Origin of the sequence: Flavobacterium microcysteis, assembly GCF_006385255.1 — a bacterium.
GTDB classification, from domain to species: domain Bacteria; phylum Bacteroidota; class Bacteroidia; order Flavobacteriales; family Flavobacteriaceae; genus Flavobacterium; species Flavobacterium microcysteis.
Map to the genome: position 1 here is coordinate 980,418 of NZ_VFJE01000056.1, position 43,649 is coordinate 1,024,066.

Here is a 43,649-nt window from a genome sequence, read left to right on the forward strand (position 1 = left end):
TAGCCATCATCAGCAGAAAAATATATTTTTGTTTGTCCTTTGGTAATGTTTTTGGGTTCTGAATCTCCAGCAAAATTCAATTCTACCAACGTTGCGTCGAGTGTTTGTGAGTTTAAATCTGCAATAGAGATCAAAAGAAATAAAATTATTCGTAAAGTTATTTTCATAATATATCTGCTAATGTTTTGGAATAGATGATGTAAAAGGATTTTAGAATTCCCAAAGCTAGGAAAAAAACTGTTGATTTGACTTAATGTAATTGATTGTAGTTTAGAATTTAATAGATTGTTTGATATAAGAATCTCAAATATTATCTTCGTTTTTTAGGTGAAATCAGCTAATAGCAGATTGATGAGTTCTTTTATTTTTTCCATGACTGGATTGTATTTTTAGTTGATGTATGATTTTCGATTGACCCATTGTCCAATCATAGATATAAGTAAAGCAAACGTGAGGGCAAAACCTATAATCATGGATCCAACACCTTCTTTTGCAGAACCGCTTTTGTCAACGGCATTCCAAAAGTTCCAATAGGTTATAAGAGCCAAGAGACCAAGGTTTAGAAGACATATAAGAATGAAAGGAACTCTTAAAGTTCTGGTGAGTACTTTTTTGCCGAGTCTATATTGGGATAGTAGGGGAAGAGGAAAATAGTATGAAAGCGATTAAACCTAACATCAGATGTGTTTATTAAGATTCTAAAAATGAATACTAGCCTTTGTAGATTTTCCTAATGGCAGGTCAAATATTCTATTCTATTTTTTTTACTACGTTATTAATATTGTCAACAAACAGGCTGATGATTATTTTGTTATTTGGGAAAGACTTTTGAAGCTCTGATCTAAGGTAAGCGAATCCCTGTTGAATTTTATATTGTGTAGCAACACCATCGTCGACAGCAATATATATATCGTAGCTGTTTTCTAATTTTTTTACTAAAGCGTATCTAGTTGATGCATCATTAAAATAAGTAACATTTTTTAAGGCTTGAGCTATGTTGTCAACTTCTTTTTCGGTAATACTCTGGTCATATAGAACTTCATTGTGTGTTGGACCATATGTTTTTGATTGAATTTGGACATCTTCTCCAAAAACTACAAAGCCTATAATGATAGGGATCATTAAAACCACTATTCCTATAACAGAAACTGCTATTGTCCTCCACCAGCTATATAATTTTCCTCCCAAACTAATATGGTTTTCGATATTCTTTTCTTGGAAAAGTTGAACAAGAAGAGCGGCAGTAGCTGAATAGGCGATAGGAAAGATCCGATTTGGGGCATCCGGGAATAAAAAAATTATTCCCAAAATGACAATTATAGCTATTATAGTATAAATCCATGTTTTTTTAGCTTTTTCGGGCTCATTGAAAGCTTTGAAGTTTTCGGCCATCATATAGCCGGTTACTAAAGGCCCGCCAAGAAATGTGCCTGTCCAAATCATTCCGTTTTTATAAATTTTTTCTTTAGGCATTTCTAAATCTTCCAACGTTTGTGTCATTTTATCTTTGATTATTATTTGATTTTTTCCCAATTTGGCGAAGTTATAAAAAAATAGTTGCTAATAAATTGCTATTGGAATTAGTTGTTTTAAGATGCTCCTTTTTATTTTTGGGCATGGTATGAAAAAAGATGGCTTTTGATAAAATAAAACTGTGACGATTTATTAAAATATGAGTATATTTCGTTGATTTTCAATATATCGTTTAACAACAATAATGTGAATCATGAAAATTATTCTTTTATTCTTCATAAGTTTTATTAGCGTATTATCTCAGGCACAAACCGGAAAATTGATTTATGGAAGCACGGTGCAAACGGAAGGACGATCGAAAGACGAACTTTATCTAACCGCAAAAATGTGGTTTACTACTGAATTTAAAAATAATGTTGTTCAGGAAAATGAGGCTGAAGGAAGATTGTCTACAGCAGCTTTTTTTGAATATCAGCCTTCTTCTCAATCTGATGCAAGGGCCAAAGGCCGAATAAAATATACCGTTACCATTTTGACCAAAGACGGACAATATGAGTATGAAATTACAGATTTTAGACAGGAACCTTCTAATCGCTCTAAAGGCATAAGTGTTGGTCTGTTAACCCATAGCGATGTTTTTCCTGACAGAAAAGACAAACAAAAAGAAGTAAAGGATAAAATATGGAAAGACATCAAGAACGAACTTAACAGCCTTGTATTTCCTGTTTATTTGAGTCTTAATGAGGCTATGAATACGACCAATGTACCGAATCGTAGTGGAGAATAATAAACGATATATAAAAAAGCTCCGATGTCATCGGAGCATATTATTTAGCAACTAATTTGTTTGATTGAGAAACTTTTCGAGCAACGGAGTAATAAATTCCGTGTTTTTAGTATCAGGTTTTAGTGTCGTGATTTCACCTATATACTCTCCATGACCACTAGGAATAATCGCTAGTTGGCTGTTTGGAATCAATCGGTGCATTTCAACGGCATGTTCCGGTGTCATGACATCCGCATCGCCAATGACAATTAATACCGGAGCTTTGATAGATTGCAATTGCTTATCGCTTATGTCTTTAAAATCAACCATTCTTTTGGCACATTTGTCACACATAATTTTCAGGTTTTCTGGATGTGCTGATGCTTTTAGATAGGCATCTTTATAAGCTTGTGGCATTTGGTCTAGTGTGGCATTTTTCATAAAATCCCAAAATTGGGAAGGCACACCATTACGTTTGCATAAGGCTGAGCCTGCGATTATTTTGCTGACATGCTCCGGATGACGAATACCTATTTGCAAAGCTGTTGTTCCGCCGTTACTAAAACCAAAGAAATCTGCTTTTTCAATGTTTAGGTAATTGAGAAGCGCAACTACATCGTCTGAGTCTTGTTCAAAAGAAAGGTCGGAATTTCTGTCGCTCGTATGTCCGTGGGCTTGCAATTCAACGCCAATCAGCTGTCTGTTTTGTGAGAGCAACGGAATAATACTGCCAAAAGTGGTTTGGATGGTTGAACCACCGCCATGAATAAGAACCAGTGGTTTTCCTTGCCCGTAAATTTCATAATACATTTTGATGCCGTTCACATCGGCATAGCCTCTTTTAGAAGGAGTTTCCATAAGCGTAGTTTTTTGAGTGATTTTAGATTGCCTGCCACTGCTGCATGAGAACAGAAACAAAACAATCAAAACACCAATTATTTTTGCTTTCATAACATTTCGTTGAGACGGTTAAACATCTGAATCCAGCTTGGATGTGCTCCGGTTGTTTTGGCAAGTGATTCGGATACGGTTTGGTGTAACGTTAGTCTGGTTTTACCGTTAAGGTCTTCAAAATGAAGCGTGACTTGTGTTACAGCTGGCCAGTCAGCATCCATGCCCATATCAATAGGATTAACATCATTGCCATTCTCGTTTGTGACTTGCATCGTAAAGACAATCTTTTCCGGTGCTATAATTTCAAGATAGGTTCCTTTACACCAGCAGTTGCCATGTTCAGGATTGTAAATACAGGAATGGAATTGTCCGTTTTCACTTATGTCTATTGTTGAAAAACGAATAGTACAGCCATCCGGAGCATACCATTTTTCTAATTGTTTTGGATCTGTCCAGGAGTCAAAAACCAGTTTTCTGTCAGCATCAAATATATGGGTGATATGTACCTCATTTTGGGTACTCTTATCTTGTGGTTGTATCTTCATTATCTTTTGATTTTAAGGTTTCCAAATGATTTTCTAAAGCAGTAAAACGGCTTGTCCAGAACGTTTTGTACTGCTCAACCCAAGCCGAAACTTCAGACAGCGTATCCAGTCTGGCTTCGCAAATACGTTCCCGTCCTTGCTTTTTGATTTCTATTAGGCCGCATTCTATGAGTATTTTGATATGAAGCGAAACCGCCTGCCGGGTCACATCAAATTTTTCAGCAAGGCTGTTTACATTCTGTGGTTTATGGGCCACCATACCAATTATCTGCCTACGGGTAGGATCTGCAATGGCTTGAAATACGTCGCGTCTTGTTTCCATAATTATTAATATGCAAGTATATGATTGCAAATATAAATGAAAGTATTTGCTTGCGCAATTTTTTTTGTAAAAAAAATTAGTCGAAAGTCGAAAGTCAAAAAATCAAAAGTCAAAAATCGAAAATCAAAAATGTTTAGTTATTGGAATTTTCTTCGATTTCTTGCAAATAAGTCAGGAGGAAATAAAAATCTTCGATAATGGTTTGGAAGTTATCGGGTAGGATTAGATTTTTTTGGTTGAGGTAGTTGAATAGTATATAATTCAGGCTTTTTTGTAGGCTGCTGGGTGTGGTAAATTCGAAAAGATTTATGTGGCTTTGGTCAGTTGTTTTCATGTGTGTTTATTTGAAAACAAAGGTGAGATATTATTTTTAAAATGTTGTCATATAGGAAGTTGACAGATGGAATTTGTTGAAAGAATGATAAAAGAGAGTTTTGTCGTTTATATTTTGTTTAGTTAGGGTAAAACAATTTTCTAATTATATCTAACAATGCTATTACTGCACCGCAACCACCAATCAGATAGGCCTTCCACGGATTCATTTGTGTAGCAAAATCAACTTCTAAACCTTCTTTTTCAAGTCTTTTAATTTTATCAGCTCTCAAGTATCTTACCAACCAAATCATTAAGATACAAAATACTAAAAGAGCAAATGAAGATAATAGTGTGGAATCTTTCATATATTATTGATTAAATTGTATATGTTTTACAATAAAATCTGCTAAAGCTTTACCTTCAAAGTGATCATCATGATCAATCGTGAAAAAATAACCGTCGTCTTTGTTTTGTTTTAGGGAGATAAGAATATATTCTTTATTGATTGTTTCCAAGTTGATGTCTATCCAATATTTAGGACGAACGTTTTCTATATACTTGGCATGCGAAGCGTTTATGATATTACAAAACTCTGCAATCTCGTTTTTGTTTAGTTTGATGGAGTTTTTTTTGTAAAAGTCAAATGTTTGATTATTCCAGTACCATGTGCCTGCATCGCTATATGCTTTGGTAATTTTTTTAGTTGGTACTTCTGCTTTTACTGAGGTATCAAATGATGCCTTTTTATAATAGAAAATATAGAATAGATTGAGAAAAGCAAGTATGTTTATTATTATGACGGCAATTATAATTGGTTTTTTTAATTTCATGTATTACAATATTTAGTTTTCAACAATACCCCAATCATTATCTTTAAATTCAAAAATTCTTGGTGATGTTCTGCCACAGGTAAATACCCATGAAAAATCAACAATAGCTTTTTTTAATTGACGGTCAAAAATAGGTTTTTTGATAGCAAGGATGCCTTGTGGGCATAGCTTAAAAAGCTTGCCGTTTTTTTGGTCTCTTTCTTCTATGACTTGTTCTAATGTAATAATTGTAATGCCTTCTTTTTTGAGTGGCAAAGAATCCAATTCAAACTTACGTGACCAATTAATCATGCTGTCAAGTTCTGTATTGTTAAGTAGGTTTAACTTTTTTATTGCGATGTCTCTGATATTGTAAGGCGATCGCTCAATACTGGCAATTTCAATCAAAGATTCTTTGGGGATTTGTAACACACAGTCACACTCTTCTTTTTTAATGACATGACCAATTATTTCGTTGGCTTTTTCATTATAAAGTGTTGTAGGCTCAGGATTGTTGTCGGTACAACCGGATAGTATGAAACAAAAGAATGCTGCAAAAGACAAATGTTTTGCCATAATAAAGGGAACTTTAAAATTGAAATGTTTCATTAGCATGGGAAGTTTTTCTACTCTTTTCTATAACCAAAACTTATATTGTATTGATTTTAGGTTTTTTATGATTTTTACATTACCGGAATTCCGTTTAAATATACATAAACAGCCATACAAAGAATTATGATTATTTCTACTATCCACAAAACCTTTATGTTCATGTATTTAATATGAACTGCTATTCGATCAATAACTATCAATATAAAAAAAATAAAAGCGAATATAATAGCAATAACACCTGCTAATGCCATACCGCCTTTATTTTCAAAAAAAATATAATGTATTGCTGTAAGGCCAAGAAATATTTCTAAAATTCCAAATACGATTAAAAAAGGAGTGGGTTTAAATAATTTCATAGTTTCTAAAAATAGAATTCTTATTCCAATTTGCTTTTTTGTATTTCACCAATTATTTCATTAGAAACAGCAATCAGGGCTTTTTCAATTTGTTCAGTTAGTGCTTCTAAATCGTTAAAGTTTGGACTTTCTATTAAAACAGTTTCGAGAATAGAATATTGTGGTCTGATGGTTCTGTTTTCATTCCATTTGGTGTTTTTAAAATGAAGCCAGTATTCGTCCTGTATTTTTAGATTTTGTCCTAACAACCAGATTTCAAATCTCATCTTTTGGTGGTTTAAAACCAGTCCGAAACGTAACTTTCGTTTCTTTAAAAAGTCATTGGAGTAGTAGAAATAGGTATAGTCCATATAGCCTTGAAAAAGGCTTCCAAAAGTATAACTGTCGGATAAATTTTTAGAAAGTACGGATCCCAGCTTTGTAACATATTTTACCAATGCGGTATAGGCTTTCTGAATATCACCTTTTTCTAATTGCTTTTTATAGAGATCAACATAGTCGTTTAATTTCTTCATCATTAAATACTTTAAAAGTGGATCTCAATTACAAATATTTTGAAAACAGCGGGTGGGAAGCAAGTACTGCTTCAAACTTTTCCCGACCACTTAGTTCCAGATTAGCGTTTAGGTTTGGATTTCTTGGGTTATAAAGCTGATAATCAAAAAGCGTTATTTTTTTTCCAAGGAAAGTTATTTTTGCCTCGTCTTCGTTTTTGATTTTTAGGGTTTTTACGGCTGTGTTGACTAAAGCTTTGATTTCTTCTGTGCTATATTTCATTTTTAAGCTTTCTTCAAGAATATCTAATGCTTTTGAATTGCTTGCCAATCCATCATCAAAAAGATAAGGCAATAATTTGCTTATCGCTTTTTCGGGTTTGTTTTGTGCTAAAAAGAGTTTTGCATACGATGTGGCAATATAGATATCGTCAGCCCTCATTTCGTTTCCACAAAAATGCAAGTATTTATATTTCTTGTCAAATAGATAGATGTAGTCGGAAGCTTTTTTATATTCTTTTTTTTCGAAATAGATTTCGGCTAATTCTTTTGCACTCCTGTTTTTATAAAGAGCATATTGTTCCATGATTCCACCATAAGATTCTTTTTCATTGTAATCAGAATTTAAAATTTCCGAAAATATTAAAATAGCTTCATCATTTCGACCTAATTTTCGTAAAACAATTCCAATATTAAATTTTGCTCTCGGTTTTAGAAAAGAATCAGGATATTGGTTTAAAAATGAAGTGAAGCTTTCCAGGGCTTTCTCATTTTCTTCGCGATAAGCATGGGTTACAGCTTTTTCAAAGCTGATTTCATCTTCAGCGGTTTCCATTTCTTGGGATGAAGTAAGAAATGAAGAAAACAAAGTAATTAAAATTAGAAGCTTTTTCATAAGCTAAATGTTTTATCAAATATAATAATTCTGAAATATCCAATAATAAAAGATGATTTTAGATAGCTACCTGGAAGTTTACACTCAAACTGATAAAACACACAAACTTAGCAACTCAGAACCTTAACGCCTTAGTACCTTAGAACCTTAGTACCTAATTAAATAAACCCCAACTGTCTCATAATACTCGTTCTATCATATACCTGCGTATGACCCGCAATTTTTCCATCTTTGATATGATAAAACGTCATTCCATGTGCTTCAATCTTTTTGTTTGTAGCAGGCCATTCGCCAATTTTTCCGGTATTTGTTCCGGTCATAATCCAGGTAATCGCAACAATATTGCCATCTGATACTGCGGTTTTGATGTCAAAATATACATCAGGAAATGGGTCAAAGGTATGCTGTAGTCGTATAGCAAATTCATCATGGCTTAGCATCTTTCCTTCCCAGGGATCAGCATTGTCCAGATGTATGGTATATTCTGGTGCTATGTATTTGGGAATATCTTTCTGATTTTTCTCATTCCAGATGCGCTGCATGAATTCTCTTACTAGTGTCTCGTTGGTCATTATTATTGTTGTTTTTATCACTCTGTTAAGCTTTTTAAAGTCTAAAATTTATCAAATATAACAGGCTTGCAAATCTCTCCAAAATATTTTTCCCAGAATTAAAATGTTGCTATCTTGCCGCGCAATTTTTTAACAAACTAACTCAAAAAAACTAACTAATGAAAACTAAAATTACAGCCTTTACTATGCTGTTTCTATTTGTCCTGTTGATGGGATGCTCTGGAGGAGATGATGGAGGATCTAGCTGCGGAAAAGTAGAATCAGTTACTTTTTCTACTACTCCGGCTGCGGTAACTCTTTATTTTACTGGTGGGAATAATGCCAATTCCTTCAAGGTAGAATATGGTCCTTCAGGTTTTACACAAGGAACAGGAACGTCTGTAGTAACTTCAAATACTCAGGTAGAAATTACAGAATTGATTCCGTCTACTACCTATGATTTTTATATTACAGGAATCTGTAGTGCTTCGGAAAGCAGCGCCCCTTACAAGCTTTCAAGTGTTACAACGCAGGCAAGCCAATGTACAGGAACTACTTCGGTACAATTTGGTCAATTGGCTCCGGATCAGATTGATCTTCAATTTACTTATTCAGGCGGATATGCGGAATATTATGAAGTGGAATACGGCACTGCTGGTTTTACTTTAGGAACAGGAACCAAAACGACTACTTCTTTTGGTACTTCTTCAAAAAACCTTACGGGTATTCAGGCTTCAACAACCTATGATTTTTATGTGCGTTCGTCTTGTGTTTCGGGCGAAAAAACTCCTTATGTCAAATTTACCTATACAACAATGAACGGCTGTCCAAAGCCTTTTAATTTAAGTAGCTGGATTGTTTCCGGATCGTGCAATAGTGGTACCGCAACCAGGGCTTTTTCATGGAGCTATTTGTCAGGTACGCCTCAGAGTTATACGATTTCTATCGTTCAGGACGCTACTGATAATCCTGCCGCAGGAAATACTTTTGAGACTTCCACGACAGGTATATCTATTTCAAATATGTTTTGTAACTGGAGAGTTTTTTATGTAAAAGCTAACTGTACAGGCAATGATAGCAGTGAATGGGCCGGGCCTTATTATTTTTAATAAAGTAAAAGGTAATTATAACAAAAAACGCAGGCTTGAAAAGCCTGCGTTTTTTGTTTATGGTTTTTTAGGCATAAACATTTCCGGATTATTTATAATCATTGATATAGTTATACTAAAAATGAGTATAAAATAAATAAGGAGTCCTATCCCTAAGGCCAATAGTACTCTGAGAATAATGTCTCCTATACTTTTTTCGGTATAAAACCCCTTGTAAAACATTACCATAATAAACGGGAAAGGTAGGAATGCTGTGAACATAGTAAAAGTCATGAAGACAGTAGGGGAGGCGTCTTTCAATAGATATGTGATTGGAAAGAAAATAACAATAGATAGAATAGTATAATAAATCAGAATATAGGTATTCATAATAACATGCTCGTAATAATTCTCTCCCCATTTTCTGAATGCCAGCGCTGTTACAAGCGAGGCTAACGGAATCAATAACAACATTGTAGCAGCACTATAGGTTGTCAGGAAAGCCATACTATCATGCATCCAGGGCATTGCTCTATTAATCTCGCTGCCATAGACTTGTTGCATATATTGCTCCATTATTGTACCGTACTTAATGACCTTAAAGGAAAGAAAAGCAGATATACCACTCAATACAAAAGCAAGCAGAATAGGTTTGTAATGATTGACTCTGTCACCCTCGATAAACTTTTTTGCTGTTTTTCCAGGATTTCTGGCAACATTTTTTAAGGAATAGAAAAATCCTTTGTTCGTATGCACAGCCAGATATTGTATTTCGTCAATGAGGTATTTTCGATCAATCCTTTTGTACTTTTTTTGTCCACAGTTGCTGCAAAAATTTTCAGTTATGGGATGGTTGCAGTTCAGGCAATTGTTTTCCATTTTTTAAAAGTTTGTTGGAAAGTTATTATTTAGAATTTCGTGATTTGATTTCGGTATTAAGCTGGCCAAAACGAACATAATTAGGAAGCATCGTTAGCATACAACCCGGAATAATGGCAATAAGTGCAAAATTCTTACTCTTGATAGCCACGAAAAAAAGTCCGGCACAAGCCAGGAACATTACGATGCTGAATGCAATTAGGACACTTTTTAGTGTATTTTTTTGTTTGTGCAGTTCTTCTAATGTTAATTCAGAGAGTTTGTTGGTTTTCATGAGATTGGGATTTTGTTTTTGCATTATGTTAAAAACATGCCAAATATAATAAATCCCCAATTGCAATTGCTAATGGGGATTATTATTTCTAAATTAAAATGGATTGCTTATACTTTGAGCAACTTGAATACCAAAAAAAGAAAACAGACTGTCCAAAAAGGCAGTCTGTTTTTATGTTTACTTTATCTATACTATTTGAACTACTATTTCATGTAGACAATTCTCAAGATATTGTCAAAGAGTTTTGAAGATTAGTGATTCTTTATTTCAGACATTATTCCCATATTTTTGTTCGTATTGTACAGGAGTCAAATACTTAGTGTCAGAAATTTTGTTTACTTTATTAGAAGCATATAAAGTTGTCAAAACCAATACTATTCCAGATATGAATAGCAATAAACTTTTTTTAGTAATTAGATTTTTCATGGCTTGTAAATTTTAATGTTAATAGTTATAAAAATATGAAAATATTTCAAAAAATAGAAATATCATTATATTTCATTGAAAACGAGTTATTAAAACAGTTTGCTTATACTGCAAGCAAACTGTTGGTTTCTGTAATTAAAGCCTGCATCAATTCATCAGCTTTATGATATTTTAAGGCTGTAGTGTTTTGACCCGACCAAAAGTTGATCATGTCTGTTCTTCCTTGTGCCAGAGCAGCTGTTCTTAAAGGTGCTATCAATTTGGTTTGTAAAGGAAAAGGCAATACTTCAGTTTCGAATTTTACTTCGTCGGCTATTTTGTTGCTTACCATTCTGCCCATTCTTCCCGTGAGCGATTTTGAAAGAACGGTGTGTTTTGGGCTGTCAGAAAGCAATAAATTTTTATGAATAGGTGTAGCGCCTGATTCGTCAGTAACCAGAAAAGCAGTACCTAACTGAGCGGCATCAGCTCCCAGCATTAGAGCAGCAGCAATACCTTTGGCATCTGTAATACCTCCGGCTGCAATGATAGGTATTTTTGTTTTGGATTTTAATTGCTGTATAAGCGCAAAAAGACCTGTTTGAGAATCCTGAACCGGCCTAAGAAAAGACGGACGGTGGCCTCCGGCTTCAAATCCCGAAGCTACGATGGCATCAACCCCAGCTTCTTCCAATGCCAAAGCTTCGTCGAGTGTTGTAGCAGCTCCTATGGTTTTGATACCCAATTTTCGGGATTCGGCAAGAATTTCTTTCGAAGGAATACCAAATATAAAGCTAAACACAGCCGGACGAATTTCAAACAAAACTTCTACCTGTTTTTCAAACTTTGAAGGAATGTCTGTTGATAATTCCGGTAACGGAATACTCAATTCGTCAAAGTAAGGCTTGAATAGTGCCTTTACCTTTTCCAAAGATTCTTTCGGATAATCAGCCAAACTTTTATCTACATCAGATACCCATAAATTAATATTATAAGGCTTGTAGGTTTTTGCTTTTATGGCTTTTCCTACTTCTCTTATTTCTTCAGGAGTCAGAGTATAGGCTCCAAAGCTACCTAATCCGCCTGCATTGGAAACAGAGGCAAGAAGTTCGGCAGTTGAAAATCCGCCACCCATTGGACCTTGCAAAATAGGGTATTGGATTCCCAGTAATTCGGTTATTTTGGTCTTATTCCACATGACTTACTCATTTACGTGTGTCAATAGTTTGTTTACGATAACCCATTTTCCATCAATTAAAGACAGGCTGAGTAGGTCGTAATAGTTATATTCAAAAATAGGAACGTGCGTCTTGGCAACAGCAATAGTATTAATAATTTCTATGGATATGATTTCCATGCCAAATTTAGCTCCCAATTCATTTGGACTTTTGCGGTTTTTTACACCTTCTAAATACTGTTCCAGTGTTTTAAAATAAGGCTCACCATTTATATCACCCGATAAAAATGCCATCGGGTGGAAAACGCTTCGGAGCAAATTGGTGTCACCTACAAAAATACCATTAAAATAATCGTCTAGTACAGAAGTTATCTGTTTTCTGTCTTCGTTTCTGTTTTTCATTCTTTCAGTTTTTTGAGAGATTAAGAAATGCGATGCCCGGCTACATGTCCGCCATCCAGATTGATGATTTCTCCGGTTACAAAATTGCTTTCGGCAAGATACAAAGCAAGTTCTGCTACATCTTGTGTTTCGCCAATACGATTGAGTAGATGTAATCCTGCAAGATTATCGGCATCAGCAACTCCAATTTTTGATTGCAATGGACTTCGTATAATGCCCGGCGCTATAGTATTGATACGAATATTATTTCTTCCAAATTCAGCAGCAAGTTGCTTCGTAAGCGCATGAATGCCACCCTTGCTTGAAATGGGTGCGGTTGCCGGAAAACCGTCAATAGCATGGTCAACTAATACAGTGCCAATGTTGATAATGACTCCACCATCTTGAGTTAGCATTTGTCTGATGGCAGCCTGGCTTGTGAAAAAAGTTCCTTTCAGGTTGATGTCTAAAAAACGATCTAAATCTTTTTCTTCTACTTCCAGGAAAGCTTTGGGTTGGAAAACTCCGGCATTGTTTATTAATACATCGGCACTGCCAAAACGATTGACCGCTGTTTCGATAAGTTGTTTTCCAACCGAAATATCGCTTATATCTCCCGTTACTGATGCGAGATGTTCTTCATGTCCCAATTCTTTTTGGGCATTTTCAAGATTGGCTGCATTAGCAGAATTGATTACTACATTATATCCTTTTTCTAAAAATAACTTTGCAATAGATTTCCCTATTCCTGTTGATGCGCCTGTTATTATTGCTGTTTTTGTTTTCATTGTTGCCGATTTAAGAGTTGTTTTTTTGTGCTGTGATACCTTTTTCACGGAGAACCGAAACCTGTTCTCCAGCAAAACCCCAGTCATCAAGTTCTATTTCTTGTATGACTATATGGGTAAGATTGGGATCTTTTCCTAATATATCGGTAATGAGCTTTGTTATGCCAGCAATCAATTGCTGTTTCTGAGTTCTTGTAACACCTTCTCGGGTTACTTCAATTTTTACGTAGGGCATGGCTTTGTACTTTAAATAGTTACTAATTTATAGTACAAAGGAAAGAAGGAATTTTAGGTAGGATGAGTGACATAGGTCACATTCTGCGACAGGCTATTTTGAGGAATTGTATAACCTGCTCAGAGTTTCTCTCGAAACGCCAAGATAGGCCGCAATCAGATGTTTCGGGACCATATTGTAAAGGGCAGGGTAGAGTGCCAGGAGTTCTTCATATCGGGTTTTGGCATCGTTGTTCATGAAAGAAAGCAGTCTTTTTTGGGCCGCAACATAACCTTTGTTAGTCCGCCATCTGAAAAAATATTCGGCCTGATGCAATTCACTACATAATTTCTCTCGGGCTTCATTGGTAATTGAAAGGACTTCAGTATCTGAAATGCAGTCAATAATGATGGTAGCTTTGGTTTTGTTGTATAAAGCGGCGTAGTCTGACGTCCACCAGGTAGGCATAGTGAATTGCAGGATATGCATTTTTATGTTGTCGTTCATAAAGAACGCTTTCAGGCAGCCGGAAAGAACAAAATATTCTTTTTCGACATTGTCACCCTCGTTGATAATAATTTCACCTTTTTTAAAAGACTCAGGTTTGAAATAGGAAAAGAAATGTTCAAACTCCTCTTCCGTAAGGGAAGCGGTTTTTGCTATATGCTGTCTTAAGATTTCCTTGTCTTCCATTTTTAACTATTGCTATTTGGCATATTTCCAGAAGCGGCTTTTTCCTTCTGCTATCCATTCAATAGCCTCGTCCATTCTTTTTTGTCGTGTAGCCTCGGTTTTGGCGTCTATGATCCAAACCGCATATTCTTTTCGGAAAGCAGCCGATTTGCTTTCAAATATCTCTTTTGCTTTTGGAAACGCAGCAAGCTTTTCAAGAAAATAATCTGGAGTTTCGACTGATTTAGGTGTATCGTTTTTTTTCATAGATACTTTTATTCCTTTTTCATTCAGTGCCATCGTTTCTTTCAGAAAAGAAATAAATTCTGAGTCGTCTGGCAAATCAGATAAACTGCTGATTTTTCCCAGATATCTTTCTGTAGGTTTTAGATTTGCTTTGTCTTTTAGGCGAGGGTCGTTCATCAATTCCGCTTTTACGAAGGTAAACGAACAATGGTTTTTATAGGCTGCCATAACGCACATGAAATCTCCTTTGTAATCAAAGTGCGGAAGGCCCCATTTAACAGCTTCTGCTATATCCGGACATGTAGCATGAACAAGCTTACGCCAGTGGTTTAGTATAGGTTTGGCAAAATCTCCTGATTTTGCAATATATTCATCAACTTTCGGATCAAACTGTGACATACTTTATTTTTTAATTACTATACTACTTTTCTTTTATTGCATCTAATAGGTCATCCAATTGGCTAAAACGGCTTTCCCAGATTTTCTTGAACTGCTCGAGCCATTTGTCGATTTCTTTCATTTTGTCAATTTCAAGTTGGTAATAAATTTCCCGACCTTGATGTTCTTGTTTCACCAGCTCGCATTCAGTCAGTATTTTCAGGTGTTTTGATACAGCTTGTCTTGTAGTATCAAAATGTTCAGCAAGCGCATTAGGTGTCATGGGTTGCAATGCAATCATGGCGATAATGGCTCGTCTGGTAGGATCGGCTATTGCCTGGAATATATCTCTCCTCATTTTTTCTTTTATTTTGATAATTGACAGTAGCAACTAATTGGTTGCAAATTTAAACGCAACTTTTCGGTTTCGCAAATATTTTGTCATTTATTTTAAATAGTATGCTGGCGGCTAGTTAGTAATGGTTTGGGCAAATGCAATAATATGCCCGTCAGGATCTGAAAAATAACACACTCGATCTCCCCAGTTTCTATCTTCAATAGGACTTATGAGTTTGGCACCGCTTTTTATAGCATTGTCATATTCCAGTTCAATATCTTCAACATAGAAGTAAAGTTCACATCTTGGTATTCCGTTTCCTTTATCAGGATGAGGTGTTTTATCGGCCAAAATTTTAGCAATGCCATGATTAGGCATTAATCCAAGTTTGCAGCTTTCAGAAATCCTGAATTCTGTCATACCCGGAACATTCAAGTCAGGATTTTTACGGAATAGTTTCTGGTAAAAATCGGCACTGTTTTGCTGGTCACTTACATACAGTATGGTTTCTACAAGCTGGATGTGTTTCATTTGATTGTACTTTTTCTATAACAAGTTTGCTAAGGCTTGGAAAACTCACCAAAATGCCATAAAATGCCCGATGGGTCATGAAGAAAACATTCTCTTCCCCAATCCTGATTGCGGATAGGGACGAGTCTTGCATTTTTGTATTTTGAGGTAAGATCTAATGACAAAAGATTGTCCCAACAAGCTTGAACATCTTCTACTTCTAAAAAAATCATGGTGTTGTCTATCCAATCTTTGACATAAGCATCCTGCAAATAAAATCCCAAACCTTCCTGCGTTTTGAAAAAAGACATATTTGGAAAAAGGACAATTTCTTCAAATCCTAAATCTTTGTAAAAGCCACGGGATATTTCAAAATTTTCAGCTCCGATGAATGGACGAATGGAAGTAGTTTTAATTTTCATGGCTTTCTTTTTCTATAAATTTAGTAAAATTCTTTGCATTTGTCAGAAGAAGGTAGCCAAATATGATTTTTATAAAGTGATAAATAAGCCAGCCGGTTTGAGGATAATCTTTTAAAAGTTCTTTTTGTTGCAAAAAGCTGATGAGGTCTGAACAAAAACTTGGGAGGCTTTCTATCAATATCAATGCACCTATTACAATTATTGCAATGGTTAGAACGGTCGTGCTTTTGATTGTAAGGTCTATTCTTTCTTCTTTGAAATTATCTTTGAGTTTTAGCTTCTCAATTATCCAGCTTGTTTTAAAAAGAAATAATCGTATTATAATTACCAAAATAATGATGGTTGCACAAAGCCCTACCGAGAGTAATAACAGGCTTTGAAAATCAATGCCACCATCGACAAAAGAAATCATTGAAAAAAATTGAGGAATTACAGAAAAGAAACCAAACAATAACCACAATCCGATAATTTTAAGGAGCAATTTCCAAAAGGTGTCGATTAGCATACATTTATTTTTTAAGTTAAGATTGTTTATTTTGAAAACCTTTCCAAGCCTTCAGATAAAGAAGGTAGGAAATAAATCTGTCCAACTTTATTACTCTCAAAAATAAAATCTTTCAAACTCTTACTCTGATATTTGCTAAAATCTCCAACAATAGCAAGACGGACACGATAGGTTGAAAATTTCTGGAGTATTTCGCCCGCAATTCCTGTTTTCAGGTCAAAAAAATCTGGAGTGATGTTTTTCTCATGTACTATGATTTTGTCAAAACCCTGATAATACAGATTACCAAGCAAATCCAGTCCGTCATCGGTGGTTTTGATTATTTCATCATCTGAAATTATTTCAGCTATGTTGGTATTGTTTAAGGTATGCGTTTCTATTTTCATAATCAGTAATGATTAGAAGTTAATTTCTAAAACTTTTTTATGTCTGGGTTTAATTCCTCTTTTTGGTTGTATGTCCAATTATGATGGTATTCAAAAAAGGGTTTTTAGAACATTTTATTTTACATTTTTTTGAATAAATTTGATAGCCTCAGCCTTAAGGGTATCGTATTTAAAGTCGTCGTTAAATCCTAAACCTGAGTTAAGATGCATGGAACCAATATTAGCACAAAGCATATATTTTGCACCTCCCAATTCAACAGATATAGGGGAAAATTCTGTTTGTGCCCTAAACACTATTTCATTATCCTTATCTATGACATAAAATAGGTGCTTATTGTAGATTTTTCCTTTGTTTTCGTTTTCATATCGTTCAAAGACTTGTATTGAATACTCTTTCCATTTGAACTGATCAAAACAAAACATGTCTTCCATATTGCCTTTTAATAAGCCTTTTTTATGAGCTTCATATAATTTGTTTCTATAAGGAATGGCCTTATCATATTGCTTATTGTGATAATAAATTTGAATGAGTCTGGCATAAGAATCATAGTCATTTGGAGCTAATTGAATAAGCTCTATGTAACTGGATTCTGCTTTTTCGTAATTGCCTTTTTGAGATTCTAACAGCCCAATATTAAATAAAGCATTTATATAAGAATTCGACTCTTTTGCGATTTTTGATTTTGCAACATAAAAAGCATCTAATGCTTTTTCATTTTCTTTCAGATTAGTATGGATTTGGGCTATCATGGAGTATGGCCTATCGATACATTTTTTTTGTTCTGTTGCCTTTATATAATTTTCAAGAGCTAATTTGTTGTTTTTGAGATTGTAATAGGAGTCACCTAGTCCGCTATAATAAGTGGAATTATCAGATTTTAGAGCTATTGCTGCCTGGAAACTTTTTATTGCCTCATCATATTGTTGCATATAATTTAATGTAGAAGCTTTGATATAATGAGGATCGGGGTCTGTTGGGTCTTTTTGAATTGAAGAATTTACAAATTGCATGCAATTATTGTCATCTCCTTTCATGTAATAAGCAACCCCGATATGATATAGAGACTTGGCAGAATAGTCTTTAGATTTTGGTGCATATTGTTCAATGATTTGGTCGTATTTTCCATCCTTTGATAAAGCCTTTAACTCATCCGTTATTATATCTTGTGCAAAAAGAGGCAAATTGATAATTGTCAAAATAAATGACACTAAGACTTTCTTCATTTCTATTGTTTTAGGAATCTTATAAATGATATTTTATTTGCTAAAAATAAGAAAAATTGTATATAAAGATAGGAACAAAGTCAAAAGTTAAAAGCCAAAAAACTCAAGTCCCAAATCAAAAATCCCAAATCAAAAATCCTAAATCAAAAATCTTAAATCATTCCCTCAAAGCCGCTACAAGCCCATAACTGTCTTCCAACAAACGATAGCGAACAATTAAACCATCCTGAATAGTGAAATGTATCGAAAATAAAGTTTCATATGTTTTTCCGGTCCTGGTCATTCTGGAAGAAAATTCACCAGCTACCACAGCAAGGTTACCTTCTGTAAGAATAGAATCGATTTTTGCACTCAAAGGTTCTGTGTTAGCCCATAATAATTCAAAGAAAGCTTTAATCTCTGTTTTAGTGCTTTTCTTTCCGAGCCAGGGAGCCACATTTTCATTTCCTGGAATAAACCAGTCTACATTTTCAGGGAAGAAGGTGAGCAGTTTTTCTAGATCTCTTTGACCGAGTGCCCCAAGATAATTTTGAACCGTGTTTAGTGTATTAGAATCCATATAGGTATAGCAATTTTATATATACCAAATATAAAAAATCCCCGACTGCAATTTGCAATCAGGGACTTCTATTTATCAAGGTCCGAAATCTAAAATCAAAAATCAGAAATCAAAAATCAGAAATCAAAAATTTATTCATTCACTATAACCCATTCGCCAGAAGCCAAAAGACTTTCTGCTTTTTTGTATTTCATAGTTTCAGTCTTTCCGCTCATAACATGTTTCACTGTAACATTGTCGTTACGGTTAATTTTTGGCATATCACGTACGATAGTTTCCGTTACAGCAGGTCTTTGTGTTTGACCAGCTTCACGACTTGCAGCTGCAGCTTCATCCGTATTTGGAATCTCGTCTTTTGAAGTCTTGTAATTTTCTTTTGGACGGGCTACTTCTCTTGCTTCGTGAATTTCAGGATTGTTCTGCTGTGGAAGGTCACCTTTGAATAAGAAAGAGATTACTTCTTTATTGACATTATCAATCATGTTCTTGAATAAGTTGAAAGCTTCGAACTTATAGATCAATAACGGATCTTTTTGTTCGTGTACTGCCAACTGAACTGATTGTTTCAATTCGTCCATTTTACGCAAGTGTTTTTTCCAAGCTTCGTCAACAATAGCAAGCGTGATGTTTTTCTCAAAATCGCTTATCAATTGTGCTCCTTCAGTATCATATGCCTTTTTCAGGTCGGTTACAACATTCAAAGTTTTGATTCCGTCAGTAAAAGGAACTACGATTCTTTCGAATTGATTGTTTTCGTTTTCAAAAACATTCTTGATGATAGGGAAGGCTTCTCTTGCGCTTCTTGCCGTTTTTTCATTATAGAATTCCAAAGCCGACTTGTATACTTTTCCTGTCAATTCCTGAACTGAAATTTTTGCGAAATCAGCTTCGTTTACCGGTGAAGTGATAGAGAAGTAACGGATTAATTCGAATTCGAAGTTTTTGAAATCATTAGAAGCTTTGTTAGCCTCAACGATAACTTCGCAAGTGTCATACATCATGTTGGCGATATCTACTTTCAAACGCTCTCCGTGCAAAGCATGGCGGCGACGCTTGTAGACTACCTCACGTTGTGCGTTCATAACGTCATCATATTCCAAAAGACGCTTACGTACTCCAAAGTTGTTTTCTTCTACTTTTTTCTGTGCTCTTTCGATAGACTTAGTCATCATAGAGTGCTGAATTACTTCGCCCTCTTTCAAGCCTAATCTATCCATAACTTTAGCAACTCTTTCTGATCCGAACAAACGCATCAAGTTATCTTCAAGAGAAACATAGAATTGTGAGCTACCTACATCTCCCTGACGTCCGGCACGACCTCTCAACTGACGGTCAACACGACGTGAATCGTGACGTTCTGTACCAACAATTGCTAAACCGCCTGCTGCTTTTACTTCAGGAGAAAGTTTGATATCCGTTCCACGACCTGCCATGTTGGTAGCAATGGTCACGACTCCGGCTTTACCAGCTTCTTCAACGATTTGCGCTTCCTGCTTGTGCATTTTAGCGTTAAGTACGTTGTGCGGAATATTTCTCATCTTAAGCATACGGCTTAATAATTCCGAGATTTCAACAGAAGTAGTACCAATCAATACCGGTCTTCCTGCTGCAGAAAGTTCTGTAACATCTTCGATTACGGCATTGAACTTCTCACGGGTACTTCTGTAAATAAGATCTTCTTTGTCTTTTCTGGCAATTGGCTTGTTAGTTGGAATTTCAACAACATCCAATTTATAGATTTCCCATAATTCGCCTGCTTCAGTTACAGCAGTACCGGTCATACCTGCCAGTTTGCTGTACATTCTGAAATAGTTCTGTAATGTAACAGTAGCAAATGTTTGGGTTGCAGCTTCGATTTTTACGTTTTCTTTTGCTTCAATCGCCTGGTGTAATCCGTCAGAATAACGACGCCCATCCATGATACGACCTGTCTGTTCGTCAACAATCATTACTTTGTTGTCGATGATTACATATTCTGTATCTTTTTCAAATAAAGAATAAGCTTTCAACAGCTGCGTTAAAGTATGGATACGCTCGCTTTTTATGCTGAAATCCTGGAAAAGTTTTTCTTTTTCTTCGGCTTCTGCATCTTTGTCAAGATTCAATTTCTCGATTCTTGCAATTTCAGTTCCAATATCTGGCAGGATAAAGAAATCATTGTCAGTATCTCCAGAAAGGAATTTGATTCCGTTGTCTGTCAATTCAACCTGATTATTTTTTTCTTCAATCACGAAATACAAGGCTTCATCAATCTTGTGCATTTCGCGGTTGTTGTCCTGCATGTAGTGGTTTTCAGTTTTTTGAAGTAGTTGTTTAACACCTTCTTCGCTCAAAAACTTGATTAAAGCTTTATTTTTTGGTAAGCTTCTGTAGGCCCTTAACAATAAAAATCCAGCTTCTTTAGTGTTGCCTTCTTTTAATTGTTTTTTAGATTCGGCCAAAAAGCCATTTGCTAATTGTCTTTGTAAGTTTACAAGGTTTTCAACCTTAGGTTTTAGCTCATTAAACTCATGGCGGTCACCTTGAGGAACCGGACCTGAGATAATCAACGGAGTTCTAGCATCATCTACCAAAACCGAATCGACCTCATCGACAATTGCGTAATTATGTTTTCTTTGTACTAGTTCTTCCGGAGTATGAGCCATGTTGTCTCTCAAATAATCGAAACCGAATTCGTTATTTGTTCCATAAGTAATATCAGCATTGTAAGCTTTTCTTCTTCCTTCAGAGTTTGGCTGGTAGTTGTCGATACATTCTACAGTAAGTCCGTGGAATTCGAAAAGAGGCGCTTTCCATGCGCTATCACGTTTTGCAAGGTAGTCGTTCACGGTTACAAGGTGAACACCGTTTCCTGTAAGAGCGTTCAGGTATAATGGAAGCGTAGCAACCAATGTTTTACCTTCACCCGTTTGCATTTCGGCAATTTTACCCTGGTGTAGTACGGTACCTCCAATTAATTGGACATCATAGTGAATCATGTCCCAAGTAATCTGTTTTCCGGCAGCATTCCAGCTATTGGCCCATACAGCATTATCACCTTCGATAGTGATGTATGTTTTTGTAGCAGAAAGTTCCAAATCTTTTGGAGTAGCTTTTACCGTTATCTGTGTATTATCTTTAAATCTTTTGGCTGTTTCTTTGACAACTGCAAAAGCCTCAGGAAGAATTTCCAGCAAGGTCTTTTCAGAAATATCGTAAGCTTCTTTTTCCAAAGCATCGATAGAAGCATAGATGTCTTCTCTAACATCGATATCTTGTGTCTTTTCTACTTCTAATTTGTAAGAAGCAATTTTTGCATCTTTTTCAGATCTAGCTTCTTTAATTCTTTCTTTGAAGTAAATTGTTTTTGCTCTTAATTCGTCATGCGAAAGAGCAGCTAATGTTTCTTCGTATGCTTTTATCTTAGCGATAAGCGGCATGATGGATTTTACATCCTTCTCCGATTTATCTCCTACAAAAGCTTTTAATATGCTGTTGATGAAACTCATGGGTTGTTATATTTCTATTTATAAAATGTTGCAAATTTAAGCAAAAAAAAAGCCTCGATTGAGACTTTTTCTTTGTGTTTATTATTTTTAATACTCATCCTCGTTCCAAAGATAATCTTCGTCAGTTGGATAGTCTGGCCATATCTCTTCCATTGATTCGTAGATTTCACCTTCGTCTTCTATAGATTGAAGGTTTTCCACTACTTCTAAGGGTGCTCCAGCTCTAATAGCATAGTCGATAAGTTCGTCTTTGGTTGCAGGCCACGGCGCATCACTTAAATAAGATGCCAATTCTAATGTCCAATACATCTGATATCGATTTAATAGTTTTATGCAAAAATAATTTTTTTACTGAAATAGTCAAGTAAAATTGTATTTATTTTAAAAAAGTCAAGAACGTTTTTTCCGGCTTCCAGATTGAGAGTATACAGTTTTGGATTTTTATCCTATTCATTAACTGCTATTGCCTTCTGACGTTTCGATTGGGCTGGTTCAGATTACTGTTTTTCAGGAATCCATTTTACCTCATCGGCCTTAAGGTCGTAGGACAACTTTCGTGCCAGTACAAAAAGGTAGTCAGAAAGTCGGTTCAAGTACTTGATCACAAGCTCATCTGTAGGCTCTTGTTCGTTTAAATGAACCGAAAGTCGTTCCGCACGACGGCAAACACAGCGTGCAATGTGACAATATGACACAGTTGTATGTCCGCCAGGCAGTACGAAATGCGTCATGGGTGGCAGGGCACTTTCCATGTCATCAATTTCATTTTCAAGTAATTCGATGTCCGTTTCGGTTATTTTTGGAATATTTAGCCTTGGTTTTCCATTTTTTAGAATTTCTTTTTCTGGTGGTGTAGCCAAAATGGCACCAACAGTAAACAATCTGTCCTGGATTCGGATTAAAACTTCTTTATAATGGTAATTTATTTCCTGATCGCGTATGAGTCCGATATAAGAATTAAGTTCATCGACAGTACCATAACTTTCGATTCGGATATGGTGTTTAGGAACTCTGTCACCTCCAAATAAGGCTGTAGTTCCTTTGTCCCCCGTTTTTGTATATACTTTCATGTGTTTGCAATTGTTGGTTTTCTGTAAAGACGATTCCTAAAAATAAAACGGTGCTTTTACAGTGAAAAACTATTTATTTGGCTTGTCACTTTCTACCAAACCATCACGAAGTCGTATGATTCTATGTGCATAAGCAGCAATATCTTCTTCGTGGGTTACCAGAATTACAGTGTTTCCGTTGGCATGGATTTCATTGAAAAGGTTCATAATCTCTACAGAAGTCTTACTGTCAAGATTTCCTGTTGGCTCATCCGCTAAGATAATAGACGGCCTATTGACTAAAGCTCTGGCAACAGCAACACGCTGTCTTTGTCCACCCGAAAGCTGATTAGGTTCGTGATCCATTCTGTCTTTTAACCCAACTTGAGTCAGTACTTCTTCTGCTCGTGCTGAACGTTCAGATTTTGAATATCCGGCATAAATCATAGGTAGGGCCACATTATTAAGTGCAGTTGTTCGAGGCAATAGGTTGAACGTTTGGAAAACAAATCCTATTTCTTTGTTACGAATTTCCGCCAGATTGTCATCGCTCATCTGGCTTACATCTTTTCCGTTCAGGATATATTGCCCCGATGTAGGAGTATCAAGACAGCCCAAAAGATTCATCAAAGTAGATTTTCCGGAACCGGATGGTCCCATTAAAGCAACATATTCTCCCTTATTGATAGTAAGGTCGATTCCCTTTAATACATGGATAATTTCATTTCCAAGTACAAAGTCTCTTTTTATATTGGTGATATTGATTAATGACATAGCTTTAATTTGAGCCTAAAAGTAATGAATTTTTGTAAAAATGATTTCATTTTAAGATTTTAAGATAAAATTAATAGCTAGCTGCTTTTGTATTAAATTAATCATAATATTTTAACTAAAAACATAAAAATAATTTTTTATAACTAAATTTATGTAGCCAATTTTTTAATTAAAACCACCAAGTTATGAAAAAGATTAATCTGATTTTAGGAAGTGCACTTATTGCAGTGACTCTTGTCTCGTGTAAAAGTGAAAGTGAACAACAGGCTGAAAAAACAGTCGGAGCTTATGAGAAATATGTAGACTCAGTAATCAATGTTGCTGTAGCTGATGCAAAAGCAAATTGGGAATCGATAGAGGTTGCTTATAACCAAAAAACAGCCGAAGCTGAGGCAGCTCTTGCTGAGCTAAAAGACAAAGCAGCGGCAGAAGCTAGACTTGAAAAATCCAAAGCAAAATATGCCGATTTAAAATCAAAATTAGAAGCGGAAGCTCAAGCAGCAAAAGAAGCCCAGGCGGCAAGTACTCCTCCTAATAAAAAACAGTTGTTACGGGATGCCTACTTTGGAGCTGGAAAAATTGGAGAAGACATGAATTTCTCCTGGGTAAATAAAGATAATATCTTAAAAGTGTATAATGACTTTTATAATGAGTTTGATAAAAACAAAGACACTTATTCAAGAGAAGATTTTGATGAGATAAAGGCGATGTATGAGGCTTTAGATGCTCATAAAAATACGGTTGAAAAAGAAGGGCTTACTTCTAAAGACAACAGGAAGATTGCTGAGCTGAAATTTAAATTCGCTCCAAAATTTAAATGGGAACGAATGGGAGCAAAAGCTGAAGAAAACCAGAAAGCTAAAGAGTAATTACATATTGGTTTGAGTTAGGTATGGCTGTCCTTTTTGGACAGCCATTTTTATTTGTGTTGGCTTTAACGGAGGATTAACGTGTTTAAGATTAGATATTTATTAAATTTATATAATGTCTAACCTGTAAATAAAAGAATCATGCCAAACAAAAGCCCAGGCCCGCAAATCAAAGACAGGGACCAATACGAAGCATTACGTGACAAAGGCTATAGCAAGCAGAAATCAGCACGAATAGCGAATAGTGAAGGCGCTGAAAAAAGGGGAGGCCTTGCCAAAAAATATGAAGACCAGACCAAAAAGGAAATTTATGACCAAGCTAAAAAAGTAGGAATAGATGGTCGTTCAAAAATGACTAAAGCCGAACTGATAAACGCACTTCGAACTAATTAGGGCAATAGGCCCCATAATTTACGGATGCCTAAAATGCTATTTAGAAAGAAAGAATTGGAAGTGCGAAGTATGAAATGTTCTTTCTCTTGTTCTTTTCTGAAAAAAACAAAACCCCATTGGAAAGTGTCAATCGTGACCGTAACCTTTGGATGTTTTTTTATGACTTCCCATGCTTCTTCCATGCCAGACGACCAGTGAATGTCGTCAAAAATCCAGACGGTTTCGTTATTCACCGTTGAAAGGAGTGATTCAAAATAACTTAAAGTGGCCAATTTGGAATGATTGCCATCAAAATAAATTAAATCAAAACTCCCGGATTTTACGGTTTCGGTTTCCAGATAGGATTCAAATTGGGAAATTATAGAATCGATATTGAAATCAAATTCCTGAAATTGCTTTTGGGCAATCTTTGCCGTTTCAGGGCATCCTTCCAGACTTGTGATTTTTGCCTTCGGATTTCCTAAAGCCAAAGCAGAACTTGCCAAACCAAGTGAAGTCCCAATTTCTAAAATGTTTTCGGGTCTAAAATAGTTTACAATCCGAAACAAAAGTCGGGCATCTTTTCTTGAGATTCCTGCGTTTTGGGCAATCTGATTAATTGCCCGTGTATTGGATTTGAAAACTCTTGAACCGGCTCCAAAGTCAGTAACTTCAATTGTGCTTTTATTTTGCAGTAATGAATTACGATATTTTTTCAGAGTGTCATAAGCTCCATATTCTTTTTTGTCATAAAAGCATTTTCTAAGCAAATCAAACACAAATGGCGAATGCACACCATGTGAATTGTTTGAGTACCATAGAAATGCCAGATATGATTTCAAAAGATGCATACCGTACTGATTATCCTTCCATCTTGGCAGAAAGTTCAAACCATCGTTCTTCTTTTGCTTCGATTTTTAAAATTATGTTTTGAAGCTCCTTGGCTTTTTTCTCAATATCAGCGTCGGCTACCTTTCCTTCAGAAAACAGCTGTTCGATTTTGATTTTATCAATTTCCAGATCCTTGATTTCACGCTCAATTTTCTGATATTCTTTCTGCTCGTTAAAAGTAAGCCCAGAAGAAACGTTTTGCTGTTTCCAGTTGTTTTTTTCTTTAACGGTATCGTCTTTAACAGGCTCAACACTATCTTCATAAGCCCGGAAATCAGAATAGTTGCCTGGGAAATTTTCGATGACACCTTCGCCCCGGAAAATAAACAAATGATCTACAATTTTGTCCATAAAATAACGGTCGTGCGAAACAACCAATAGGCATCCCGGATAGTCAAAAAGAAAGCTTTCGAGTACGTTTAATGTCACGATGTCTAAATCGTTAGTTGGCTCATCTAGAATCAAGAAGTTTGGATTCTGAATAAGTACCGTACAAAGATAAAGTCGTTTTAGTTCACCACCGCTTAATTTTTCTACATAGTCGTACTGCTTTTTACTGTCAAAAAGAAAACGTTCCAACAATTGCGAAGCTGAAATGATTTTGCCTTTCGTCAGCGGAATATATTCACCATATTCTTTAATGATGTCGATTACACGTTGGCCAGGTTTAGGATTGATACCGCTCTGCGTATAATATCCAATCTTAATCGTGTCACCAACGACTACTTTTCCGGAATCAGGTGGAATTGTTCCGGTCAAAACGTTTAGGAAAGAAGATTTTCCCGTTCCGTTTTTTCCAATAATTCCAATTCGTTCGCCACGCTGGAAATCAAAACTAAAATTATCTAAGATGGTCTTGTCGCCAAAACGCTTAGTGATTTTATGGAGTTCGATGATTTTACTGCCCATACGTTCCATGTTGATCTCAAGCTCAACCTGGTTTTCCTTACGACGACTTTCTGCCTTTTGCTTGATAACATAAAAATCATCCTGGCGTGACTTTGATTTCGTAGTTCGTGCTTTTGGCTGTCGGCGCATCCATTCCAATTCTTTTTTGAAAAGGTTTTGTGCTTTATCGATACTTGAGTTTTCTGAAGCAATTCGTTCTTCTTTCTTTGACAGATAATAAGAATAATTGCCTTTATATTGGTAAAGCTTTCCATTGTCAAGCTCTATGATTTCATTACACACACGTTCCAGAAAAAAACGATCGTGCGTTACCATAAACAAAGTGATGTTTTCTTTGGCAAAATAACTTTCCAGCCATTCAATCATCTCCAGATCCAAATGGTTGGTCGGCTCGTCCAGGATTAGCAGATCCGGACGGTTGATTAGGATAATAGCCAGCGAAAGACGTTTCTTTTGTCCACCAGAAAGATTTTTTACTTTCAGTTTAAAGTCTTCAAGTTTCAATTTAAACAATATCTGTTTGAATTGAGTCTCGAAATCCCAGGCATTGAACTGATCCATTCTATCAAAGGCTTTTTGGTATGCCTCTTCATCTTCCGGATTTTCCAATGCTTTTTCGTATTGGTGAATCACATCTAACACCTCATTGTCGGATGCGAAAATGCTTTCTTCAATGGTCAATTCGTCTTGTAGGTTGTTGTTTTGCGATAGAAAAGCCATTTTGATGTCTTTTCGAATGACAACCTGGCCAGTGTCCGATTCGTCATCACCATTGATAATTCTCATGATAGATGTTTTGCCCGAACCATTTTTTGCTATAAAAGCAATTTTCTGGTCTTTATTGATTCCAAACGAAATGTCTTTGAAGAGTGTGCGCTCGCCAAAAGATTTTGAGATATTTTCGACTGATAAGTAATTCACTGTAGAAATTTTTTGCAAAAGTAACTTTTTAAAACCAAAACAGAAGCGAAATTAATTTTCAGGCAAAGATGCAGAGTCGTAAAGTTTTTAAAGAGGAAAGAATTGAAAGCAAATAAAAGTAGTTGCTAAATCTGTGTAATCATTTTAATCTGTGGCTAAAAGAACAAAAGTTCTTAATCAAAGAAGAACATATTTCCAGATTTGATATATTTATATTGAATTAGCAAATAAGAAACTATGGATATACTACAGGAAATAGATAATTTTTATTTGAAACAACCAGAACCTCATCAAAGTTGTCTGTTGGCTTTGAAAGATATTATACTTTCACAAGGCACAGAGATTACCAATGTGCTGAAATATGGCATGCCTATGTTTTGCTACAAACAAAAAATGTTTTGCTATTTGTGGGTTCATAAAAAATACAAACAGCCCTATATCGGTTTTGTAGAAGGGAAACATTTAGATTATCCCGAGTTGTTGGCCGAAAAGCGTTCGCGAATGAAAATATTGCTGTTTGATCCCAATCAAGACCTTCCAATTGAAAAGATCGAAAATATTTTGAAAGAAGCGATTGATTTATATAAGTCAGGTAAAATAGCGTTAAAGAAGTAGTCTGGCTATTTAAGGTGGGAAAACTTTTGCTATATTCGTGAAACCTAAATATTTGGAAATGAAAAAAATATGGTTTTTGCTTTTTATTTCGATAAGCATGCAGGCTCAGAAAGGATATCCTACTCCTACAATAACAGATGATCATTTGTTTTACATACAGCATAGTAAAAATCACAATACGTTTGTTTATGAAGCTAACTTTGATGGCAAGAAGTTTGACGATTCTGAACCCATAAAAATCCATAGAGTAGCTTATACCAAAGGCGGCGTAAAAGAAGAACTTACTAAAATACAACGGAAATTGGCTTATGGTGTAGATGTACACAAGTTAAAAGAAAACCATTATGAGTTTACCTTGGTTTCTTATCCGGATAAGAAACTTTATTTAGAATTAGGAACGAAAGACAAACCTCAGGTAAGGACGGTTATAAATGGCAAAAAAATGATACTCGCTAAAATGTATCTTTCCATGGAAGAATCGAGTAGCCTAAAGCCAAAAGTGGAATATATTGATTTTTATGGTGTAGATCCAGAAACCAAAAAAGAAATCAAAGAACGCTTTTTTATGAAATAACAAGGCTTTATTGCTGCCTTTCGAGTCGCATTTCCATTGGAACAATCTAAAAACTGCTTATATTTGCTCAATGCAGTTATCCGTTATCATTCTTAACTACAATGTCCGTTATTTTCTTGAGCAATGCTTGTTGAGCGTTCGGGAAGCAATTCACGGACTTGATGCTGAAATCATTGTTGTTGATAATAATTCTCCCGATGACAGTTGCCAAATGATAAAAGAACGTTTTCCGGATGTGATTCTAATTGAGAATAAGGAAAATGTCGGTTTCCCAAAAGGGAATAACATTGGCGTTGAGAAAGCCAAAGGAGAATATGTATGCATATTGAATCCAGATACTGTAGTTGCAGAAGACACATTCACTAAAATAATAGCATTTGCCCGAAACCAGACCGATTTAGGAATAATAGGATGCAGGCTAATTGACGGAACGGGTAATTTTTTACCGGAATCAAAAAGAAGTATCCCGACTCCCTGGGTTTCTTTTACAAAAATATTTGGACTGTATAAGCTGGCGCCGACTTCTAATTGGCTCGGACGTTATTATGCAGGCCATTTGCAAGAAAGCCAAACAGGAAAAGCAGATGTTTTGGTTGGCGCTTTTATGGTTTTAGAAAGAACGCTTTATACTGAAGTGGGCGGATTTGATGAACGGTATTTTATGTATGGAGAAGACATTGATTTTTCATATACCGTGCTTAAAAAAGGAAAATCGAATTACTATTTCCCTGAAACCAGTATTATTCATTACAAAGGTGAAAGTACGGTAAAAGACGGGACTTATATGAAGCGATTCCAGAAAGGAATGGAATTATTTTATCAAAAAAATCTTAAGGCATCAGTGTTTTTTATGCTATTTATGAAATTAGGAACACTTTTCTTTTCTTTCATAAAAATGTTCCGGGGAAAGCCAAAACAAAAAACAAAGCCGGAAAATTATATTTTTATTTCGGACAATGATATCCTCAAAGAAAAATTACAGAATACACTGAAAAAAAATATTCAAATCCAGAAATTTGAAAACCAAAAAGCAGTATTTTCGCAAACGTTTTCGGGTTTAGGCTCAGTAGAGGTAATTTTAGATGCTGATTATCTCACGTTTAAAGAGTGCATCTCAATTATGGAAGCGAACAAGGATAAAAATCTGACATTTAAGATTTTACCTAAAGACTCAGACTTTATCATTGGAAGCAACAGTAATAACGAACGAGGAGAATTTGTTCTGTTTTAAATAGAAATCTCCATTACTTTAGAATGTAAATAGTTGTGTTTAAAAAAAGTCTTGTAAAATTATATAATTCATGGCATAACCTGAAAATTATCACTAATTTTGCAAGCAGAAAATAAAAATTCACCATTAGGTTAGCAATATGGCAAAATTTGAATTGAAACTTCCAAAAATGGGAGAAAGCGTTGCAGAAGCAACAATTACCAACTGGCTAAAAAAAGTAGGCGATCCAATTGAAGCTGATGAAGCTGTATTGGAAATTGCAACCGATAAAGTAGATTCAGAAGTGCCTTCTGAAGTATCTGGAGTTTTGTCTGAAATCCTTTTTAACGTTGACGATGTTGTAAAAGTAGGTCAGACAATTGCTTATATCGAAGTATCGGGAGGTGTTGCTGTAGAAGCACCAAAAGAAGAAGCTCCGGCTTCAGTAGCTGAAATTGAAAAAACAGTAGAGACTGCACAACAAGCTGTTGCTGCTCCACAAGATTTTTCAGGTTCAGATAAATTCTTTTCTCCTTTGGTTAAAAATATTGCCAAAGAAGAAGGAGTTTCTGTTGCAGAACTAGAATCAATTCAAGGTTCTGGTAAAGATGGAAGAGTAACAAAAGATGATATATTAGGCTATGTTGCCAATAGAAAAGAACCAAAAGCAGCGAGCCAGCAAGCTCCGGCTCCGGTTTCGGCAACTCCGGCAGCAAGTACTCCTGCTCCTAAAGCAGCAACAGCAGTTCCTGTTTCTGTAAATGGAGGCGATGAAATCGTTGAAATGGACAGGATGCGAAAACTGATCTCTGGCTATATGGTGGCTTCGGTACAAACTTCAGCTCACGTACAGTCGTTTATTGAAGTCGATGTAACCAACATTGTGAAGTGGAGAGACAAAGTGAAAAATGCATTCGAAAAGAGAGAAGGTGAAAAACTGACTTTTACGCCAATTTTCATGGAAGCTGTAGCCAAAGCATTGAAAGATTTCCCAGGAATGAACATTTCTGTCGATGGCGAATTTATTATCAAAAGAAAAAATATCAACCTGGGTATGGCGGCTGCCTTGCCAAACGGTAACCTAATCGTTCCGGTAATCAAAAATGCTGACCAGCTAAACCTTGTTGGAATGGCAAAAGCAGTTAATGATTTAGGAAACAGAGCCAAAGCAGGTAAATTGAAACCAGACGATACACAAGGTGGAACTTATACAGTTACTAACGTAGGTACTTTTGGAAGCGTTTTCGGAACACCAATCATCAACCAGCCACAAGTAGGAATCTTGGCTCTAGGAGCTATCCGAAAAGTGCCGGCAGTTATTGAAACTCCAGAAGGTGATTTCATCGGAATCCGTCAAAAGATGTTCCTTTCTCATAGTTATGACCATCGTGTTGTTGATGGTGCTTTGGGTGGAAGCTTTGTAAAGCGTGTTGCTGATTATTTAGAAGCATTTGATGTCAATAGAGATTACTAATTGACTTAGTTTATAAAAAAAAGAAACCTCTCAAACGAGAGGTTTTTTTATGGGATAAATTATGCTATTCAATAATTAATGATGCTGTGGTCTCACGAATAAATACGATGGCATCAAAATCAGAACCTGGCAGTATAGGCAATGCTCTGTCATTTGTCCATACAGAATAAATGTTGGTGATTTTGTTTTTGGTTTGTGTAAAAGGATTTGATTTCTTTGAATTAAAAGAAATAAAGATTTGGCCGTCTTTTGCTTTGGAAAATAATCCCGAGAAAGTATCTGGGGCTGATTCAAAACTATGTTTAGTGATTTTACCTTCTGCAATCACGTTCACGCTTCCTTTATAAGTGTCAAAGCCTAAAGCATAATATTTAGAACCCAATTCTTGTTTTAGATAACCGCCCATTGCTTCTACTTCGGCCATAGTGATATCTTTTGCGATATGTACATTATGGCTCCAGATAATTGCTTTTGATGCCTCGCTTTTTTGTGTTTTAATAATTATTTCGGCCATGCCTTTGTCTCTCGTAAGAGGATCGTGCCAAAAATCTTCGCTGTCAAATCCAAAAAGGACTACTTTTTTAGCCGCTGTCTGACCTTGATTGTATTCTTTTATCCACTGGAAAAGATCAAAAATTTCCTGTGCATTGTAGAGCATTAGTGATTTCATCAGCGTTTTCAGATCGCCGTTTCCATTTTGGAGATAGTCATTAATAGGGCTGATGTTAGTTTGAGTAAGTTCAAAACCAAGCAGTCTGTAATTGCTGTTTGTGATTAGATACTTGATGATGTGTGCCTTCTGGATATAAAACTCATGGGTTCCGTGGGAAGCCTCTCCGAGCCCGAGAATCGTTTTTTCGTTTAATTCCGAATCCAAAAATGAAAAGTTTTTGGATTGTGAGTTTTCAACTAAAGGAATCGAATTCTCGTTTATCCATTGTAGTGTTTTGTTTTGCGAATGGGCAAGGAAACTTGAAATAGTAAGGACAAACGTAATGAGTATTCTTGTTTTCATGGTAGAGTTGTTAATTACCGGAGGCATGAAGTAAATCTAATGAAAAACGCAGAAGGAGTAGTTTTTTTCTTCATAAATTTTTGAAGACCTTAGAAAATAAGAAACTGAAAATAAAAGGATTTGATGTTTGTTGCTTGCATAAACAGTAAATTTTAGAGCAAAAATTCAATTCAAAAACCGTTATCTTTGCAGTCCATAAAAACAAGAAAATGGAACTTAAACTGACAAAGCCAATCTGTTTCTTTGATCTCGAAACCACAGGAATCGATATCAGTAAAGATAGGATTGTAGAAATATCGATATTTAAAGTCTTCCCTAACGGAAATAAAGAAAGCAGGACTTGGCTGGTTAATCCAGAAATGCCTATTCCGCCGCAAACAACAGCCGTGCATGGAATTACAAATGAAAAGGTAGCTAACGAACCTGTTTTTAAAGAATTGGCAGCTACAGTTCATAACATGATAAAAGATTCTGATTTGGCAGGATTCAACTCTGACCGATTTGATATTCCATTATTGGCTGAAGAATTGTTGAGAGCAGGACTCGATTTTGATATGAAAAATCGTGTAGCAGTAGACATTCAGACTATTTTCCATAAAAAGGAAGAACGTACTTTAAGTGCTGCTTATAAATTTTACTGCGGACTAAGTCTTGAAAATGCGCACTCTGCCGAAGCAGATACTATGGCTACCTATGAAATCCTAAAAGCACAATTAGAACGATATGATGACCTGCCGCAGGACATGAGATCGCTTTCTGAATATACGACCCGAAAAAAATCGGTTGATTTTGCTGGATTTATCGGTTTGGACAAGGATAACGAAGAAATTTTTACGTTTGGTAAGCACAAAGGAGCCAAGGTTGAAAAAGTTCTTGAGGCCGAACCGGGTTATTTTGGATGGATTCAAAATGCCGACTTCCCATTGTATACTAAAAAGGTACTGACAGCAATCAAGCTAAGAAAACTGAATAATAAACTGAGCTAGCTTTTAAGCGCCGAAAACAGGACTTATGAAAATAATCTGCGTTGGAAGAAATTACGCCAAGCATATAGAAGAACTGCAAAATGAAAGACCATCGGAACCGGTAATTTTTCTTAAACCGGATACCGCAATATTGCCTAAAAATTTTCCTTTCTTCTTACCGGAATTTAGTAGCGATATCCATCATGAAGTTGAAATTCTGGTGAAAATAAACAGGGTAGGGAAGCACATTGAGCCTAAATTTGCGCATAAATATTATGAAGAAATTGGTTTAGGGATAGACTTTACAGCCCGTGATGTTCAGACCGACCTTAAAGAAAAAGGACTTCCGTGGGAAAAAGCCAAAGCATTTGACGGTTCAGCAGTCATTGGAGAATTTTTACCGAAATCTGAATTCAATTCACTGGAAAATCTTACATTTGAATTGACCAATAATGGAAAATCAGTCCAAATTGGCAATACAAACCAGATGCTCTGGAAAATTGACGAATTGATTTCCTATGTTTCGCAATATTTTACGCTGAAAATAGGTGATATCATATTCACAGGTACTCCGGAAGGAGTTGCAAAGGTCAATCCAGACGATATTCTTGAAGGATATTTAGACGGACATAAATTATTTAGAATACAGGTAAAATAATGGCTATACACTATAATCTGGCAAAAGTCTACGAGATTTCAGATAACGACAGCGAATTCGTTCAGGATATTATAAACCTTTTCGTGACTGAAGTTCCTGCCGACCTGAAGAATGTAAAAGAAGGAATAAAAGAGAAAGACTATAAGATGGCTTACGCATTTGCTCATAAAATCAAGCCTACTCTTGATTTGCTGGGAATGACTGTCGCTTTTGAAGAAATTCTTCTTGTGGAAGATTGGACAAAGCGAGAAGGAAAGAAAAAAGAAATCAAGGATACTTATAAAAGTATTGCAGACAAAGTCGAAAAGGCAGTAAAGGAAATCAAGAAAGACTTTAACTTGTAATTCTGACTGCAAGCCTGAAAAATCAAAATCCGTGAAAGCAACCGTAGTAACTATAGGAGATGAGATCCTTATTGGACAAATCATCGACACCAATTCTGCTTTTATTGCAAAATCATTAGACAAGATAGGGATTGATATCCACGAAGTCATTTCTATAAGTGATAGCAGAGAACATATTTTGGAAACGCTGGAACGCCTCCAGAATCAAGTTGATTTGGTGATTTTTACTGGCGGCTTGGGACCAACCAAAGATGATGTTACCAAAAAAACGCTATCCGACTATTTTGAAGACCAATTGGTGGTAGACGAGAAAGTCCTTGCTCATGTAACCGAACTGATAGAAGGTTTCTACAAGCGTCCGATATCCCAAATCAATAAAGACCAGGCTCTAGTTCCCTCAAAAGCCACAGTCCTATTTAATAATGTAGGAACAGCACCTGGAATGTGGCTCAAAAAAGAAAATACCGTTTTTGTTTCCTTGCCTGGCGTGCCTTATGAGATGCAATATCTTGTAGAGAATAGAGTAGTGCCTAAGGTAATCGAAGAATATAAACGACCTTTTATTATCCATAAAACAATTCTTACCTATGGGCAAGGAGAAAGCCTTGTTGCGGAAAGGATAGAAAATTGGGAAAATAATCTCCCGGAATTTATAAAGCTTGCCTATCTGCCAAGTCCGGGAAGAGTAAGGTTGAGATTGTCTGCACGTGGCACTGACGAGCAGTTTCTGAAAAAAGCTATAGAAGAAAACACAGACTCGCTATCAAAAATCATTGGGGATATCATTGTAGGATATGACGAAAATGAAACGATAGAAGTGGTTCTTGGCCGATTACTAACCAAAAATAAAATGACAATAGCTACTGCCGAAAGTTGTACCGGTGGAAAAATAGCCCAAATGATGACTTCAATTCCGGGTTCATCAGCTTATTTCAAAGGCAGTGTAGTGAGTTATGCTACAGAAGTCAAAGTAGAAGTGTTAAAAGTGCCTCAAGAGCTTATTGATGCACATTCTGTCGTAAGCCGTGAAGTAGCAATTGAAATGGCATTAGGTGCTCAGAAGCTGCTAAAAACAGATTATGCCATTGCTACTACTGGAAATGCGGGTCCTGAAAAAGGAGATTCTCCGGCTGAAGTAGGTACGGTTTTTATTGCACTGGCAACACCTTATCCGGCTCCGGATAACATCATCTGTGAAGAATTTAATTTTGGGCAACCGCGTGAAAAAGTCATTGATAGGGCTGTAGGTAAAGCTTTTGAAATGCTTCAAAAAGAAATCTTGAAAATCAGATAAGAATTTTTTAAGCATTTGGCATCGTTTTTGGTCTTTTCTGAGAAATTTACATTTTCGTTCACGAATAATTTTTTAATCCCCCTTTTTTAATACATTAAAAAAAAATCAATTATTTTTTATGAGAAAACTTTACTTTACCATTGCTGCAACTCTCACCGCAGCATTTGCTTTTGCTCAGGCTCCAACAGGAAATTTGACTATTTTTTCAGAAGACGGAGATCCTTTCTTTCTTGTGCTGAACGGAGAACTGCAAAATGACATTCCGCAAACCAACATCCGCATTGAAGAGCTGAATCAGCCGTATTACAATGCCAAAATACTTTTTGAAAACAAGTCTCTTGTAGAAATAACAAAAAAGAATCTGGCTATTGCAGATGTGGATGGCGAATACATGGATGTTACCTATAAAATAAGGCGAGATAAAAACAATAAGAATAAGCTTAAGCTTAATTTTTTCTCTGAAATTCCGGTAGATCGCCAGTATAGAGCTCCAAAAAATGTTCATGTAGTGCATTATGGCGCTCCACAGCCTGTAAGTACAGTATCGCAAACTACAACCACAACCACTGTTGGAAATACAGGAATGGGAGTAGGAGTAAGCGTAGGAGGAGTAGGTGTGAATGTCAATATTAAAGAGCCAAATGGCGTTTATACAGAAACAACCACTACAACAGTAACGCATTCTGGTCAGCCGCAGGTTAATTATGACCCACCGCTAATTAAAAAAGGATGCAACAATAAATATCCGATGGGTTCAACTGACTTTAACAGTGCGCTGACATCTGTAAAGAAACAAGGTTTTGACGAAACCAAGCTAAAAGTGGCGAAACAGATTGTTTCTGCAAATTGCTTGGATGTAAATCAAATAAAACAAATCGCTAATACGATCAGTTTTGAAGAAAACAAATTAGATTTTGTAAAGTTTGCCTACGATTATTGCACGGAAAAGAAAAATTATTTCAGGCTAAATGATATATTTTCGTTCAGTACAAATGTAGATGATCTAACAGAATACATCCAGAATAAATAGAACCTATAATTTGAAATACAGGATTTTTGCCTTTTATAGGCTGCATATGGAATCGAAAAAGATTTTGAAAAAAAAGGAGTAGAATGTTTTGTAAATACAGTTTATTTTTTGTTTCTTTGCACCCTGATTTTGAATAACGATAAAAGATAAGCATAATGTCAAGAGTTTGTGACCTTACAGGTAAAAGAGCGATGGTTGGAAATAATGTTTCCCACGCGATGAACAAGACTAAGAGAAAATTTTCTGTAAACTTAGTTAAGAAACGTTTTTATCTTCCTGAAGAAGATAGATGGATTACTCTTAGAGTAGCTGCATCTACAATAAAAACTATCAACAAAAACGGGATTGCTGCAGTTTTGAAAGAAGCTAAAGCTAACGGATTTATTAAATAATAATCCTTCCTCTAAATATATAGCAAGATGGCAAAGAAAGGTAATAGAATTCAAGTAATTTTAGAGTGTACAGAGCACAAAACTAGTGGTCAGCCAGGTACATCAAGATACATAACAACAAAGAACAAAAAAAATACTCCAGATAGATTAGAGATTAAAAAATTCAATCCAATCTTGAAGAGAGTAACTGTTCATAAAGAAATTAAATAATTATTAGTCATGGCAAAGAAAACCGTAGCAACGTTACAGACAGCTTCTAAGAGATTAACAAAAGCTATCAAAATGGTAAAATCTCCTAAAACTGGTGCATACACTTTCGTTGAAAGCGTTATGGCTCCTGAATTAGTTGAGGATTTTTTGAAAAAGAAATAATCATTTAGACATTATATAGATAAGCTACTTTCATTCGGAAGTAGCTTTTTTATTTTTATATTTGTTCAAAATTTAAGGAAAGTACTCTTTGTAGTTGTTTTCTTGAATTTTTGGATTATTAGGAAGACCAAAATCTAATAAGCCGAAAAAATCTAACGAATCACAAAATGAGTTTTTTTAAAAAAATATTTTCATCAGAAAAAAAAGAAAGCCTTGATAAAGGTCTTGAAAAAACAAAAACATCTTTCTTTTCGAAGCTTACCAAAGCTGTAGCAGGAAAATCAAAAGTTGATGATGAGGTTTTAGACAATCTGGAAGAAGTTCTGGTTTCATCAGATGTAGGCGTAAATACGACATTGAAAATCATTGGTCGTATTGAAGAGCGTGTTGCTAACGATAAATATTTGGGTACTGATGAACTAAACCAAATTCTTCGTGAAGAAATTGCAGGCCTATTGTCTGAAACAAATTCTGGAGAAGCTACAGAATTTGAAGTTCCTAAAGACAAAAAACCTTATGTCTTGATGGTAGTAGGCGTGAATGGAGTTGGAAAAACAACTACTATTGGAAAACTGGCTTACCAATTCAATAAAGCAGGATATAAAGTCGTTTTAGGTGCTGCGGATACTTTTAGAGCAGCAGCAATCGATCAATTGCAGATATGGGCTGACAGAGTTGGTGTTCCTATCGTAAAACAGCAAATGGGAAGCGACCCGGCTTCCGTAGCATTTGATACATTGCAATCAGCGGTTTCTCAAAATGCTGATGTTGTCATTATTGATACTGCAGGACGTTTGCACAATAAGGTAAATTTGATGAACGAATTGACTAAAGTAAAACGCGTAATGCAAAAAGTAGTAGCTGACGCCCCACACGATGTTCTTTTAGTACTCGACGGCTCTACCGGACAAAATGCTTTTGAACAGGCAAAACAGTTTACAGCTGCAACAGAAGTATCGGCACTTGCTGTTACTAAATTGGACGGAACTGCAAAAGGTGGTGTTGTAATTGGAATTTCTGACCAGTTTCAAATTCCTGTAAAATACATAGGCGTAGGAGAAGGTATAGAAGACTTGCAAGTATTTAATAAAATTGAATTCGTAGATTCTTTCTTTAAATAATTTTTGCAATACAACTTTAATAACTTCTTTGATACTGAGTGATATAAGTTTAAATCTTAAGTATGCATTTAGTTAATAAAAGTGTTTAATGGCCTTTTCAATACATAATGTAAAACCGCTTCATCTTTATATTTTATTTGTACTGCTGATTTTTATTTCAACATTTTTTGAAGGCAAAGTACAAGTAGTCTATTACTTGTTTGTTATTTTGGGTTGGGCCTCATTTTTTATGGCTGTCCGAAATTTTTTCAGGCAAAGAAAAAGCCCCGTAAAAAAGGCCAATACCAGAAAGAAATAAAAATAAATGCGCTAATTGATTAGCGCATTTATTTTTTCCCACAAAACTTCATCAAAGTCGGATAAGGCTAAATTGACATTGTCTGCCGCCTCGCCCATTCGGACGATTACCATTTTTTTGCTAGGGACTACGTAAATTTTTTGATCATTTTTGCCCAACGCCATAAACATATCATTTGGACCTTCTGGTATTATGCCTCCTGGAAACTGTATTTGTGTCTGTGGTAAATGATAGCTGGACTTTCCGTTTAGCCACCATAAATATCCATATCCCAGATTAATGTTTTGGGATGTATTTGTCGCAGTATTAAAATAGTTTTCATTCAATACTACCTCATTATTCCATTTTCCTTTATTGAGCATCAGGAGGCCAAAACGAGCCATACTTCGGGTAGTACTCCAATACACACTGTTGTTTCCCGATTGGATCCAGGCACCATTCATTCCGATTTTGTCTCTTAGTTTTGTGTTGAAATAACTGTTGAAGGTTGTTGATACGGCAGAAGCTACAACATCTTGCAATTTTACATAAACGTTGTGATAGGCCCACCGTGTTCCTGCATCTGCTCTATAGGTAAGGCACTCAGGGGCTACACAATCACCATTATCAATGTCTTCAAGTCCGGAAGTCATAGTCAACAAGTGTTTGTTTGTAATCAGGTCTTCTTTTGCCAGAGGAAGGCTTGTCCACCCACGACCTAGATAATCTGAAACTTTATTATTGCTATTAAGATGGTTTTCCTGTTCTGCAATTCCGACCATGGTTGCTGTTAATGTTTTTCCAGCGCTTGCCCAATACCAATTGGATGAAGCAGAATGGCCATTAAAATAATTTTCCATGACAATCTTGCCGTCAACCAAAATAATAAAGCCTTTAGTGTGCTTTTCTTCCAAATAGGTAAGGAGCGGAGCAACTGCATTCTCATTCCATCCTAATGAATTCAATGATTTTGTTTCCCATATGGCACTTTGTTCCAGAGGAGGAAAGTATATTATTGATTCCGTAGGATTGGATTCATTACTTTCAGAACTACAGCTAATTAAAGCTAGAATAAAGAGTAAAGGGTAGCCTATTTTTTTCATAAGGATAGGGTTTACTATATAGACTTTAAAAATACCAAATAGTTTAAACCGGAAACTTTTTTTATCATAGCAAATAGTAGTAATTTTATTTTTTAAAATAATGAGATGAAAAAAGGAATTTTATTACTGTTTGCAGCAGTGATTACCATGGCTTGCAGCCAGAAAGCGTCAAAAGAAGATGCCAAAAAAATAAATGGCTATTGGGAAATCGAAAAGGTGATTATGGCTGACGGTTCAAAAAAAGAATATAAAATCAATACAACCTATGATTTTTTTGAAATTGGGAATGATTACAAAGGTTTCCGAAAAAAAGTAAGTCCGCAGCTTGACGGGAAATTCTTGACAGATGATACTTCTGAAGCCGTTGAAATCATAGAAAAAGATGGCAAGATATATTTAGATTATAAAACAGAATATGCAAAATGGGAAGAAGAACTAAAATCGATTTCTGAAAACCAAATGACCATTGTTAATCCGCAAAAAATAGAATACCAATATAAAAGAGCAACCCCAATAAACCTGCTAGATGGCAAAGAGACTAAATAATGAAAATTCTGTAGGCGACGTTCTGAAACACATCATAGAAGCAAACAAACTGCAAACCGGAATTGACCGTATTGCAGTAAAAGAAGCATGGATATCTTTGATGGGCAATGGCGTGAATAGTTATACTAAAGATGTTGTTTTAAGGAACAACACGCTCTATGTAGAACTTACTTCGGCTGTATTGCGCCAGGAATTGAGTTATGGGAAAGAAAAAATCATAAAGATGATAAACGAGGAATTCCGCCGTGATATCGTCAAAGAGATTGTCTTTAGATAGAATTAGGAATAAAGCAAAAAAAATCCGTTTCAATTTGAAACGGATTTTTTTATTTATTGTATTTCGATTAGAACTGCTCTCTTCCTGAAAAGTGGAAAGCACCTTCGATAGCAGCATTCTCATCGCTATCAGAACCGTGAACAGCATTTTCTCCGATTGATTTTGCATATTTCTTACGGATAGTTCCTTCAGCAGCATCAGCAGGATTAGTAGCACCAATAAGTGTTCTGAAATCTTCAACAGCATTTTCTTTTTCCAAGATAGCTGCTACAATAGGACCTCTTGTCATGAATTCAACTAATTCTCCAAAGAAAGGTCTTGCACTGTGAATTGCATAAAATTGTTGAGCATCAGCTACAGTCAATTGAGTCAATTTCAAAGAAACAATTTTAAAACCACCTTCAGTAATCATGTTTAAAATTCCACCGATGTGTCCGTTTTCAACACCATCAGGCTTAATCATTGTGAATGTTCTATTCGTTGCCATTATATTTTTTTTGTTTAGATTTGGCGCAAAAGTAGTGTTTTTGACAGAAAACGAAAAACAATCGCAAGAATTAGCGACAGAAATTTTTGTATTCCTGACAAAACAAAAAGAAACGGATTGCTTTTGCAGATTTTATAAAAGGAACTGCTAAAGAATTACGATTTTGAATTCCTGCTCTAAAGGTTGCAATTCTTCGAATAATTTATCTATAAGTGTCTCTCCGTAGCCCAGATAGAATTCAGAGAAATTTATAATTCTTTCCTGTAAACTCTGGTTAGGAAATAATTCATTTTGCAAATCTGAAATCCGCTCCAGTTCTTCCTGATGTTTTTTCTTTTCGGCCTTCAATAAGCGTTTCTCAAGATTTTCCAAACCTTTTATTTGTTTTACTTCCTGAGCTTTTACCGCTCCTGTAAAAGATTTGTCTGTCTGTTCTGCTATTTTATTAAGATTGTCAAACTGCTGTCTTAAAAACGCTTTCTGTGCGGTCAAGTCAATTGAAAACTCTGAAAAAGATTTCACTTTAGTATTCATTAAATCCTGTTGTTTTGAAAACAAGTCTTTCCATGACAAATTAAGCTTGTCTGCTTTTTTGGCTTGCTTTTCAGTAGCCAGAAGAACAGAATTCCTCAAGAGCAAAATTGGGAAAGGAACATCAGAAGCTTCAAAATAAGATTTTAGTTCCAACCAATAAGCTAATTCGCCGCCACCGCCAATATAACAAAGATTAGGAAGAATGACTTCCTGATACAGAGGGCGCATAATAACATTAGGGCTAAATTTTTCAGGATGGTTTTCCAACAATTTCAGGATTTCAGTTTCAGTAAACTTTAAGTCTGTGTTGTTCACATAATAGAAACCGTTTTGAAGAATAATTCGTTCACGCAAATCATTTTCAATATAAAAAAGGTTGATTTCGCGTGGATTGACCTGAATATTATAATCCTTCAATTTTTCAGATGTTTCCAAAACTTTTCTATGGGAAGTTTGTTTTAGAAGTTCTTCCTGGGCATAAGGAGCGAAATGTTTCTTCAATTCGGCAATATCTGCATCTAATATCACCAAACCGGTTTTTCCGAATAATTCATTGGCTAAAAACCGTGTCGCATCTGCCAGATTATTATGACGGACATACGATTCTTCGAATAGTTTTTTTAAATATTCTGCATTTTTTCCAATGCCTAATTCCAATGAAAAAACCTCAAAAACTTCTTCTAATCCTTGAGTTGACAGTCTTCCAACTGGTCCGCCACTTTCTGTATTCCAACGAACTTTTTTTCCATGCAGGTTGAAATAATTAATTTCTTCAAAGTCATGGTCCTCGGTTGCCATCCAATAAATAGGCACGAAATTATACTCGGGATATTTTAATTTTAATTGCTTGGTAAGATTGATTGTAGAAACAATCTTATACAAAAAATATAAAGGCCCGGTAAAAAGATTGAGCTGGTGTCCGGTTGTGACCGTAAATGTTTTTGGGTTTTCCAAAGCCAGTATGTTCCATTTTGTCAGGTCCGAAACAGCTAGGTTTGAATATTGTTTTTCTAAAACAGAAACTAGAGTTTTACGTTTTGCAATATCCGAATTGAAATTCTTTTCTTTTTCAAAAAGCTGTTTTTCGAAATTTTCTAAAGATGGAAATCGGTGATAAAGCGACTGTATGTCTGGATTTTGATTTAAATAATCATTGATTAAAGAAGTAAAGTAACCAGATTCTTGATAGCTGATACAGTCGGTTGGCATAGTTGGTATTTTTTTGTAAAAATAAATAAAATAACAGCATGAGTGATTAGTTTAACAAAAGCGTAAGAAAGGGGATAATTGATAGTGGATAATTGATAGTGGGTAGTGGATAGTTGGGAGTGGATAGATGAAAGTTGAAAGTGGATAGTTGAGAAAGTGCTGAAGTTGAAAGTGAAAAAGATAAAGAGATAAAAGTTAGATAGTTAGTGAGAGTGCTAGTTGAAAAAAAAAACAAAAAATAAAGCTTTTCATTGCGTATCTGAATTTTCTTTTCGAAATTTCACCTTAGCACCTTAGCACCTTAGCACCTTAGCACCTTAGCACCTTAGCACCTTAGCACCTTAGCACCTTAGCACCTTAGCACCTTAGCACCTTAGCACCTTAGCACCTTAGCACCTTAGC

58 protein-coding genes (1 of these 58 only partly in view) are annotated in these 43,649 nt (G+C 35.6%); 19 read left to right on the top strand and 39 right to left on the bottom strand.

Annotated features, from left to right (window positions below; all coding sequences use genetic code 11):
• The 3 genes from FJA49_RS17930 to FJA49_RS17935 all read right to left on the bottom strand — a co-directional run.
• Positions 1-167, bottom strand: partial view of an ELWxxDGT repeat protein gene (locus FJA49_RS17930; protein WP_140002881.1) — the beginning only. The gene continues 2,890 nt to the left of window position 1, outside the view; the window shows 167 of its 3,057 coding nt (coding positions 1-167); its start codon is at positions 165-167; the stop codon falls past the left edge of the window.
• A 222-nt stretch (positions 168-389) separates the two neighbouring features.
• Complete coding sequence (locus tag FJA49_RS18475; RefSeq protein ID WP_158629502.1) at positions 390-548, bottom strand: hypothetical protein; 159 nt, start codon at positions 546-548, stop codon at positions 390-392.
• 202 nt (positions 549-750) lie between these two features.
• Positions 751-1,533 (bottom strand): hypothetical protein, encoded by a 783-nt coding sequence (locus FJA49_RS17935; protein ID WP_199758400.1) that lies wholly within the window; start codon positions 1,531-1,533, stop codon positions 751-753.
• A 193-nt stretch (positions 1,534-1,726) separates the two neighbouring features.
• On the opposite strand from FJA49_RS17935, the gene FJA49_RS17940 reads away from it, so the two are divergent.
• Positions 1,727-2,260, top strand: coding sequence for a DUF4468 domain-containing protein (locus FJA49_RS17940; protein ID WP_140002883.1), 534 nt, complete (start codon positions 1,727-1,729; stop codon positions 2,258-2,260).
• A gap of 51 nt (positions 2,261-2,311) precedes the next feature.
• On the opposite strand, the gene FJA49_RS17945 is transcribed toward FJA49_RS17940, so the two are convergent.
• The 11 genes from FJA49_RS17945 to FJA49_RS17995 all read right to left on the bottom strand — a co-directional run bounded on the left by FJA49_RS17945 (position 2,312) and on the right by FJA49_RS17995 (position 8,053).
• Complete coding sequence (locus FJA49_RS17945; RefSeq protein ID WP_140002885.1) at positions 2,312-3,190, bottom strand: alpha/beta fold hydrolase; 879 nt, start codon at positions 3,188-3,190, stop codon at positions 2,312-2,314.
• Complete coding sequence (locus FJA49_RS17950) at positions 3,187-3,678, bottom strand: SRPBCC family protein (RefSeq protein WP_140002887.1); 492 nt, start codon at positions 3,676-3,678, stop codon at positions 3,187-3,189. The genes FJA49_RS17945 and FJA49_RS17950 overlap by 4 nt, the downstream gene beginning before the upstream one ends.
• Complete coding sequence (locus tag FJA49_RS17955; protein WP_140002889.1) at positions 3,656-4,000, bottom strand: ArsR/SmtB family transcription factor; 345 nt, start codon at positions 3,998-4,000, stop codon at positions 3,656-3,658. The genes FJA49_RS17950 and FJA49_RS17955 overlap by 23 nt, the downstream gene beginning before the upstream one ends.
• 133 nt (positions 4,001-4,133) lie before the next feature.
• Positions 4,134-4,334: a hypothetical protein gene (locus tag FJA49_RS17960; RefSeq protein WP_140002891.1), complete on the bottom strand. Its 201-nt coding sequence runs from the start codon at positions 4,332-4,334 to the stop codon at positions 4,134-4,136.
• A gap of 118 nt (positions 4,335-4,452) precedes the next feature.
• The gene (locus FJA49_RS17965; RefSeq protein WP_140002893.1) at positions 4,453-4,680 is read right to left on the bottom strand and encodes a hypothetical protein; all 228 of its coding nucleotides are present in this window, start codon (positions 4,678-4,680) and stop codon (positions 4,453-4,455) included.
• A 3-nt stretch (positions 4,681-4,683) separates the two neighbouring features.
• On the bottom strand, positions 4,684-5,145 hold the full coding sequence (locus FJA49_RS17970; RefSeq protein WP_140002895.1) for a hypothetical protein: 462 nt from the start codon (positions 5,143-5,145) through the stop codon (positions 4,684-4,686).
• Positions 5,146-5,157: 12 nt separating this feature from the next.
• Complete coding sequence (locus FJA49_RS17975; RefSeq protein ID WP_140002897.1) at positions 5,158-5,733, bottom strand: hypothetical protein; 576 nt, start codon at positions 5,731-5,733, stop codon at positions 5,158-5,160.
• 74 nt (positions 5,734-5,807) lie between these two features.
• On the bottom strand, positions 5,808-6,092 hold the full coding sequence (locus FJA49_RS17980) for a hypothetical protein (RefSeq protein WP_140002899.1): 285 nt from the start codon (positions 6,090-6,092) through the stop codon (positions 5,808-5,810).
• Positions 6,093-6,112: 20 nt separating this feature from the next.
• Entirely contained in the window at positions 6,113-6,610 is a 498-nt protein-coding gene (locus tag FJA49_RS17985; protein WP_140002901.1) for a DUF7000 family protein, read from the bottom strand.
• Between the two features lie 25 nt (positions 6,611-6,635).
• Positions 6,636-7,481 (bottom strand): tetratricopeptide repeat protein, encoded by an 846-nt coding sequence (locus tag FJA49_RS17990; RefSeq protein ID WP_140002903.1) that lies wholly within the window; start codon positions 7,479-7,481, stop codon positions 6,636-6,638.
• Between the two features lie 158 nt (positions 7,482-7,639).
• Entirely contained in the window at positions 7,640-8,053 is a 414-nt protein-coding gene (locus FJA49_RS17995) for an ester cyclase (RefSeq protein ID WP_140002905.1), read from the bottom strand.
• 158 nt (positions 8,054-8,211) lie between these two features.
• Between FJA49_RS17995 and FJA49_RS18000 the strand changes: the two genes are divergently transcribed.
• Positions 8,212-9,141: a hypothetical protein gene (locus tag FJA49_RS18000; RefSeq protein WP_140002907.1), complete on the top strand. Its 930-nt coding sequence runs from the start codon at positions 8,212-8,214 to the stop codon at positions 9,139-9,141.
• A gap of 57 nt (positions 9,142-9,198) precedes the next feature.
• On the opposite strand, the gene FJA49_RS18005 is transcribed toward FJA49_RS18000, so the two are convergent.
• From FJA49_RS18005 to FJA49_RS18095, 19 genes are all read right to left on the bottom strand, one after another.
• Entirely contained in the window at positions 9,199-9,999 is an 801-nt protein-coding gene (locus FJA49_RS18005) for a DUF3667 domain-containing protein (RefSeq protein ID WP_140002909.1), read from the bottom strand.
• Positions 10,000-10,024: 25 nt separating this feature from the next.
• Positions 10,025-10,273 (bottom strand): hypothetical protein, encoded by a 249-nt coding sequence (locus FJA49_RS18010; protein ID WP_140002911.1) that lies wholly within the window; start codon positions 10,271-10,273, stop codon positions 10,025-10,027.
• Between the two features lie 529 nt (positions 10,274-10,802).
• On the bottom strand, positions 10,803-11,876 hold the full coding sequence (locus tag FJA49_RS18015; RefSeq protein WP_140002914.1) for an NAD(P)H-dependent flavin oxidoreductase: 1,074 nt from the start codon (positions 11,874-11,876) through the stop codon (positions 10,803-10,805).
• Between the two features lie 3 nt (positions 11,877-11,879).
• Positions 11,880-12,257: a nuclear transport factor 2 family protein gene (locus FJA49_RS18020; protein WP_140002916.1), complete on the bottom strand. Its 378-nt coding sequence runs from the start codon at positions 12,255-12,257 to the stop codon at positions 11,880-11,882.
• 20 nt (positions 12,258-12,277) lie between these two features.
• Complete coding sequence (locus FJA49_RS18025) at positions 12,278-13,024, bottom strand: SDR family NAD(P)-dependent oxidoreductase (RefSeq protein ID WP_140002918.1); 747 nt, start codon at positions 13,022-13,024, stop codon at positions 12,278-12,280.
• 10 nt (positions 13,025-13,034) lie between these two features.
• Positions 13,035-13,259, bottom strand: a complete 225-nt coding sequence (locus tag FJA49_RS18030) for a tautomerase family protein (RefSeq protein ID WP_140002920.1) — start codon at positions 13,257-13,259, stop codon at positions 13,035-13,037.
• Between the two features lie 93 nt (positions 13,260-13,352).
• Complete coding sequence (locus FJA49_RS18035; RefSeq protein WP_140002922.1) at positions 13,353-13,931, bottom strand: Crp/Fnr family transcriptional regulator; 579 nt, start codon at positions 13,929-13,931, stop codon at positions 13,353-13,355.
• 12 nt (positions 13,932-13,943) lie between these two features.
• Complete coding sequence (locus tag FJA49_RS18040) at positions 13,944-14,555, bottom strand: YdeI/OmpD-associated family protein (RefSeq protein ID WP_140002924.1); 612 nt, start codon at positions 14,553-14,555, stop codon at positions 13,944-13,946.
• A 22-nt stretch (positions 14,556-14,577) separates the two neighbouring features.
• Complete coding sequence (locus FJA49_RS18045) at positions 14,578-14,892, bottom strand: ArsR/SmtB family transcription factor (RefSeq protein WP_140002926.1); 315 nt, start codon at positions 14,890-14,892, stop codon at positions 14,578-14,580.
• A gap of 111 nt (positions 14,893-15,003) precedes the next feature.
• Positions 15,004-15,402 carry a VOC family protein gene (locus FJA49_RS18050; RefSeq protein ID WP_140002928.1) on the bottom strand — a complete coding sequence of 133 codons (399 nt, stop codon included), beginning with the start codon at positions 15,400-15,402 and terminating at the stop codon, positions 15,004-15,006.
• A gap of 29 nt (positions 15,403-15,431) precedes the next feature.
• Positions 15,432-15,803 (bottom strand): VOC family protein, encoded by a 372-nt coding sequence (locus tag FJA49_RS18055; RefSeq protein WP_140002930.1) that lies wholly within the window; start codon positions 15,801-15,803, stop codon positions 15,432-15,434.
• Positions 15,793-16,308 carry a hypothetical protein gene (locus tag FJA49_RS18060; protein WP_140002932.1) on the bottom strand — a complete coding sequence of 172 codons (516 nt, stop codon included), beginning with the start codon at positions 16,306-16,308 and terminating at the stop codon, positions 15,793-15,795. Before FJA49_RS18060 ends, FJA49_RS18055 begins: the two co-directional genes overlap by 11 nt.
• 26 nt (positions 16,309-16,334) lie before the next feature.
• Positions 16,335-16,694 (bottom strand): DUF4180 domain-containing protein, encoded by a 360-nt coding sequence (locus FJA49_RS18065; RefSeq protein WP_140002934.1) that lies wholly within the window; start codon positions 16,692-16,694, stop codon positions 16,335-16,337.
• Between the two features lie 114 nt (positions 16,695-16,808).
• A complete protein-coding gene (locus FJA49_RS18070) occupies positions 16,809-17,918 on the bottom strand; it encodes a tetratricopeptide repeat protein (protein WP_140002936.1) in 1,110 nt (369 codons plus the stop codon).
• Positions 17,919-18,075: 157 nt separating this feature from the next.
• A complete protein-coding gene (locus FJA49_RS18075; protein ID WP_140002938.1) occupies positions 18,076-18,477 on the bottom strand; it encodes a nuclear transport factor 2 family protein in 402 nt (133 codons plus the stop codon).
• Positions 18,478-18,608: 131 nt separating this feature from the next.
• Entirely contained in the window at positions 18,609-21,965 is a 3,357-nt protein-coding gene (gene secA / locus FJA49_RS18080) for a preprotein translocase subunit SecA (RefSeq protein WP_140002940.1), read from the bottom strand.
• Positions 21,966-22,052: 87 nt separating this feature from the next.
• The gene (locus FJA49_RS18085; protein WP_022828503.1) at positions 22,053-22,274 is read right to left on the bottom strand and encodes a DUF2795 domain-containing protein; all 222 of its coding nucleotides are present in this window, start codon (positions 22,272-22,274) and stop codon (positions 22,053-22,055) included.
• Between the two features lie 188 nt (positions 22,275-22,462).
• Positions 22,463-23,035, bottom strand: coding sequence for a cob(I)yrinic acid a,c-diamide adenosyltransferase (locus FJA49_RS18090; protein WP_140002942.1), 573 nt, complete (start codon positions 23,033-23,035; stop codon positions 22,463-22,465).
• 69 nt (positions 23,036-23,104) lie between these two features.
• Positions 23,105-23,788, bottom strand: a complete 684-nt coding sequence (locus FJA49_RS18095) for an ABC transporter ATP-binding protein (protein WP_140002944.1) — start codon at positions 23,786-23,788, stop codon at positions 23,105-23,107.
• Between the two features lie 185 nt (positions 23,789-23,973).
• Here FJA49_RS18095 and FJA49_RS18100 point away from each other — a divergent pair, with 185 nt between their 5' ends.
• Together FJA49_RS18100 and FJA49_RS18105 are read left to right on the top strand one after the other, a co-directional pair.
• Positions 23,974-24,657 carry a hypothetical protein gene (locus FJA49_RS18100; RefSeq protein WP_140002946.1) on the top strand — a complete coding sequence of 228 codons (684 nt, stop codon included), beginning with the start codon at positions 23,974-23,976 and terminating at the stop codon, positions 24,655-24,657.
• Between the two features lie 141 nt (positions 24,658-24,798).
• Positions 24,799-25,050 (top strand): DUF7218 family protein, encoded by a 252-nt coding sequence (locus tag FJA49_RS18105; RefSeq protein ID WP_140002948.1) that lies wholly within the window; start codon positions 24,799-24,801, stop codon positions 25,048-25,050.
• Here the strand turns inward: FJA49_RS18105 and FJA49_RS18110 are convergent.
• Together FJA49_RS18110 and FJA49_RS18115 are read right to left on the bottom strand one after the other, a co-directional pair.
• A complete protein-coding gene (locus FJA49_RS18110) occupies positions 25,047-25,880 on the bottom strand; it encodes an O-methyltransferase (protein WP_140002950.1) in 834 nt (277 codons plus the stop codon). The genes FJA49_RS18105 and FJA49_RS18110 overlap by 4 nt on opposite strands.
• A 10-nt stretch (positions 25,881-25,890) precedes the next feature.
• The gene (locus FJA49_RS18115) at positions 25,891-27,750 is read right to left on the bottom strand and encodes an ABC-F family ATP-binding cassette domain-containing protein (RefSeq protein WP_140002952.1); all 1,860 of its coding nucleotides are present in this window, start codon (positions 27,748-27,750) and stop codon (positions 25,891-25,893) included.
• A gap of 237 nt (positions 27,751-27,987) precedes the next feature.
• On the opposite strand from FJA49_RS18115, the gene FJA49_RS18120 reads away from it, so the two are divergent.
• The 4 genes from FJA49_RS18120 to FJA49_RS18135 all read left to right on the top strand — a co-directional run bounded on the left by FJA49_RS18120 (position 27,988) and on the right by FJA49_RS18135 (position 31,623).
• The gene (locus tag FJA49_RS18120; protein ID WP_140002954.1) at positions 27,988-28,365 is read left to right on the top strand and encodes a DUF1801 domain-containing protein; all 378 of its coding nucleotides are present in this window, start codon (positions 27,988-27,990) and stop codon (positions 28,363-28,365) included.
• 58 nt (positions 28,366-28,423) lie between these two features.
• Complete coding sequence (locus tag FJA49_RS18125; protein ID WP_140002956.1) at positions 28,424-28,939, top strand: DUF4833 domain-containing protein; 516 nt, start codon at positions 28,424-28,426, stop codon at positions 28,937-28,939.
• A gap of 70 nt (positions 28,940-29,009) precedes the next feature.
• Positions 29,010-30,170, top strand: a complete 1,161-nt coding sequence (locus FJA49_RS18130; RefSeq protein ID WP_140002958.1) for a glycosyltransferase family 2 protein — start codon at positions 29,010-29,012, stop codon at positions 30,168-30,170.
• Positions 30,171-30,309: 139 nt separating this feature from the next.
• The gene (locus tag FJA49_RS18135; protein WP_140002960.1) at positions 30,310-31,623 is read left to right on the top strand and encodes a dihydrolipoamide acetyltransferase family protein; all 1,314 of its coding nucleotides are present in this window, start codon (positions 30,310-30,312) and stop codon (positions 31,621-31,623) included.
• Between the two features lie 64 nt (positions 31,624-31,687).
• Here FJA49_RS18135 and FJA49_RS18140 read toward each other — a convergent pair whose 3' ends face one another.
• A complete protein-coding gene (locus FJA49_RS18140; protein WP_158629503.1) occupies positions 31,688-32,638 on the bottom strand; it encodes an erythromycin esterase family protein in 951 nt (316 codons plus the stop codon).
• A gap of 209 nt (positions 32,639-32,847) precedes the next feature.
• Here FJA49_RS18140 and FJA49_RS18145 point away from each other — a divergent pair, with 209 nt between their 5' ends.
• From FJA49_RS18145 to ftsY, 9 genes are all read left to right on the top strand, one after another.
• A complete protein-coding gene (locus FJA49_RS18145) occupies positions 32,848-33,624 on the top strand; it encodes a 3'-5' exonuclease (protein ID WP_140002964.1) in 777 nt (258 codons plus the stop codon).
• A gap of 25 nt (positions 33,625-33,649) precedes the next feature.
• The gene (locus FJA49_RS18150; RefSeq protein ID WP_140002966.1) at positions 33,650-34,261 is read left to right on the top strand and encodes a fumarylacetoacetate hydrolase family protein; all 612 of its coding nucleotides are present in this window, start codon (positions 33,650-33,652) and stop codon (positions 34,259-34,261) included.
• The gene (locus FJA49_RS18155; RefSeq protein WP_140002968.1) at positions 34,261-34,605 is read left to right on the top strand and encodes an Hpt domain-containing protein; all 345 of its coding nucleotides are present in this window, start codon (positions 34,261-34,263) and stop codon (positions 34,603-34,605) included. Before FJA49_RS18150 ends, FJA49_RS18155 begins: the two co-directional genes overlap by 1 nt.
• Positions 34,606-34,636: 31 nt before the next feature.
• Positions 34,637-35,899 carry a competence/damage-inducible protein A gene (locus FJA49_RS18160; protein ID WP_140002972.1) on the top strand — a complete coding sequence of 421 codons (1,263 nt, stop codon included), beginning with the start codon at positions 34,637-34,639 and terminating at the stop codon, positions 35,897-35,899.
• A 118-nt stretch (positions 35,900-36,017) separates the two neighbouring features.
• The gene (locus tag FJA49_RS18165) at positions 36,018-36,929 is read left to right on the top strand and encodes a DUF4476 domain-containing protein (RefSeq protein WP_140002974.1); all 912 of its coding nucleotides are present in this window, start codon (positions 36,018-36,020) and stop codon (positions 36,927-36,929) included.
• A gap of 155 nt (positions 36,930-37,084) precedes the next feature.
• A complete protein-coding gene (gene rpmB / locus FJA49_RS18170) occupies positions 37,085-37,321 on the top strand; it encodes a 50S ribosomal protein L28 (RefSeq protein ID WP_056069897.1) in 237 nt (78 codons plus the stop codon).
• Between the two features lie 27 nt (positions 37,322-37,348).
• Positions 37,349-37,531 (top strand): 50S ribosomal protein L33, encoded by a 183-nt coding sequence (gene rpmG / locus FJA49_RS18175; RefSeq protein WP_056069900.1) that lies wholly within the window; start codon positions 37,349-37,351, stop codon positions 37,529-37,531.
• Between the two features lie 9 nt (positions 37,532-37,540).
• Entirely contained in the window at positions 37,541-37,693 is a 153-nt protein-coding gene (locus tag FJA49_RS18180; RefSeq protein ID WP_140002976.1) for a DUF4295 domain-containing protein, read from the top strand.
• 167 nt (positions 37,694-37,860) lie between these two features.
• Positions 37,861-38,814, top strand: coding sequence for a signal recognition particle-docking protein FtsY (ftsY, locus tag FJA49_RS18185; RefSeq protein ID WP_140002978.1), 954 nt, complete (start codon positions 37,861-37,863; stop codon positions 38,812-38,814).
• A gap of 309 nt (positions 38,815-39,123) precedes the next feature.
• On the opposite strand, the gene FJA49_RS18190 is transcribed toward ftsY, so the two are convergent.
• Positions 39,124-40,194, bottom strand: a complete 1,071-nt coding sequence (locus FJA49_RS18190; RefSeq protein ID WP_140002980.1) for a serine hydrolase domain-containing protein — start codon at positions 40,192-40,194, stop codon at positions 39,124-39,126.
• Positions 40,195-40,299: 105 nt separating this feature from the next.
• Between FJA49_RS18190 and FJA49_RS18195 the strand changes: the two genes are divergently transcribed.
• Together FJA49_RS18195 and FJA49_RS18200 are read left to right on the top strand one after the other, a co-directional pair.
• Positions 40,300-40,740, top strand: a complete 441-nt coding sequence (locus tag FJA49_RS18195) for a hypothetical protein (protein ID WP_140002981.1) — start codon at positions 40,300-40,302, stop codon at positions 40,738-40,740.
• A complete protein-coding gene (locus tag FJA49_RS18200; RefSeq protein ID WP_140002983.1) occupies positions 40,721-41,017 on the top strand; it encodes a DUF721 domain-containing protein in 297 nt (98 codons plus the stop codon). Before FJA49_RS18195 ends, FJA49_RS18200 begins: the two co-directional genes overlap by 20 nt.
• A gap of 67 nt (positions 41,018-41,084) precedes the next feature.
• Here FJA49_RS18200 and FJA49_RS18205 read toward each other — a convergent pair whose 3' ends face one another.
• Positions 41,085-41,504, bottom strand: a complete 420-nt coding sequence (locus FJA49_RS18205; protein ID WP_140002985.1) for a nucleoside-diphosphate kinase — start codon at positions 41,502-41,504, stop codon at positions 41,085-41,087.
• 147 nt (positions 41,505-41,651) lie between these two features.
• On the bottom strand, positions 41,652-43,247 hold the full coding sequence (gene bshC / locus FJA49_RS18210) for a bacillithiol biosynthesis cysteine-adding enzyme BshC (protein ID WP_140002987.1): 1,596 nt from the start codon (positions 43,245-43,247) through the stop codon (positions 41,652-41,654).
• Positions 43,248-43,649 lie beyond the last annotated feature (402 nt).

What these genes read in the sequence shown, in the direction of transcription:
- FJA49_RS17945 (WP_140002885.1), bottom strand. Translation starts at nt 3,190, where the DNA reads ATGAAAGCAAAAATAATTGGTGTTTTGATTGTTTTGTTTCTGTTCTCA.
- FJA49_RS18020 (WP_140002916.1), bottom strand. Translation starts at nt 12,257, where the DNA reads ATGAAAAACAGAAACGAAGACAGAAAACAGATAACTTCTGTACTAGAC.
- FJA49_RS17985 (WP_140002901.1), bottom strand. Translation starts at nt 6,610, where the DNA reads ATGATGAAGAAATTAAACGACTATGTTGATCTCTATAAAAAGCAATTA.
- FJA49_RS18195 (WP_140002981.1), top strand. Translation starts at nt 40,300, where the DNA reads ATGAAAAAAGGAATTTTATTACTGTTTGCAGCAGTGATTACCATGGCT.
- FJA49_RS17955 (WP_140002889.1), bottom strand. Translation starts at nt 4,000, where the DNA reads ATGGAAACAAGACGCGACGTATTTCAAGCCATTGCAGATCCTACCCGT.
- FJA49_RS18070 (WP_140002936.1), bottom strand. Translation starts at nt 17,918, where the DNA reads ATGAAGAAAGTCTTAGTGTCATTTATTTTGACAATTATCAATTTGCCT.
- FJA49_RS18025 (WP_140002918.1), bottom strand. Translation starts at nt 13,024, where the DNA reads ATGAAAACAAAAACAGCAATAATAACAGGCGCATCAACAGGAATAGGG.
- FJA49_RS18145 (WP_140002964.1), top strand. Translation starts at nt 32,848, where the DNA reads ATGGAACTTAAACTGACAAAGCCAATCTGTTTCTTTGATCTCGAAACC.
- FJA49_RS18000 (WP_140002907.1), top strand. Translation starts at nt 8,212, where the DNA reads ATGAAAACTAAAATTACAGCCTTTACTATGCTGTTTCTATTTGTCCTG.
- FJA49_RS18090 (WP_140002942.1), bottom strand. Translation starts at nt 23,035, where the DNA reads ATGAAAGTATATACAAAAACGGGGGACAAAGGAACTACAGCCTTATTT.
- FJA49_RS18140 (WP_158629503.1), bottom strand. Translation starts at nt 32,638, where the DNA reads ATGAAAACAAGAATACTCATTACGTTTGTCCTTACTATTTCAAGTTTC.
- rpmG (WP_056069900.1), top strand. Translation starts at nt 37,349, where the DNA reads ATGGCAAAGAAAGGTAATAGAATTCAAGTAATTTTAGAGTGTACAGAG.
- FJA49_RS18035 (WP_140002922.1), bottom strand. Translation starts at nt 13,931, where the DNA reads ATGGAAGACAAGGAAATCTTAAGACAGCATATAGCAAAAACCGCTTCC.
- FJA49_RS17950 (WP_140002887.1), bottom strand. Translation starts at nt 3,678, where the DNA reads ATGAAGATACAACCACAAGATAAGAGTACCCAAAATGAGGTACATATC.
- FJA49_RS18095 (WP_140002944.1), bottom strand. Translation starts at nt 23,788, where the DNA reads ATGTCATTAATCAATATCACCAATATAAAAAGAGACTTTGTACTTGGA.
- FJA49_RS18120 (WP_140002954.1), top strand. Translation starts at nt 27,988, where the DNA reads ATGGATATACTACAGGAAATAGATAATTTTTATTTGAAACAACCAGAA.
- FJA49_RS18040 (WP_140002924.1), bottom strand. Translation starts at nt 14,555, where the DNA reads ATGTCACAGTTTGATCCGAAAGTTGATGAATATATTGCAAAATCAGGA.
- FJA49_RS18135 (WP_140002960.1), top strand. Translation starts at nt 30,310, where the DNA reads ATGGCAAAATTTGAATTGAAACTTCCAAAAATGGGAGAAAGCGTTGCA.
- FJA49_RS18200 (WP_140002983.1), top strand. Translation starts at nt 40,721, where the DNA reads ATGGCAAAGAGACTAAATAATGAAAATTCTGTAGGCGACGTTCTGAAA.
- ftsY (WP_140002978.1), top strand. Translation starts at nt 37,861, where the DNA reads ATGAGTTTTTTTAAAAAAATATTTTCATCAGAAAAAAAAGAAAGCCTT.
- FJA49_RS18190 (WP_140002980.1), bottom strand. Translation starts at nt 40,194, where the DNA reads ATGAAAAAAATAGGCTACCCTTTACTCTTTATTCTAGCTTTAATTAGC.
- FJA49_RS17980 (WP_140002899.1), bottom strand. Translation starts at nt 6,092, where the DNA reads ATGAAATTATTTAAACCCACTCCTTTTTTAATCGTATTTGGAATTTTA.
- secA (WP_140002940.1), bottom strand. Translation starts at nt 21,965, where the DNA reads ATGAGTTTCATCAACAGCATATTAAAAGCTTTTGTAGGAGATAAATCG.
- FJA49_RS18010 (WP_140002911.1), bottom strand. Translation starts at nt 10,273, where the DNA reads ATGAAAACCAACAAACTCTCTGAATTAACATTAGAAGAACTGCACAAA.
- FJA49_RS18085 (WP_022828503.1), bottom strand. Translation starts at nt 22,274, where the DNA reads ATGTATTGGACATTAGAATTGGCATCTTATTTAAGTGATGCGCCGTGG.
- rpmB (WP_056069897.1), top strand. Translation starts at nt 37,085, where the DNA reads ATGTCAAGAGTTTGTGACCTTACAGGTAAAAGAGCGATGGTTGGAAAT.
- bshC (WP_140002987.1), bottom strand. Translation starts at nt 43,247, where the DNA reads ATGCCAACCGACTGTATCAGCTATCAAGAATCTGGTTACTTTACTTCT.
- FJA49_RS18125 (WP_140002956.1), top strand. Translation starts at nt 28,424, where the DNA reads ATGAAAAAAATATGGTTTTTGCTTTTTATTTCGATAAGCATGCAGGCT.
- FJA49_RS17970 (WP_140002895.1), bottom strand. Translation starts at nt 5,145, where the DNA reads ATGAAATTAAAAAAACCAATTATAATTGCCGTCATAATAATAAACATA.
- FJA49_RS18065 (WP_140002934.1), bottom strand. Translation starts at nt 16,694, where the DNA reads ATGAAAATAGAAACGCATACCTTAAACAATACCAACATAGCTGAAATA.
- FJA49_RS18015 (WP_140002914.1), bottom strand. Translation starts at nt 11,876, where the DNA reads ATGTGGAATAAGACCAAAATAACCGAATTACTGGGAATCCAATACCCT.
- FJA49_RS18105 (WP_140002948.1), top strand. Translation starts at nt 24,799, where the DNA reads ATGCCAAACAAAAGCCCAGGCCCGCAAATCAAAGACAGGGACCAATAC.
- FJA49_RS17940 (WP_140002883.1), top strand. Translation starts at nt 1,727, where the DNA reads ATGAAAATTATTCTTTTATTCTTCATAAGTTTTATTAGCGTATTATCT.
- FJA49_RS17965 (WP_140002893.1), bottom strand. Translation starts at nt 4,680, where the DNA reads ATGAAAGATTCCACACTATTATCTTCATTTGCTCTTTTAGTATTTTGT.
- FJA49_RS18050 (WP_140002928.1), bottom strand. Translation starts at nt 15,402, where the DNA reads ATGAAACACATCCAGCTTGTAGAAACCATACTGTATGTAAGTGACCAG.
- FJA49_RS18100 (WP_140002946.1), top strand. Translation starts at nt 23,974, where the DNA reads ATGAAAAAGATTAATCTGATTTTAGGAAGTGCACTTATTGCAGTGACT.
- FJA49_RS18055 (WP_140002930.1), bottom strand. Translation starts at nt 15,803, where the DNA reads ATGAAAATTAAAACTACTTCCATTCGTCCATTCATCGGAGCTGAAAAT.
- FJA49_RS18030 (WP_140002920.1), bottom strand. Translation starts at nt 13,259, where the DNA reads ATGCCCTACGTAAAAATTGAAGTAACCCGAGAAGGTGTTACAAGAACT.
- FJA49_RS18180 (WP_140002976.1), top strand. Translation starts at nt 37,541, where the DNA reads ATGGCAAAGAAAACCGTAGCAACGTTACAGACAGCTTCTAAGAGATTA.
- FJA49_RS17995 (WP_140002905.1), bottom strand. Translation starts at nt 8,053, where the DNA reads ATGACCAACGAGACACTAGTAAGAGAATTCATGCAGCGCATCTGGAAT.
- FJA49_RS18205 (WP_140002985.1), bottom strand. Translation starts at nt 41,504, where the DNA reads ATGGCAACGAATAGAACATTCACAATGATTAAGCCTGATGGTGTTGAA.
- FJA49_RS17990 (WP_140002903.1), bottom strand. Translation starts at nt 7,481, where the DNA reads ATGAAAAAGCTTCTAATTTTAATTACTTTGTTTTCTTCATTTCTTACT.
- FJA49_RS18005 (WP_140002909.1), bottom strand. Translation starts at nt 9,999, where the DNA reads ATGGAAAACAATTGCCTGAACTGCAACCATCCCATAACTGAAAATTTT.
- FJA49_RS18130 (WP_140002958.1), top strand. Translation starts at nt 29,010, where the DNA reads ATGCAGTTATCCGTTATCATTCTTAACTACAATGTCCGTTATTTTCTT.
- FJA49_RS17960 (WP_140002891.1), bottom strand. Translation starts at nt 4,334, where the DNA reads ATGAAAACAACTGACCAAAGCCACATAAATCTTTTCGAATTTACCACA.
- FJA49_RS18150 (WP_140002966.1), top strand. Translation starts at nt 33,650, where the DNA reads ATGAAAATAATCTGCGTTGGAAGAAATTACGCCAAGCATATAGAAGAA.
- FJA49_RS18060 (WP_140002932.1), bottom strand. Translation starts at nt 16,308, where the DNA reads ATGCTAATCGACACCTTTTGGAAATTGCTCCTTAAAATTATCGGATTG.
- FJA49_RS17975 (WP_140002897.1), bottom strand. Translation starts at nt 5,733, where the DNA reads ATGAAACATTTCAATTTTAAAGTTCCCTTTATTATGGCAAAACATTTG.
- FJA49_RS18075 (WP_140002938.1), bottom strand. Translation starts at nt 18,477, where the DNA reads ATGGATTCTAATACACTAAACACGGTTCAAAATTATCTTGGGGCACTC.
- FJA49_RS18165 (WP_140002974.1), top strand. Translation starts at nt 36,018, where the DNA reads ATGAGAAAACTTTACTTTACCATTGCTGCAACTCTCACCGCAGCATTT.
- FJA49_RS18045 (WP_140002926.1), bottom strand. Translation starts at nt 14,892, where the DNA reads ATGAGGAGAGATATATTCCAGGCAATAGCCGATCCTACCAGACGAGCC.
- FJA49_RS18155 (WP_140002968.1), top strand. Translation starts at nt 34,261, where the DNA reads ATGGCTATACACTATAATCTGGCAAAAGTCTACGAGATTTCAGATAAC.
- FJA49_RS18110 (WP_140002950.1), bottom strand. Translation starts at nt 25,880, where the DNA reads ATGCATCTTTTGAAATCATATCTGGCATTTCTATGGTACTCAAACAAT.